This is a genomic window from Acinetobacter sp. P37 (assembly GCF_057480965.1).
Genome location: NZ_JBLIYY010000007.1, coordinates 1 through 57,671 on the forward strand (window position 1 = coordinate 1; position 57,671 = coordinate 57,671).

58 protein-coding genes and 1 pseudogene (1 of these 59 running past the window's edge) are annotated in these 57,671 nt (G+C 40.8%); 28 read left to right on the top strand and 31 right to left on the bottom strand.

The genetic code is table 11. The features are described from left to right. Window positions 1–98: 98 nt before the first annotated feature. Window positions 99–356: pseudogene (locus AC25JC_RS07875) on the bottom strand (LysE family translocator); the annotation flags it as partial. 62 nt (window positions 357–418) lie between these two features. Continuing rightward, the gene (locus AC25JC_RS07880; RefSeq protein WP_168378110.1) at window positions 419–907 is read right to left on the bottom strand and encodes a DUF1289 domain-containing protein; all 489 of its coding nucleotides are present in this window, start codon (window positions 905–907) and stop codon (window positions 419–421) included. A 188-nt stretch (window positions 908–1,095) separates the two neighbouring features. On the opposite strand from AC25JC_RS07880, the gene trhO reads away from it, so the two are divergent. The 5 genes from trhO to AC25JC_RS07905 all read left to right on the top strand — a co-directional run bounded on the left by trhO (window position 1,096) and on the right by AC25JC_RS07905 (window position 4,467). After that, window positions 1,096–2,028 (top strand): oxygen-dependent tRNA uridine(34) hydroxylase TrhO, encoded by a 933-nt coding sequence (gene trhO / locus AC25JC_RS07885; RefSeq protein ID WP_111885306.1) that lies wholly within the window; start codon window positions 1,096–1,098, stop codon window positions 2,026–2,028. A 194-nt stretch (window positions 2,029–2,222) separates the two neighbouring features. After that, window positions 2,223–2,519 carry a hypothetical protein gene (locus tag AC25JC_RS07890; RefSeq protein WP_078192186.1) on the top strand — a complete coding sequence of 99 codons (297 nt, stop codon included), beginning with the start codon at window positions 2,223–2,225 and terminating at the stop codon, window positions 2,517–2,519. Window positions 2,520–2,882: 363 nt separating this feature from the next. After that, window positions 2,883–3,494 (top strand): DedA family protein, encoded by a 612-nt coding sequence (locus AC25JC_RS07895; RefSeq protein WP_111885305.1) that lies wholly within the window; start codon window positions 2,883–2,885, stop codon window positions 3,492–3,494. A 21-nt stretch (window positions 3,495–3,515) separates the two neighbouring features. Beyond that, window positions 3,516–3,926, top strand: a complete 411-nt coding sequence (locus AC25JC_RS07900; RefSeq protein WP_078191370.1) for an ABZJ_00895 family protein — start codon at window positions 3,516–3,518, stop codon at window positions 3,924–3,926. 124 nt (window positions 3,927–4,050) lie between these two features. Further along, on the top strand, window positions 4,051–4,467 hold the full coding sequence (locus tag AC25JC_RS07905) for an ABZJ_00895 family protein (RefSeq protein ID WP_180089143.1): 417 nt from the start codon (window positions 4,051–4,053) through the stop codon (window positions 4,465–4,467). 79 nt (window positions 4,468–4,546) lie between these two features. Here AC25JC_RS07905 and AC25JC_RS07910 read toward each other — a convergent pair whose 3' ends face one another. Both AC25JC_RS07910 and AC25JC_RS07915 read right to left on the bottom strand, forming a co-directional pair. Then, window positions 4,547–5,071 (bottom strand): YecA/YgfB family protein, encoded by a 525-nt coding sequence (locus AC25JC_RS07910; protein ID WP_078191372.1) that lies wholly within the window; start codon window positions 5,069–5,071, stop codon window positions 4,547–4,549. Window positions 5,072–5,138: 67 nt separating this feature from the next. Next, window positions 5,139–5,348 (bottom strand): PA3496 family putative envelope integrity protein, encoded by a 210-nt coding sequence (locus tag AC25JC_RS07915; protein WP_078191373.1) that lies wholly within the window; start codon window positions 5,346–5,348, stop codon window positions 5,139–5,141. Window positions 5,349–5,747: 399 nt separating this feature from the next. Here AC25JC_RS07915 and rpoD point away from each other — a divergent pair, with 399 nt between their 5' ends. From rpoD to AC25JC_RS07945, 6 genes are all read left to right on the top strand, one after another. Beyond that, window positions 5,748–7,637: an RNA polymerase sigma factor RpoD gene (rpoD, locus tag AC25JC_RS07920; protein ID WP_078192191.1), complete on the top strand. Its 1,890-nt coding sequence runs from the start codon at window positions 5,748–5,750 to the stop codon at window positions 7,635–7,637. A 127-nt stretch (window positions 7,638–7,764) separates the two neighbouring features. Beyond that, window positions 7,765–8,052: a YbeD family protein gene (locus AC25JC_RS07925; protein WP_078191448.1), complete on the top strand. Its 288-nt coding sequence runs from the start codon at window positions 7,765–7,767 to the stop codon at window positions 8,050–8,052. Between the two features lie 158 nt (window positions 8,053–8,210). After that, window positions 8,211–8,870 carry a lipoyl(octanoyl) transferase LipB gene (gene lipB, locus AC25JC_RS07930; protein ID WP_180114813.1) on the top strand — a complete coding sequence of 220 codons (660 nt, stop codon included), beginning with the start codon at window positions 8,211–8,213 and terminating at the stop codon, window positions 8,868–8,870. Between the two features lie 75 nt (window positions 8,871–8,945). Further along, window positions 8,946–9,479 (top strand): hypothetical protein, encoded by a 534-nt coding sequence (locus AC25JC_RS07935; protein WP_180011534.1) that lies wholly within the window; start codon window positions 8,946–8,948, stop codon window positions 9,477–9,479. A 3-nt stretch (window positions 9,480–9,482) separates the two neighbouring features. Continuing rightward, on the top strand, window positions 9,483–10,667 hold the full coding sequence (locus tag AC25JC_RS07940; protein ID WP_111885299.1) for an iron-containing alcohol dehydrogenase: 1,185 nt from the start codon (window positions 9,483–9,485) through the stop codon (window positions 10,665–10,667). A 265-nt stretch (window positions 10,668–10,932) separates the two neighbouring features. After that, window positions 10,933–12,330: an APC family permease gene (locus AC25JC_RS07945; RefSeq protein WP_111885298.1), complete on the top strand. Its 1,398-nt coding sequence runs from the start codon at window positions 10,933–10,935 to the stop codon at window positions 12,328–12,330. Window positions 12,331–12,391: 61 nt separating this feature from the next. Here the strand turns inward: AC25JC_RS07945 and AC25JC_RS07950 are convergent, their stop codons facing one another. The 3 genes from AC25JC_RS07950 to AC25JC_RS07960 form a co-directional block, all read right to left on the bottom strand. After that, entirely contained in the window at window positions 12,392–13,030 is a 639-nt protein-coding gene (locus tag AC25JC_RS07950; RefSeq protein WP_180023220.1) for a hypothetical protein, read from the bottom strand. Continuing rightward, a complete protein-coding gene (locus AC25JC_RS07955) occupies window positions 13,008–13,820 on the bottom strand; it encodes a DUF6502 family protein (RefSeq protein WP_486923813.1) in 813 nt (270 codons plus the stop codon). The genes AC25JC_RS07950 and AC25JC_RS07955 overlap by 23 nt, the downstream gene beginning before the upstream one ends. 66 nt (window positions 13,821–13,886) lie before the next feature. Then, window positions 13,887–15,083: a cupin-like domain-containing protein gene (locus tag AC25JC_RS07960; RefSeq protein WP_486923814.1), complete on the bottom strand. Its 1,197-nt coding sequence runs from the start codon at window positions 15,081–15,083 to the stop codon at window positions 13,887–13,889. A gap of 152 nt (window positions 15,084–15,235) precedes the next feature. On the opposite strand from AC25JC_RS07960, the gene AC25JC_RS07965 reads away from it, so the two are divergent. Both AC25JC_RS07965 and AC25JC_RS07970 read left to right on the top strand, forming a co-directional pair. Further along, a complete protein-coding gene (locus AC25JC_RS07965) occupies window positions 15,236–15,631 on the top strand; it encodes a hypothetical protein (RefSeq protein WP_486923815.1) in 396 nt (131 codons plus the stop codon). A gap of 70 nt (window positions 15,632–15,701) precedes the next feature. Continuing rightward, a complete protein-coding gene (locus tag AC25JC_RS07970) occupies window positions 15,702–17,333 on the top strand; it encodes a PT dipeptide repeat lipoprotein (protein WP_486923816.1) in 1,632 nt (543 codons plus the stop codon). Between the two features lie 112 nt (window positions 17,334–17,445). Here AC25JC_RS07970 and AC25JC_RS07975 read toward each other — a convergent pair whose 3' ends face one another. From AC25JC_RS07975 to rplU, 10 genes are all read right to left on the bottom strand, one after another. Beyond that, window positions 17,446–17,946 carry a hypothetical protein gene (locus tag AC25JC_RS07975; protein WP_486923817.1) on the bottom strand — a complete coding sequence of 167 codons (501 nt, stop codon included), beginning with the start codon at window positions 17,944–17,946 and terminating at the stop codon, window positions 17,446–17,448. A gap of 168 nt (window positions 17,947–18,114) precedes the next feature. Then, window positions 18,115–18,594 carry a tRNA (cytidine(34)-2'-O)-methyltransferase gene (locus AC25JC_RS07980; RefSeq protein ID WP_111885295.1) on the bottom strand — a complete coding sequence of 160 codons (480 nt, stop codon included), beginning with the start codon at window positions 18,592–18,594 and terminating at the stop codon, window positions 18,115–18,117. A gap of 38 nt (window positions 18,595–18,632) precedes the next feature. Further along, window positions 18,633–19,337 (bottom strand): hypothetical protein, encoded by a 705-nt coding sequence (locus tag AC25JC_RS07985; RefSeq protein WP_486923818.1) that lies wholly within the window; start codon window positions 19,335–19,337, stop codon window positions 18,633–18,635. A 3-nt stretch (window positions 19,338–19,340) separates the two neighbouring features. Beyond that, window positions 19,341–20,735 carry a siroheme synthase CysG gene (gene cysG / locus AC25JC_RS07990; protein ID WP_486923819.1) on the bottom strand — a complete coding sequence of 465 codons (1,395 nt, stop codon included), beginning with the start codon at window positions 20,733–20,735 and terminating at the stop codon, window positions 19,341–19,343. Between the two features lie 73 nt (window positions 20,736–20,808). Further along, window positions 20,809–22,080, bottom strand: coding sequence for a serine--tRNA ligase (serS, locus tag AC25JC_RS07995; protein ID WP_078192204.1), 1,272 nt, complete (start codon window positions 22,078–22,080; stop codon window positions 20,809–20,811). Between the two features lie 117 nt (window positions 22,081–22,197). Further along, a complete protein-coding gene (locus AC25JC_RS08000) occupies window positions 22,198–22,989 on the bottom strand; it encodes an RsiV family protein (protein ID WP_180083732.1) in 792 nt (263 codons plus the stop codon). Between the two features lie 161 nt (window positions 22,990–23,150). Beyond that, window positions 23,151–23,846, bottom strand: coding sequence for an outer membrane lipoprotein periplasmic chaperone LolA (lolA, locus tag AC25JC_RS08005; RefSeq protein ID WP_111885313.1), 696 nt, complete (start codon window positions 23,844–23,846; stop codon window positions 23,151–23,153). A 232-nt stretch (window positions 23,847–24,078) separates the two neighbouring features. Continuing rightward, window positions 24,079–25,461: a YadA family autotransporter adhesin gene (locus tag AC25JC_RS08010; protein WP_486923820.1), complete on the bottom strand. Its 1,383-nt coding sequence runs from the start codon at window positions 25,459–25,461 to the stop codon at window positions 24,079–24,081. 180 nt (window positions 25,462–25,641) lie between these two features. Next, complete coding sequence (gene rpmA / locus AC25JC_RS08015; RefSeq protein ID WP_067764378.1) at window positions 25,642–25,896, bottom strand: 50S ribosomal protein L27; 255 nt, start codon at window positions 25,894–25,896, stop codon at window positions 25,642–25,644. 19 nt (window positions 25,897–25,915) lie between these two features. Then, a complete protein-coding gene (gene rplU, locus AC25JC_RS08020; protein ID WP_078191390.1) occupies window positions 25,916–26,227 on the bottom strand; it encodes a 50S ribosomal protein L21 in 312 nt (103 codons plus the stop codon). 459 nt (window positions 26,228–26,686) lie between these two features. On the opposite strand from rplU, the gene sdsA reads away from it, so the two are divergent. The 8 genes from sdsA (at window position 26,687) to AC25JC_RS08060 (ending at window position 37,404) form a co-directional block, all read left to right on the top strand. Further along, window positions 26,687–27,664, top strand: coding sequence for an All-trans-nonaprenyl-diphosphate synthase (gene sdsA / locus AC25JC_RS08025; protein ID WP_078191391.1), 978 nt, complete (start codon window positions 26,687–26,689; stop codon window positions 27,662–27,664). Between the two features lie 31 nt (window positions 27,665–27,695). Then, entirely contained in the window at window positions 27,696–29,747 is a 2,052-nt protein-coding gene (locus tag AC25JC_RS08030; protein ID WP_078192207.1) for a site-specific recombinase, read from the top strand. A 152-nt stretch (window positions 29,748–29,899) separates the two neighbouring features. Then, window positions 29,900–30,496: a phosphatase PAP2 family protein gene (locus AC25JC_RS08035; protein ID WP_180129197.1), complete on the top strand. Its 597-nt coding sequence runs from the start codon at window positions 29,900–29,902 to the stop codon at window positions 30,494–30,496. Between the two features lie 42 nt (window positions 30,497–30,538). After that, entirely contained in the window at window positions 30,539–31,804 is a 1,266-nt protein-coding gene (locus AC25JC_RS08040; protein ID WP_486923821.1) for an efflux RND transporter periplasmic adaptor subunit, read from the top strand. 12 nt (window positions 31,805–31,816) lie between these two features. Then, entirely contained in the window at window positions 31,817–34,996 is a 3,180-nt protein-coding gene (locus tag AC25JC_RS08045) for an efflux RND transporter permease subunit (protein WP_111885287.1), read from the top strand. Next, the gene (gene adeK, locus AC25JC_RS08050) at window positions 34,996–36,450 is read left to right on the top strand and encodes a multidrug efflux RND transporter AdeIJK outer membrane channel subunit AdeK (protein WP_180034600.1); all 1,455 of its coding nucleotides are present in this window, start codon (window positions 34,996–34,998) and stop codon (window positions 36,448–36,450) included. The genes AC25JC_RS08045 and adeK overlap by 1 nt, the downstream gene beginning before the upstream one ends. A 150-nt stretch (window positions 36,451–36,600) precedes the next feature. Further along, window positions 36,601–36,957, top strand: a complete 357-nt coding sequence (locus AC25JC_RS08055) for a YbjQ family protein (RefSeq protein WP_078192212.1) — start codon at window positions 36,601–36,603, stop codon at window positions 36,955–36,957. A 3-nt stretch (window positions 36,958–36,960) separates the two neighbouring features. Further along, window positions 36,961–37,404 (top strand): YbjQ family protein, encoded by a 444-nt coding sequence (locus tag AC25JC_RS08060; RefSeq protein WP_180129192.1) that lies wholly within the window; start codon window positions 36,961–36,963, stop codon window positions 37,402–37,404. A gap of 33 nt (window positions 37,405–37,437) precedes the next feature. Here AC25JC_RS08060 and AC25JC_RS08065 read toward each other — a convergent pair whose 3' ends face one another. The 3 genes from AC25JC_RS08065 to AC25JC_RS08075 form a co-directional block, all read right to left on the bottom strand. Beyond that, window positions 37,438–38,454 (bottom strand): hypothetical protein, encoded by a 1,017-nt coding sequence (locus tag AC25JC_RS08065; protein WP_486923822.1) that lies wholly within the window; start codon window positions 38,452–38,454, stop codon window positions 37,438–37,440. A gap of 74 nt (window positions 38,455–38,528) precedes the next feature. After that, the gene (locus tag AC25JC_RS08070) at window positions 38,529–39,335 is read right to left on the bottom strand and encodes an SDR family oxidoreductase (RefSeq protein ID WP_078191399.1); all 807 of its coding nucleotides are present in this window, start codon (window positions 39,333–39,335) and stop codon (window positions 38,529–38,531) included. Between the two features lie 44 nt (window positions 39,336–39,379). Next, window positions 39,380–40,051 (bottom strand): hypothetical protein, encoded by a 672-nt coding sequence (locus tag AC25JC_RS08075; RefSeq protein WP_486923823.1) that lies wholly within the window; start codon window positions 40,049–40,051, stop codon window positions 39,380–39,382. A gap of 184 nt (window positions 40,052–40,235) precedes the next feature. Here AC25JC_RS08075 and AC25JC_RS08080 point away from each other — a divergent pair, with 184 nt between their 5' ends. The 3 genes from AC25JC_RS08080 (at window position 40,236) to AC25JC_RS08090 (ending at window position 45,243) form a co-directional block, all read left to right on the top strand. After that, a complete protein-coding gene (locus AC25JC_RS08080; protein WP_486923824.1) occupies window positions 40,236–43,130 on the top strand; it encodes a valine--tRNA ligase in 2,895 nt (964 codons plus the stop codon). Between the two features lie 122 nt (window positions 43,131–43,252). Further along, window positions 43,253–43,906, top strand: coding sequence for an SLATT domain-containing protein (locus AC25JC_RS08085; RefSeq protein WP_180114789.1), 654 nt, complete (start codon window positions 43,253–43,255; stop codon window positions 43,904–43,906). After that, the gene (locus tag AC25JC_RS08090) at window positions 43,903–45,243 is read left to right on the top strand and encodes an SMODS domain-containing nucleotidyltransferase (protein ID WP_486923825.1); all 1,341 of its coding nucleotides are present in this window, start codon (window positions 43,903–43,905) and stop codon (window positions 45,241–45,243) included. The genes AC25JC_RS08085 and AC25JC_RS08090 overlap by 4 nt, the downstream gene beginning before the upstream one ends. 66 nt (window positions 45,244–45,309) lie before the next feature. Here the strand turns inward: AC25JC_RS08090 and AC25JC_RS08095 are convergent, their stop codons facing one another. The 6 genes from AC25JC_RS08095 to def all read right to left on the bottom strand — a co-directional run bounded on the left by AC25JC_RS08095 (window position 45,310) and on the right by def (window position 50,759). Next, window positions 45,310–45,732, bottom strand: coding sequence for an endonuclease domain-containing protein (locus AC25JC_RS08095; RefSeq protein WP_486923826.1), 423 nt, complete (start codon window positions 45,730–45,732; stop codon window positions 45,310–45,312). 196 nt (window positions 45,733–45,928) lie between these two features. Beyond that, window positions 45,929–46,969: a molecular chaperone DnaJ gene (locus tag AC25JC_RS08100; RefSeq protein WP_486923827.1), complete on the bottom strand. Its 1,041-nt coding sequence runs from the start codon at window positions 46,967–46,969 to the stop codon at window positions 45,929–45,931. A 90-nt stretch (window positions 46,970–47,059) separates the two neighbouring features. Next, window positions 47,060–48,337 carry a glutaminase gene (locus AC25JC_RS08105; protein ID WP_486923828.1) on the bottom strand — a complete coding sequence of 426 codons (1,278 nt, stop codon included), beginning with the start codon at window positions 48,335–48,337 and terminating at the stop codon, window positions 47,060–47,062. 64 nt (window positions 48,338–48,401) lie between these two features. Next, window positions 48,402–48,854, bottom strand: a complete 453-nt coding sequence (locus AC25JC_RS08110) for a hypothetical protein (protein WP_180183167.1) — start codon at window positions 48,852–48,854, stop codon at window positions 48,402–48,404. Between the two features lie 18 nt (window positions 48,855–48,872). Then, entirely contained in the window at window positions 48,873–50,084 is a 1,212-nt protein-coding gene (locus tag AC25JC_RS08115; RefSeq protein ID WP_486923829.1) for a GGDEF domain-containing protein, read from the bottom strand. 192 nt (window positions 50,085–50,276) lie between these two features. Continuing rightward, window positions 50,277–50,759 (bottom strand): peptide deformylase, encoded by a 483-nt coding sequence (def, locus tag AC25JC_RS08120; RefSeq protein WP_486923830.1) that lies wholly within the window; start codon window positions 50,757–50,759, stop codon window positions 50,277–50,279. A 359-nt stretch (window positions 50,760–51,118) separates the two neighbouring features. Here def and AC25JC_RS08125 point away from each other — a divergent pair, with 359 nt between their 5' ends. Next, the gene (locus tag AC25JC_RS08125; RefSeq protein ID WP_486923883.1) at window positions 51,119–52,417 is read left to right on the top strand and encodes an MFS transporter; all 1,299 of its coding nucleotides are present in this window, start codon (window positions 51,119–51,121) and stop codon (window positions 52,415–52,417) included. Window positions 52,418–52,824: 407 nt separating this feature from the next. Here AC25JC_RS08125 and AC25JC_RS08130 read toward each other — a convergent pair whose 3' ends face one another. The 4 genes from AC25JC_RS08130 to pnuC all read right to left on the bottom strand — a co-directional run bounded on the left by AC25JC_RS08130 (window position 52,825) and on the right by pnuC (window position 55,045). Further along, window positions 52,825–53,322: a DUF2505 family protein gene (locus tag AC25JC_RS08130; protein ID WP_078192225.1), complete on the bottom strand. Its 498-nt coding sequence runs from the start codon at window positions 53,320–53,322 to the stop codon at window positions 52,825–52,827. Window positions 53,323–53,488: 166 nt separating this feature from the next. Then, a complete protein-coding gene (locus AC25JC_RS08135) occupies window positions 53,489–53,782 on the bottom strand; it encodes a hypothetical protein (protein ID WP_249733459.1) in 294 nt (97 codons plus the stop codon). Between the two features lie 109 nt (window positions 53,783–53,891). After that, window positions 53,892–54,191, bottom strand: coding sequence for a hypothetical protein (locus AC25JC_RS08140; protein ID WP_180023193.1), 300 nt, complete (start codon window positions 54,189–54,191; stop codon window positions 53,892–53,894). 263 nt (window positions 54,192–54,454) lie between these two features. Further along, window positions 54,455–55,045: a nicotinamide riboside transporter PnuC gene (pnuC, locus tag AC25JC_RS08145; RefSeq protein ID WP_486923831.1), complete on the bottom strand. Its 591-nt coding sequence runs from the start codon at window positions 55,043–55,045 to the stop codon at window positions 54,455–54,457. Between the two features lie 222 nt (window positions 55,046–55,267). Here pnuC and AC25JC_RS08150 point away from each other — a divergent pair, with 222 nt between their 5' ends. The 3 genes from AC25JC_RS08150 to AC25JC_RS08160 are packed head-to-tail and all read left to right on the top strand — an operon-like array spanning window position 55,268 to window position 57,612. Beyond that, the gene (locus AC25JC_RS08150; protein ID WP_249733460.1) at window positions 55,268–56,053 is read left to right on the top strand and encodes a crotonase/enoyl-CoA hydratase family protein; all 786 of its coding nucleotides are present in this window, start codon (window positions 55,268–55,270) and stop codon (window positions 56,051–56,053) included. A gap of 54 nt (window positions 56,054–56,107) precedes the next feature. Continuing rightward, entirely contained in the window at window positions 56,108–56,998 is an 891-nt protein-coding gene (locus AC25JC_RS08155) for an alpha/beta hydrolase family protein (RefSeq protein ID WP_486923832.1), read from the top strand. A gap of 50 nt (window positions 56,999–57,048) precedes the next feature. Beyond that, the gene (locus tag AC25JC_RS08160; RefSeq protein WP_180162479.1) at window positions 57,049–57,612 is read left to right on the top strand and encodes a TetR/AcrR family transcriptional regulator; all 564 of its coding nucleotides are present in this window, start codon (window positions 57,049–57,051) and stop codon (window positions 57,610–57,612) included. Here the strand turns inward: AC25JC_RS08160 and AC25JC_RS08165 are convergent. Beyond that, on the bottom strand, window positions 57,594–57,671 hold the end of the coding sequence (locus AC25JC_RS08165; protein ID WP_078192232.1) for a hypothetical protein. 411 nt of this gene lie beyond the right edge of the window; 78 of the gene's 489 nt are visible here — the last part of the coding sequence; the start codon falls outside the window, past its right edge; it ends in the stop codon at window positions 57,594–57,596. The two genes, AC25JC_RS08160 and AC25JC_RS08165, sit on opposite strands and share 19 nt — an antisense overlap.

A 57,671-nucleotide genomic window follows, 5' to 3' on the forward strand; every position in this document is an offset into this window, starting at 1 on the left:
GATGTATTTCATCCGCAGATTATGCATGAATATTTAAAATTCTTCGGTACAAATAATCAGCAAGAGACTGTTCGTTTTTTGATTTATGAAAGAGGCTTAATATAAGCAATATATAAACAACCCAGTATTTTGATGCCATCGAGCCAATGCGCATTCACATTTAAAATGCCTTTTAAAATACACACTGAAAGCACAATCAAAATCAGTGACGCAAAATTTGTCCCCACAATGGTTTGAAATGCCTTTTTATATCCGCCTTGTAAACCTGAACTTGCGACCAACAGCATGACAGGTCCAGGCGTTGCAATCATTACGATGACTGCCACACAATATAAAAAGTACTCCGAATAATTCACGCTGAGATTCCTTTACTTATTTTTTTACATCACGATAAATTTCATAAATAAAAAAAGAGGACTTAGTCCTCTTCATCCATGTTTTGCAATAAATGCAAGCGAATGGCATCTGCTCTTAAAAATGCCAAATCATAGCTGGCTGTGGCGAGTGCTAAAACACGACGCTCAAATTCATCCCACAACGGTCGCACCTGTTTGTAATGTATCCCGAGTCCACTTTCATCTGTGAAATGACGGTTTTTTTCGCAGAGCTTGAGTGCGTGATACAGTTTGCGGCCTTTGCTTGCATCTGGACGTAAGCGAACTCGCTTAGACAAGACAAAGCCTTCGACATGGATGATATCTGCTTGCGGCAACATCGGTATTAAAATTTGATCTAATTGTGCATCTAAACGACACCAAATGGCCGTGTGTTGCTCTGCTGTATAGGTATTCCATTTTATGACTTCATGGTTAAAGCGGCGGCAACCACGACAGACTGAATCACCAAATACCGTAGAACAACGCCCTGCACATGGGGTTAACGAGGCAATTCGACGATCAGTACTCAAAACCGGCTCCATTCAATCAATATTTATGGGATAAAAACAACTCGGCATGACTATACACGCTAAAACTACTGAAATGAAGCTATGATCAAATGTGTGGTTAAAAGCCATCGCTTTACTCGCTTATTCATCCAAATCACGGTAGAATGTGCGCCTTAATTTTTATCCTGTTTATTCATTTGGAGTACTCCATGAACGCTACTGTAGAACAGCTTGCACCTGTAGAACAGCAAGCGACCTCTGGTTGGGTTGTTGCCGCACTTTATCAATTCAAAGAAGTTCAAGATCCTGCCGATCTTCAACAACGTCTTTTAGATTTGGTAAAAACCATCAACCTTTGCGGTACTCTAATTGTGGCAGGTGAAGGTATTAACGGTACTGTTGCCGGTGACCGTAAATCTGTAGATATCATCCATCAATTCCTTCTCAATGAAGGCTTTAATGCGATGGAATACAAAGAATCACATAGTACGGACAAACCATTCCGTAAAATGAAGATCAAACTGAAAAAAGAAATCGTGACTTTAGGTGTGGAAGTGAAACCACGTGATTTAGTCGGTCACTATCTTGATCCTAAAGAATGGAATGAACTAATTACACGTGATGACGTAATCCTAATTGATACACGTAACGACTATGAGTACAAAGCAGGTACATTTAAGGGTGCGATTGACCCGAAAACTGAGACTTTCCGTGAATTCCCTGAATACGTGAAAAAAGAGCTTGAGCAGCATAAAGATAAGAAAATTGCCATGTTCTGTACAGGCGGTATTCGCTGTGAAAAATCAACCTCACTTTTACTTCAAGAAGGCTTTAATGAGGTTTATCACCTTAAAGGCGGTATCTTAAAATATTTAGAAGAAACCCCTGTTGAAGAAAGCATGTGGGAAGGTGAATGTTTCGTATTTGACGGTCGTACTGCTGTCACTCACGGTATGGAAGAAGGCGAAAATATCAAATGTCACGCATGCGGTTGGCCACTGGCTCCTGCTGAAGTTGAACTTCCGAGCTACGAACACGGCGTATCATGCAAATACTGTATCGACAAAACTACTGAACAGCAAAAAGCAGGCTTCCGTATGCGTCAATCACAAATTGTGGCAGCAAAACGTAAGCGTCTCTAAGGAAAATTTGTTGTAACGATATATAAATAAAAGCCCTATTTTTAGGGCTTTTTTTACGGATTCTCAACAGTGACTTAATTTTTTTGACAAAATAACTATATCTGGTTATTTACGAGAATCAGTTCGCGCATTTATGCTTATTCTGATCAATTGATCCGAGAAAATCATTATAGATAATTGAAAAGGAAAGCATTATGCCAAAATTAATCAACTCTCCAATTGCAACCTCAAGGCGCCTTGCTTTACCCGCTCCCCGTGTAAAAGAAAGTGTAGGAGAATTAAAACACCTCCTTAACCAACAGTCGCATATTTTGATAGTCAGTATTGCTACATGCATTGGTGCAATTTTTGCCTTATTTATTGCTTATACATTGCACTTACAACCCACTATGCTCAACATTCTTGGACTGTGTGTGATTCCATTTGCTTTATCTCTAAGCTTACGCCAAGTCTATATTCACACACTGTTAAATATGGAACATGATGATTAATTTACGCACCTTACAACGTCACTTATTGCAACCTAGTCCTACGCTGTTCAGTATATAAAACGATTTTTAAAGCTGCTAAAGCTCCGAAATCTAAATAAAATCCAAACTGAACAGCGTACACTCAGTACTTTAAAAACTATGATCTAAGCCTTTCAATTATTCAGCCTTATATCATTCAGCATATCTTAAGGCCATCACGTATTCATACTTTTCCTTCTAATTCAGCCTACGTGCTACCTAATACAAGGTGAACTCAATATTTGTTGTTTTTGCTTAGGTGGTTTCAGGAATATTTAAAACGGAACTTTACCCACTGCGCTTTTCAACATAGGATAAATACACCTTTTCTCTGCCTTAGCTACCATGACTTTAACTGAATGGATCATTTCAATCATGGAACAATTGGGTTATCTCGGTATTGCCCTACTCATGTTTCTTGACAATGTCTTCCCCCCAATCCCCTCTGAAATCATTATGCCCTCGGCTGGCTATTCTGCCTCCCAAGGTCAACTACTGCTCATTGGTGTCATTATTTCAGGTTGTGTCGGTTCTTTACTGGCGGCTGCATTGCTATATTGGATTGGTTATAAATTTAAGCATGAATCCATCTTTCACTTCGTCGATCGCTATGGAAAGTATTTATTTATCAAGTCGGCAGATGTAAAAAAATCTCTAGCATGGTTTGAGCAATACGGTCACCGCATTGTATTTTTCGGACGAATGATTCCAGCTGTGCGTTCTCTCATTAGTATTCCTGCTGGAATGAGCCGCATGCCATTTTGGAAGTTTATGTTTTATAGTGGTTTAGGTACGATTATTTGGACCACTTTTTTAGCTTGTATGGGTTTTTATTTAGGTGAAAATCAGCAGTTAATGCAGCAAATATTTAGTAAAGTTGGCCATGTGATTATTCTGATCACAGTCATCATTATTGCTTGGATTTTGTACCGTCGACATCAACGTCGACCTCGTTAATTTTTTGTTTTTGGGGCTTAAATGAAACACTATCTCCTACACTTTGCTGCTGTTTATAGCATCGCCTTGGTGCTTTTGATTACCGTATTAATTTTTGGATTAAATCTTGGTGGTATTACATTAATTCCTACATTGGTGGCATGTGCATTAATCAGCGTTGGGCATTTTGTAAAGAAAGAACAACGTGTGCCTAGCAACCATGAAAAGATCCAACTGGTTTGGGGCTCCAGTGCCGTTGCAATCATCATTGGTAGCTTTTTTGTGCTGTTCTTGGTGCTGATGAATCCCAATGCCGAAAGCATTATGAAGTCTGTGGATAATGCAGGCATTGGGCTAACTGCTGTGGTTATGCTTTGTTTGGTCGCCATTCATGGCACAATATTTCATATTGCCTATGGTTGGTATGCAGACTACTGCGCTAAAAAATTATAAATTTTTTCAATGTATTGCGTTAAAATTTAAATCATCACCACTTCAATGAAAGTTAAAATTCAGTGAAGACACTTCAGGTAAGTTATACTCGCACTTTATATAATGAAAACATGAACATTAAATAATGAAAAAATACATCATCACATTTAGCATTGCTTATGCACTCGCCATGGTTGCTGTCGCAGCCATCGAATCTTTCTTTGATTTACCTGGTGGTTCATCTATTACCTGTCTCATCGTGGGCGGTCTTGCTGCAGCATCTAGCTTTGTTAAAGACCATCAGCGAGTGCCAAATAAGTTAGAAAAGCGAACTTTGATTTGGAGCTGTATTTTAGCTTCCGTACTGATTAGTGTCGTCGCGACTGTCATTTGTCTCTTGATCTTCCCTGAAACCCAAGCCTTTATTCAAATGGCGCTAACGCAATTACCCGCTTGGGTCTGGCTGCTTGCTATCAGCTTTACCTTATTCATCCATTATCTCATGTTGGCTTTATCTTTTGGATGGATGGCAAAGAGCTTCTTAAAAGCCAAACGTAGTTAAGCCTTTAGACTAATTTTGAATTGAAAAGGTATAGCGCTAAAAAAGCACCCCAAGGTGCTTTTTTTAAATTTCGTCGAAATTAATTTGGTGTGTGATACATCAAATATAATTCGTTCAAATTGGTTGGGATTTCTTCTGCAAGTTCATCCATCAACTGACCATTACGACGGAAAGATTCCATTTGTGGATCTTCTTCATCAATGCCGCTGAACACCATGATTGGCAAAGTTAAATCTACCAATTGTTCTTCAAACTCGTCGGTGAACCATGCATCTTCGTTTAGGAACATGGCATCAACGAAGCCAACACTCCAGTCACCAAGACTTGATTCAACATCGGCTTCTTCAATTTCAAATGGAAATTCAATACCATCTTCATTGGCAAGATTCTGACGAATCGATTCGAGCCATGCTTTTACTTGTGCAATAATTTCAGCAGGTACTTTTTTCTGATTGTTATCAAAAAGTTCGTCTAGCCATTTATCAAAAGCTGGGCCTACTGCAATTGCACATAAAAAACCATGAGTCGCTGCAAAATCTAGACCATGCTCGTTGTCATCGCCGTCTAAATAGTCACTCAAAAGGTCTAAATCTAAAGCACTCATTTCAAATCCAGAGTTAGAAACTTAATGCGTAAGCATAGCATTTTCAAGCGCTATGCTAAATCGCTATTTAGTCTTCTTCGTCATCAAAATCATCGTCATCGTCGATGTCGTAATCAAAATCTTTAAGCTCACGTTCAAGACGGCGCTGAGCCAGAAGGTCATCAATAAGTCGGCGCTTTTCTAACGATTCTTTCGCGCTAGTTTTTGCACTGGCCTCATCGAAATTCACATCATCATCACCGTAGTTATCATCTAGTTCAAAATCTGTAGAAGACACCAAAACTACCTCATAATGAAAAAAATTGAAGGGGTCTAGCCGCTATTTATATGGGATATAAAATATTGTCAAGTTTTATTTGTTTTTTTAACAACTAAACTTTAAAAATAGGTCTTTTTTTCTTACCAAAACCTGTGGCATGATATAATCCACCCTGCGTCCTTCATTTTTATGACAGTCAAAGATGACTCGTAAAATAATCGATGCATGGGATGAACTTGAAAACAACAATTTCAGCCCCACCTAAATTACTGAATTTAAATTTTTAATATCTCATTGGACAGCTTGATGCTGTACCGTCCTAATGGGATAAGCCAGCTATTAACAAGATTTAATGAGACGATCGTGCTAAAATGCACGGTTTTTTACTGCCACAGATTCAACGAAGAGTAAGCAAAGATGAGCGATATGACTTCCCCTACTTCTCAAGTAGCGGCTCTGATTAGCCGAGGCAAAGAGCAAGGTTACCTAACTTTCGCCGAGGTTAACGATCATCTCCCGGACTCAATCACTGAAAGTGAACAGATTGAAGACATCATTCAGATGTTGAATGACGTGGGTATTCCGGTACATGATCGTGCACCAGAAACTGACGATACAATGTTTGAAGGTGGCAGCGAAGCGACTGACGAAGTTGCTGAAGAAGAAGCCGCTGCTGTACTTGCATCTGTTGAAAATGAACCCGGTCGTACCACTGACCCTGTGCGTATGTATATGCGCGAAATGGGTACAGTTGAGCTTTTGACACGTGAAGGCGAAATTAGCATTGCAAAACGTATCGAAGAAGGTATTCGTGACGTTTTACATTCTATTGCTTATTGGCCAAATGCAGTCGAAGTTGTATTGCAAGAATATAAAGATTATGAAGCGGGTGAACGCCGTTTAGCTGATATTCTTTCTGGTTATTTAGATCCAGAATCTGACGAAGCCATCCCAGAAGTGATCGATGAAGATGATTCTGAGATCGATGAAGATGAAGCGTCAACCAACAAGCCAACTAAAGATGTCAAACTTGATGATGACGATGAAGAAGAAGAGTCTGAAGGTGATGATGATTCTGAAGGCGAATCTGGTCCAGATCCTGAAATTGCTAAAGCACGTTTCACTGAGCTTGAACAAGCATGGTTAGTCACTAAAGCTGCAATTGAAAAACATGGTCGTAACAGTAAAGAAGCTGCTGCTGCACTTGAAGCACTTGCAACTGTGTTTATGATGTTCAAATTCACACCACGTTTATTCGACATCATCTCTGATTTGATTCGTAATACCCATGACCAAATCCGTACTTCTGAACGTGAAGTTATGCGCTATGCAGTACGTCGTGGTCGTATGGACCGTACTCAATTCCGTACGTCTTTCCCAGGTCAAGAATCTAACTTTGCTTGGTTAGATGAACAAATTGCTAAAGCACCTGCAGAAATGAAAGGCTATCTTGAAAAAGTCCGCCCTGACGTTCTGGCATTCCAACAAAAAATCGCTGACATCGAGAAAGAACTTGGTTTAGATGTTAAAGGCATCAAAGACATTTCTAAACGTATGTCGATTGGTGAAGCGAAAGCTCGCCGTGCGAAAAAGGAAATGGTTGAAGCTAACTTACGTTTGGTAATTTCGATTGCGAAAAAATACACCAACCGTGGTTTGCAATTCCTCGACTTGATCCAAGAAGGTAACATCGGCTTGATGAAAGCGGTGGATAAATTCGAATATCGTCGTGGTTATAAGTTCTCGACTTATGCAACATGGTGGATTCGTCAGGCGATTACGCGTTCGATTGCCGACCAAGCACGTACCATTCGTATTCCAGTACACATGATCGAAACCATTAACAAGATCAACCGTGTATCTCGCCAACTTCTTCAAGAAATGGGTCGTGAACCTACACCAGAAGAATTAGGTGAACGTCTAGAAATGGACGAAGTGAAAGTTCGTAAAGTGCTTAAAATCGCGAAAGAACCAATTTCAATGGAAACACCAATTGGTGATGATGAAGATTCGCATCTTGGTGACTTCATTGAAGACGGTAATATCACCTCTCCTATTGACGCTGCAACGTCAGAAGGCTTAAAAGAAGCAACACGTGAAGTTCTTGAAAACTTGACTGAACGTGAAGCGAAAGTCTTGAAAATGCGTTTTGGTATCGATATGCCAACCGACCATACCTTGGAAGAAGTGGGCAAACAGTTTGACGTAACACGTGAACGTATTCGTCAGATTGAAGCGAAAGCATTACGTAAACTTCGCCATCCATCACGTTCAGAGCATTTGCGTTCATTCCTTGAGAATGATTAACCTATAACTAGGACAATGCAGGCTTGAATATGGGGTTTTCCGCCCCATATTATGAGCATGTAGCAAATGATTCCAAATACCTGCTCATTGCAGGTATTTTTAAATAATGAGGTGTCCCATGACTGATATGACTAATCGCGCTCCTTCACGTGAATTGCAAGAGCATCTTTGGGTCTTCCCTATGGACTACCCTATTAAATTGATTGGTAATGCAGGTGAAGAACTTCGCCTTGCAGTGAATGAAATTTTTGTTAAACATTTTCCTGATTTTGATGGCAGTAAAATGACTGTGACTCCATCTCGTACAGGTAAATATCATTCAATTACTGCTCAATTACGTTTCGAAGAGTTAGAACAAGTACATGCGGTCTATGCGGATTTAGCAGCTTGTAAACACATTCGTACCGCGCTGTAATTCTGTTGATTTAAATAAAAAAGCACGCTTTAGGGCGTGTTTTTTTATGTCTAAGTATAATAGTAATACCCTCAAGTAATTCAGTATTTAACCCCCCTTTTGTACGTCTAATTCATTATAATCCATACATGACTTTGATAGAAAAGGACACGAAATACGTGACTGAAACTGTTCAAAAACCCGAATTAATCATTCGTCAATATAACCAACTTACCCCTTATGCAGACCGCTTTTTAGAGATGAAAACTCTCACTGAACAGCGAGATGAAAACTCACCTGATGAGCTGTGGATATTGCAACATCCCGATGTATTAACTCAGGGGCAAGCTGGCAAACCTGAACATATTTTGGTGCAAAGTAACATCCCTGTGATACAAACAGACCGTGGTGGACAAGTCACTTGGCATGGACCGGGTCAGTTGGTCGCTTATTTCATGTTTGACTTAAATCGCTTAGGTTGGAACGTGCGTACGCTGGTTTCCTATGCAGAAAACTTGATGATCGAACTGCTGAAAAAGTACGGCATCGACGCTTATGCCAAGCCTGATGCACCCGGTGTTTATGTTGCAGAACGCAAAATTGGTTCTCTCGGTTTTAAAATTCGTAAAGGCCGCAGTTATCACGGTTTGGCACTGAATATCGATTGTGATCTATTTGGTTTTCATACCATTAATCCATGTGGCTATGCTGGATTAGAAATGGTTCGTATACAAGATTTGGTGCAAGATTACCCTAAATTTGAAAACTTATGCGTCGATATCATTGATACTTTGAAAAACAGTGGTTACTTTAAAGACGTAACAGTCAAACAACTATAAAAGACTTTGCTTTCTCAAATAAAATAATTTAGAGTAAAAGCTCTAAATTAATAATTATAGATAAGGGATGTACACGTGATTGCAACTAAATCCGTTAAACCCGCGCTCCAGCAGGCCTATGTCAAACTCATGATGGATGTGATTGGCAGAGGTCTGGTCATGGCGAGCCAGGTCGATGAAGAAATTAAACAAGAAGTTGCTAAATTTCCAGTTAATTTTATTTTATCTATGAATGTTTTTCCTAATGGTGCTGCATTTGTCGCGCAAGTCACGGAAGACCATCAACTCAAACTCCTCACACCCGGCACTCAAAAGCCTGACTTAACCATTACGTTTAAGCATTTGAATCATGCCTTTTTGGTCTTCTCATTTCAAGAAAGTACCGCACAAGCCTTTGCCAATGACCGCATGATCGCCGATGGTGATTTGTCTTATGCCATCCGACTGGTGCGTTGTCTCAACAAAATGGAAGCGTTAATTTTACCTAAATTGGTGGCTGAATTGGCTGTCAAAGAATATCCAACACATTTAAGCCTAAAAGAAAAACTGAGCGGTGCTGCAAATATTTATTTAAAAGTAGCCCAGTCTTATTTAAAACGGAGCGCATAACACATGGCTAAACCATATTACGAATTTTTCTGTCCTGTAAAAGTGATTGCTGGCCATGCTGCTTTAGAACACATTCCATTCGAACTGTCTACTTTAGGTGCTAAACGCCCCATGATCATTACTGACAAAGGCGTTCGCAGTAATCAATTACTTGCACCGATTGAAGCGGCATTTGAAAGTACCGAGACGGTGATTGGCTATATTTTTGATGATGTTCCGCCAGACTCAAGTCTAGAAACCGTACGTAAAGCGGCTCAACTTTACCGCGACAACCAATGTGATGCCATTATTGCCGTCGGTGGCGGTTCAGTGATTGATACCTCTAAAGCAACCAACATCTTGGTATCTGAAGGTGGTGATGACTTACTGAAATACTCAGGTGCGCACAACTTACCTAAACCTTTAAAACCATTTTTTGTGATTCCAACAACCTCAGGGACAGGTTCAGAAGTGACTATGGTCGCTGTGGTTTCTGACCCTGAAAAGAATGTTAAAATGGCTTTTGCATCGAATTATTTGATGCCACATGCAGCAATTCTTGACCCACGTATGACGCAAACTTTGCCGCCTCATCTTACAGCAATGACAGCGATGGATGCGATGACGCATGCCATTGAAGCCTATACGTGCATGGCGGCGAACCCGATTTCAGATGCCTATGCAACTGCCGCAATCAAGAAAATTAGCAATAGCTTATTTGGTGTATTAGATAATACCAGCGATGCACATGGGCGCTTAGAACTTGCACAAGCCTCTACGATGGCAGGAATTGCATTTTCGAACTCAATGGTCGGTTTAGTGCATTCATTAGGTCATGCGCTGGGTGCAGTCGCTCACCTGCCCCATGGATTATGCATGAATTTATTCTTGCCGTATGTGTTGGAATACAACAAAGAAGTGAATGGCGATAAGATTGCTGAATTGCTATTACCACTGGCTGGTCCTGATATTTATGCACAAACACCGGCCAACCTCCGCGCTGAAAAAGCCATTTCAACGCTTTTAGCCATGCGTGACCGCTTGTTTAGTTTGACCAAATTACCACGTACTTTGAGTGAAACAGGTAAAGTGACTGAAGCTCAATTAGATGAAGTGGCAGAGAAAGCACTGAATGATGGATCTATTATTTATAATCCTAAAGAAGCCAGCTTAGAAGACCTCAAAACTATTCTAAAAAAAGCTTGGTAATTGCTGAAAAATAAGCGAATATAGCGAAAAATTAAGCCTGATGTTTTTTTAAACATCAGGCTTTTCACTTGCAGAACGCAATATCAGTTATTTTTTAATCAAACTGGCATAATTTCTGCTAAAAATAATTTCAAAGTTACTGACAAAATGTACCAATTTGGAGTAGATTGGCGCACTTTTGTTTTAAAACGTAGGGGGGATCGTTCGTCTCAAACGATCCTTAGAATATGACTGATCCTTGATCAACGATAAGAGGATAACGCCGTTGACAAATATCTCTGGGACTCAATCGGCAGCTAAACTGCAAAAAACGCTTGGACTCTGGCACATTATTATTATTGGTTTGGCTTACATCCAACCAATGACTCTATTTGATACTTTTGGTTTAGTATCTGAAGAAAGTCATAGACACGTGCCGACTTCTTACATTATTGCCCTTATTGCAATTCTGTTTACCTCGATTAGTTATGGTCATATGATCCGTCGCTACCCTTCTTCGGGTTCTGCGTATACCTATGCCCAAAAATCTATTCACCCGAACGTTGGTTTCATGGTGGGTTGGTCTTCTTGGTTAGACTACCTATTATCTCCAATGGTGAATATTATTCTTGCAGTGATTTACCTTGAAGCACTATTTCCAACAGTAAACCACTGGGTATGGGTCATTGTGCTAACGGCATTCATGACTGGAATTAACTTACGCGGCGCGCGTTTTGTTGCTAACTTCAACAGCCTGATTGTACTTGTGCAGTTATTAGTAATTGGTATTTTCACGTGGATGGTCTACAGCAAGCTTCAAATGGGCTTCAATGCTGATGGCCCGATTTCTGCTGCAGAACGCTACCAATTATGGAGCCTTGAGCCATTCTGGAATGAGCTGACGTCTGTGGGTGCGCTGATTACAGGTGCAACATTACTGTGCTTCTCGTTCACTGGTTTTGACTCATTAAGTTCATTGGCAGAAGAAACCAAAGATACTGAGAAAACACTGCCGAAAGCGATTTTCTTAACTGCTTTAATCGCAGGGATTATCTTCATTATTAGTACCTACTTCATGCAGCTGTTCTTCCCTGCTGAGCCGGGTAACTATTTCAAGAATATTGCTGAAACACAGCCAGAGATACTCTTGCTCGTCGGCGGCTCACTGTTCCAATCCTATGTGTTAACTTTTGCGATTGTGACAGTAATGGCATCAGGTATTTCTGCACATGCTGGCGTATCACGTCTGATGTATGTAATGGGTCGTGATGGCGTCATTAACAAAAAGATTTTTGGTCATATTAGTCCAAAAAACTTCACACCATCGTACAACATCATGATCGTAGGTGCGGTTGCATTAACTGCGGGCTTTATGAATCTTGATATTGTCATTTCGATGATTAGTTTTGGTGCATTGACAGCCTTTACTTTCGTGAACTTATCTGTGATTTCACGTTATGCGCTACGTGATGGCCGCACAAAAACAGCCAAAGATATTTTTAGCTTTGTCGTTATTCCAATGCTTGGCTTTATCAGTATCTTTGCAATGTGGTTGGAAATTGAAGAAACTGCATTGAAATATGGTTTGTGGTGGGCAATGTTTGGTATTTTATACCTTGGTTATAAAACCAAAGGTTTTAAACACCCTGCCCCGCAACATAACGAATTTGATGATAAATTCTAAGCAAGTTTATCTCTAAACAAAAAAGGCGCTTAAAGCGCCTTTTTTGTTTTAAATATACCAATTAAGGTTGTATGGATTTTCTAGATTGCTGAAATTGAATTGAAATTTCTTCACACTTGTCTGGTGTATTGCCTTTTAATTCAACCGATGCTCCATCACCGTGTGACCATATACCATCTTCAACAGTCTCTAAATTTACAGCTGCTTCAAATATATGCTGTTGTTGTGGATAGAGTTTGATATCTATAGGTGTATCACATACTTGTTTTGGAAAATATGGTCTAACCTGCTCGAATAATTGCATGGTTAATGGCATATCACATTGCAAATGAATGGTGACTGGTACGCTATTGGTATTTTTTAAGATCAATTGAACATTTTGCGAATTAAGATCCGCTTGGGCAGCAGGTATTTCTACATACGTTTTTGTGTCAATCGACTGACGATCAAATGGATTGAGGAAGGCTAATTTACGTTCCACGCCATAACAAGAATCCTGCACGGAAGCTGAAAACTCTAAATATCGTGTCCCCAAGATAATTGTTCCGCGGCCATCCCCTGCATGACCGATATCAATGATTGGATCACCTGTACCTTCAATTGTAACCCCACCACTTCGAAAAAACTCTATGTCACAACCCGCTAAAACGCTGATCAAGCCACAAAGGGTTAAAGTTTTAAAGTTTAATTTTCGTATCATGTTGATAAACTCCAAAGCGAAATACACGATTTGCTTCAGGATTTCCCTCATCCATTTCGCAACGCTCCGCGGCAAGTTTTAAAAGTTGTAGTGAGTATTTTTGCCAAAGCTCTAAACTCATTTCATGTAATTTATTAATCGAGTCTTCTGTTAATTCGTCAGCACAAATGGCTTGTTCTAAGTATGGCATTTCATCAGGATTCAATAAATTATGCAAACCTGCTTCTAAATGCGCTTGAACGTTTCGCGTTAAAATTTTGCGTGCTTCTAATTGTGAAGGATCTGGAATAAAACGACGCTGTTGTAAATACACCTGCCCATCTTTTTCAGTGGCAATTTCCAAACGAACAAGTTCATTGAGTACCGAACGCGGATGACGTTCTGTTGAAATTCTTTTCACCAGCATTTCAAAGCTATTTTCTGACTCACTGCTGAAGGGCAATGAATCCCCCCAACCTTCTGCTAACCATAAACCAATCACACGTGATGGCACACTAATCGGCTCTGAAACAGTCGCTTCGGTCAAATCCTTACCTTCAGAAATCACTTCTTTATAAGCTGTCACGTCTTTACGGTGTAGGCCTGAAAGTAAACTGATCGCAGAAATCGTGGGTTTTTGATCGATACGCTCTAACTCACGTACAGCTTGTTGAAAAAATATAGGCTTCAATGCAGCAGTAAACTCAGTATATCCAACACCTGATCGTATCAACCATTGGCTCAACTCATTCATCAGCACCAATACTTGCTGTAAATTTTGATCTGCCTCATTGGTGAGAAGTTTGCTCATTGAATTGCCATGAAAATTAGACTGCATAAGTGAAATTTTCGCATTATTTAATCTACTTCACAATTTTTATCTGATGAGATCTTGAGGATATTCAGTAAAAAAATGATTATTTACATTAAAATGCGTAAATGACACGCTGATCGATATATCCAAACTTTCAACGCTATGCCACCAGCCAATTGGGATAAATAAGGTTTCTCCTGGATTCAATGTACACTCAATAGGTCTGACCTTTTTCAACGATGGATATTGAGAAAAATTAGCCTTTTTTAAATCTGTAACTTCACTAAATACCCACTGATCGTTATACATATACGGCATTTGCCATGCAGGAATCAAAGTCACTTTCTTACGTCCATAGATTTGTGCCAACATGTTATTGGTTAAGTCATAATGCAGTGGTGTAAATGTGCCTGCAGGGCCAAACCATAAAAAATGTCGATTTTTGATCTCTTTTTGACAATAAGCTTTGGCGAAGTCACCTAAATCATCACTAATCTTTTGCATGAATTGCTTATTTTGAGCGGCGTTATTCGCAGTTAAATAAATGTCATTGCTGTGCTTAGTGGCTTTAATTTGTGCGACAAAATCTTGCATCAAAATAATACGTTTCAGTTGTACCGATTTTTTTTCAAAATCTTGATGCTGCTCACGATGCATCTGGACTTCAACCAACTCATTTTCAAAATGCTCTTCAAAATAATCAGGACTCCATTTATGCAATGCAGGCCAGTGTTGTATCCCACCTTTTAAAATGACCGGTCGCATCTGGCTATAATACCGCTCTATAAATGTTTCAAAATCAGGTGTTTCTATGCAATCGATTGTGGATGGAATATGGTCGTTCAATTGATTCAATTGACCCATCACCTGTAATAGCCAACGCTGTTTATTCTGCTGTTGCTGTACTTGCTTCAGTTTTTTAAAAATTACGTTATTGTTTACACGCTTTAAAAACTGAATGATCAAATGATTTGAAATATTTTTTTGCTTAGTTTTTTCTAAAATTTCATCTGTCTCTAAGCCCTCAAGACTGTATTCCAAAAGTTCATTTTGCAGCTGTTCTGAAAGTTGGTCTGCATCAGAAAATAAGTATTGATCCGCCCTTGGGCTTAATCCATGTGATTGTAAAATTAGACTTATTTTCTGTACATCGCAACCATTTTCAATATTTTCATTCAACCAATTTTGCCATTCCGTCGGTAAGGACTGATACCAATTTTTACTTTGCTTTAAATGTTCACTCTGGCTTTCTACATTCATTTTCACCACTCCACCCTCTTTACAAGTGAAGTATAAATGATCTATTTTAAAAATGCTAAATTTTCGCATTTTATAATTATTTAAACACCGCGAATGTTATGAATCCGACAAAACTCATGCGGAATGACATAACAAAGTAAAGGAGAAAGTTCATGAAAATTCGTCATTTAGTCATTGTTAGCAGTCTGTCTTTAGCTTCAATACCGGTATATGCAGGTTTTGCCGATACTATGCGTGATTTAAGAAATACGCTGAATCAATTTAATGAAACATCCAAAGAAGTATCGAATACCGCAAAAGAATGGACAGGTAGTCGGGCCACGACTAATTCAAATTATGCTGCAAATGGTTTCAGTATGGGACAGCAACTTAGACCTAAAATTAATAATCTACCGCTTTATAAAACTGCCGATAAATCGAGCCAAGTCATTAACAAACTGTCAAAAAATGCAGACATTATTTTTGCGGGAAACATGACTAAAACAGGTTTGATCGAAGTCACTACAGAACATGGCAATGGCTGGATTGAGTCACACCTTGTTCAATAAATCTTGATTTTAAATGTTTATACAACCGCATCAGCCGTACATAACAACTTTACTCTATTGAGCACTAGTCATGAATAATAATCACAAAATCAGCATTATCGCTGCTGTATTTACGACATTGGTGGGCTGTGGTGGATCAAGCTCCAATGATGATGGCGCGACACCTACACCTACACCTACACCTACACCTACACCTACACCTACACCTACACCTACACCTACACCTACACCTACACCTACACCTACACCTACACCAACACCAACACCAACACCAACACCAACACCAACACCAACACCAACACCAACAACTGTAGCGGATAAATTCACAGGAGAATGGATTCAAGGGAATTCTGCCCTCGGTAACAATAATTGCGATTTACCACAAATTTCAATTCATAAAACCAGTGAAAACTCAGTCAGTGCAGTGAATGAAGAACTAAAATATGCAGTACACAATAGTTCAAGCAAAACCTGCAGCGGTGAATTTATTTCCAAACGCTATCAATTACTTCATGACATGGTCATGAGTGAAATACAGCCGGCTGCAACACTAAATAACTTTGAATATCATTCGATTAAGTTTCAACCAGTCAGAGGTGACGCGACGAGCAACCGTGTCTTAACTTTTTTAAATAATAATTCTTTCTGCGTGATTAACGCGACGATTTCAAATCCAAGCTATATCATCATGCAACGAGGTCTAATTACCGACCCACTCAAGGACAGCCGCTGCTATACAAAAAATTCCAATGAATTCTTCACCAATTTAAAACCGAAAACCAAAATCACAACTGCAGATTTTAAGTCTGAGAGCTTTATTAATACGACCGACACAGTAAACTTCTTGGCTCAGCTCAATACAATGGGACAAAGCGGTTATAAGTTAATTGGCTATGATACTAAAACCCTGGACAATGGTAATGTTAATAGCTACATGAAACTTGCCAATGAAAATACGCGTTTCAATCATATTGTTGCAGACCGTACAGCACCCTCTATCGCTGACATATATTTTACATGGCGTAATCAGTTAAATGAAAAAGGTAAATCAGGCTATCAATACTTGCATAGCGTCAGACCAACCAATGCCCTGAATTTCAAAGATTATTTCATTAAAAAAGAAAACGATACCGCGACATATACTTACGACAGCGGCTATGTTTCCCCGCTCGTAGACCCAGTGCAACTGGAAACTATGCTCAATACACTGGGTGCCCAAGGCTGCCGTATTATTCAATTCAAAAGCTATTACACAGGTTTTCGTCCTGAAATTCTGAACGGCAATCAAAACAGTCCTAAAGTTGCAACCTGTATAAATAGCAGCGCACACCATGGCACTTACAGCTATCGCTATAAAACTCACCCAACCGGCAGCAATAGTGTAGAGCGCAGCTTAAAATTACAGGAGTTGATTGATGAGCAAGCTAAAGACGGTTACCGCTTAGTCAGCCGTGCTTTAGATATGAGTTCAACCACCAAAAACGGCATGCTGTTTATGAAAGATAGTGAAAACACCAATGTCGGTGAGTTTAAAGTCTTTAGCGAAACTGTCTTTGCAACGTCGACATTTAACGACGTCTTACTGAAACGTCTTCAGCAGCAAGGTCAATTGGGTTGGTTATACACCAGCGGTCAACTGCTGTTTGCAAATAATCCAAAACATCTGCAAACAGAGCTGAGTGACTTTAATCTAATTGATTAATTCACTAGGTTTCTCGAGCTTTTAAAAGTACTTAAGCTTTTCCATGTCCTTGATGTCTCGGCATCAAGGACATTAATTATTGAGATGGATCAAAAGGGTTTCAGCAAACCACTTATTTTAAGCGGCAATTAAAACCCATCTTGGTATCTACAATATTTTTTTCATAACCTAAACTTTGAATAAATTGATTTCGATCTGCTACTAACTGCTGATCGGCAGGGCTAAGACGCGCTTTATTTTTTTGAGCCAAGCTGTATGTTTCATTGACTAAGCCTTGATATAGTCCACATACTTCCTGACGCTTTGCTTTTTTCAATTGGCGACCACCATACCAAGAACGTTCAAAATCGTCGGCTTTTAGTGTTTTCCCCCATTCCTCAATACGCTGATTTTGTCTTTGCTGCATTTCCAGCATGCCCTGCTGGATTTCTGCCTTAGTAAAAGGCTTAATCACCTCAGCCTTCGGTACAACTGGAACATTTTCTGTAGTTGCAGTAACGGTGACTGGTATCTGTTCCGTTGTGGTTGATACGGTTGGATTAGCCCAACTCATTGATGAAATGAATCCGGTCGCAATCACGACACCAAAAGCTTTTAAATTTATAGATTTCAAGTTTTAAGTACCCGTTTTATTTCTTCACAGTGTTCTTATACACATTTTTATATTGATGCTAAAGTTTTTAAGCCCTTATTTTACAAAACTTCATTGCTGTAAATGGTTCACTGTGTTCACTCCCAATAAAAAACCGCTCGATAGAGCGGCTTTTTGAACAGATCACACTTAGACCAATTCTTTAAAGTCTTGCTGACGCCAAGCTTCATATAAAATCACAGCAGTAGCATTAGACAAGTTTAAACTGCGTGAATTTGGTGCCATCGGCAGGCGAATCCAATGTTCTTTTGGGAACATCATACGGACATCTTCCGGCAAACCACGTGTTTCTGGCCCCATCAACAGTGCCACAGGACGATTTAAATTAGAGGTATGCGGTGTTTCAAAACCTTTGGTGGTTAATGGATAAATGGCATCCATCTCAATACCTTGTGCTTTTAAGCCCGCAAGGCATTCTTCAAAGTTTTCCCACACTTTCATGTGTGCCCACTCATGATAATCCAAACCGGCACGGCGAAGTTTTTTATCATCCAGCTCAAAACCTAAAGGCTTGACCAAATGCAACTGCGCTCCAGTATTGGCACATAAACGAATGATATTCCCTGTATTTGCAGGAATTTCTGGCTCGTATAAAACAACATGTATCACGTATATTCTCTATATTAAATTATTTGATAAATACATATTTACCAAGATTTGACCAACTTCACTTTTGCAATCCCCCATGGGACTGCTTCAAGTCCTGACGATTCATCATTTAGAAAATCTTCAATTTCAGACTGCCTTGAAGAATCATCAAATAAATTATTGTAGTTAAGGTCTAAATTGAATTTCTCACAAAGCCTATCTGCAAGATGGTGACAATGAAAACTGTGAAAATCTCCACAAGGTTCTATGCCAATATAGTCATAGCCTAAAAGTAATTCATTAGTATCTTCAGGTTCAACAATTACCTTCTTCAAACACGAATAAAGGCCGACCTCTCCTATATTAGGAAAAGCAGGTTTATAAATTTCAAGAATATCCTGTCTATATTCTTCATCAATATACATTGATAATAAGTGAACGTTTTGACAATGCTCAAAGAATTTATGCTTATATTCTAAAGCAGTTTCAATATCGTAAAAGAGGCTGATCCAACCAACCTGATCTTGCAAACTATGTTGATCAGCCCACTTCCGCAAGTTACTCAATTGCAAATTAGACAAATTAAACTGGCTTTGTACATCTTCTATTTTAAAATGAGCATTTTTAAAGCATGAATAAGACCAATCGCTAATCAAATGATCATTAATGCAAGAACTACAAGTACGAACAAATTGATTAGCCCTGTTCAATAATGCATGTTGTTTAAGCCGCAACAAATAATAGCCAGCAAAATAATAGGCCATCCATCAATCCAGCCATTGAAGTTGTTCACGCAGACTCACTACATCACCAATAATAGTCAATGTAGGCGCCTGAATTTGGTATTCACTGACTTTAGATGCAATATCTGCCAATGTCCCAACCACGACTTTTTGTTCAGGTGTCGTCCCTTTAGAGACCAATGCGACAGGCATGTCTGGACGCTGCCCATGCGCAATGAGTTTCTCACAAATTTTTTCTAGACCGACCAAGCCCATATACAGCACGAGCGTTTGATTTTGATAAACCAACTCATTCCAAGGTAGCTCCGGTGAACCTTCTTTGAGATGCCCTGTCAAGAAGCGTACACTTTGCGCATAATCTCGATGCGTTAAAGGAATCCCTGCATAAGCAGAACATCCAGAGGCAGCAGTAATTCCCGGAACGACTTGGAAGGCAACGCCTGCCGCAAAGAGTTCCTGAATTTCTTCACCGCCGCGGCCAAAGATGAACGGATCTCCGCCTTTTAAGCGGCAAACGCGTTTTCCTTCACTTGCATATTTCACTAGTAAGGCATTGATGCCTTCTTGCGGAACAGCATGATTGGATCGTGCCTTACCTACGTAGATTTTCTCTGCATCACGGCGGCAGAGGTCCATAATCGGCTGAGAGACCAAACGGTCATAGATCACCACATCCGCTTGCTGCATTAAACGCAGGGCTTTTAAGGTCAGCAGTTCAGGATCACCCGGCCCTGCACCCACCAAATACACCTCACCTTTCGGCTGTTTCCATTCCAATAAGGCCTGTTCAATCAAACGATTGGCTTCAGTGAAATTGTCATTGAATACCTGCTCTTTGAGCGGGCTTGCATACAAGTCTTCCCAAAAAATACGGCGTTCATCTGGATTGACGATTTTGGCTTTAACGGCTGCGCGCCATTGGCCTGAGAACTCAGCCAGTTTGCCCATGCCATGCGGAATCGAGCTTTCTAACTGGGTGCGTATTTGGCGCGAGAGTACTGGCGATGTGCCATTAGATGCAACGGAGATGACCAGTGGAGAACGGTCAATGATCGCAGGAACCATAAAACGGCAATGCGGCGGATCATCGACACTATTAACCAAGACATTTTCAGCTTCGCAGGCTTCAAAAACCGCCTGATTGACCGCTTTGTCATTGGTTGCTGCAATCACTAAACGAAACTGACGCAGCGCAATGGCATTTTCTTGATAAACCGATTCGTGATAAATCGAGTTGAGATATTGACCTTGGGTTTTATTAACCAAGGTCAATAAATCATCTTCAATTTCGGGTGAGCAAACTGTCAGCTGAGCGCCCGCTTTTGCAAGCAGCACAGCCTTTCGATATGCAATTCGACCACCACCAACAATCAGACAAGGTTGCTGCTGCAACTTCAAAGAGATTGGAAAGATATCCACACACGACCTCAATAGTTTAAATCTGATTGTCTTAAGCAATTTTTGTGCACAAATGTATGCACTTTATCGACTATTAATCGATAAATTCAGCACCGCCCATATATGGACGAAGTACTGCTGGAATTTCAATTGAACCGTCTGCACGTTGATAGTTTTCCATCACGGCAAGTAAAGTACGCCCAACGGCCAAACCTGAACCATTTAGCGTGTGTACAAACTCAGTTTTCTTTTGGTCAGTACGGTAACGTGCTTTCATGCGACGTGCTTGGAAGTCACCCATGCATGAGCAAGATGAAATTTCACGGTAGGTATTTTGACTTGGCACCCAAACTTCTAAATCATAAGTTTTGATTGCACCAAAGCCCATGTCTCCGCCACACAGAACGACTTTACGGTATGGTAAGCCTAATGCTTGAAGAATACCTTCGGCATGACCCGTTAATTCTTCCAACGCATCCATCGAAGTTTCAGGTTTTACAATCTGAACCATTTCTACTTTGTCAAATTGGTGTTGACGGATCAAACCACGTGTATCACGGCCATACGAACCCGCTTCACTACGGAAACATGGCGTATGCGCTGCATATTTTAATGGCAAACGTTCTGGATCAATGATTTCATCACGCACGAAGTTGGTTACAGGCACTTCTGCAGTCGGGATCAGGTAGTATTCTTTTTCGCCTTGAAGTTTGAATAAATCCTCTTCAAATTTAGGCAATTGGCCTGTACCACGTAAAGAATCTGCATTAACTAAATAAGGTACATACGCTTCTGTATAGCCATTTTCCAAGGTATGTGTATTTAACATAAATTGGGTAATTGCACGCTGTAAACGCGCCAATGGGCCTTTGAGTACGCTAAAACGAGTACCTGTCAATTTGGTTGCGGTTTCAAATTCTAAACCGCCCATCATTTCACCCAAGTCAGTATGGTCTTTGATCTCAAAATCAAACTGACGTGGTGTACCCCACTTTAGAACTTCAACATTGTCATTTTCGTCTTTGCCTTCTGGCACAGACTCATGAGGTAAATTTGGAATCGATAAAGATTTGGCTTCAAGTTCAGCCTGAAGCTCAGAAAGTGCAACTTCTGCGGCTTTAATTTCATCACCAATAGCAGACATACGTGCCATGATTTCAGATGCATCACCGCCAGCTTTTTTAATTTGACCAACTTGTTTTGCACCAGCATTACGTTCAGCTTGTAACGACTCAGTTTTAGACTGAATTTCCTTACGGCGAGCTTCAAGGTCTGCCCACTCTGCTACGTTAAGTTGAACACCACGTTTTGCTAAGGCTAAGTTTACAGCCTCAATATTATTTCTGAGTAATTTCGGGTCGATCATAGCCAATCTTAAGTAAAGAAAAAAACTGGCTATAGTGTAAGCTCTTAACACTCAAAAATACAGTGACCGAGCTTACAGCTGCCCCTTATTAAACCAATAATCTTGCTTCAAATTGTCTTATTTGGTGTCGTAATTTGGCAAACTTGGTAAATATTCAGGTTTAAATAGCCCTTTAGCCGTAAAATATGGAAGTTTTAGCTCAGGCATGCCCTCTGCATAACTCGCCAATTCATACAGTGGATAAGCAAATACAATCCCGTTCGCACCATAATAAAAATTATCGCTTAACTGAAGTTTTGAACGTTCAATATCATGACTATCTAACCACATATAGTTGGCATCAAAAAGTGCGCTAATCACTTTCGTATCTGCACCTTTGACCAATACATCTTGTAAAGCCAAACGTTTTTTGGCTTTTAAATCAAAATTGACATATTCAACATGGGACATACCATGAGCCGCATGCGCTGCGTAGGTATAGCTTTCGATTGCAAAAGTTGCGATATGTCCCCACTGACTAATATATCGAACAGAAGTGGTACTTTGACTTAGGCCTGCATCCGTCTTGTCTGATAAATCGATTTTTTGATTCGGCTCAGTTGAAAATGCAATCGGGTCTGCTTTTTTAATCCGATCAGTAAAATATTGATTAATCCAATCAACATTGGTTTCAACCGTTTGAATCGTATATTGGGTACAGCCTTCCGCATCGCAAGCCTGTGCTTTTGGTAATTGCATCGCAACTGATTTAGATTGAATAAGTGGAATCGCATCAGCGACGACTGCTGGCTTCTGTTCCGTCGTTGCACCTTCAACAGGTTCATTTCGAGGATGGCAGGCCGTTAATGACCCGACTAAAACCACAGCTGAAACAGCCCAAGCTATATTATTCATATGATTTTTTTTCATCCCAAAATTCCCTATAGCAACAGTCAAAACCACAAGTCACTTCATTTAAGCAAACTGTGAATATCAGCATACTACTAAATTTCTCTTATATTCAGCTTGCTGGCTTTACATTTCTCCATAAAAAAAGCAGACCGATGTCTGCTTTTTTTCGATTATGAGAATTATTGATCAATAATGTCCGTACCTTTTGGAGGTACAAAATTAAAGGTTGACGCTGGAATAGACGCATTCACCTTCACATTATTGAAACGTACATGGGTTGTTTGACCTAATGAGTCTTGGAGAATCATTAAAGTCGGCGCATTTTTCGCACCAAAACTAATGGTTAAGCTTTGAAACACACCATCATCACTTTTTGGATATAAAGTGTAATAAGTTTTGGTCTTATTCGGCTGTGTAATACGATAAGACTTCATGATTTGAGCCGTATTACCTGACAATAATAATGCAGGCGTATTCGCAACTTGGTCATCTAAGCTTTGGCGTACTGCTTGTTGTAGGTCTGGGTCATAGATCCAAACTGTTTTACCTGTGGTCGCAATAGTTTGCTTAGATGGGCTGGTTGTTTCCCAATAGAATTTACCCGGGCGCTGAACTTTCATGACCCCAGTAAAAGTCTGGTTCATATGCTGCGCACTTAAACCTTTCTTTTGAGTTGCTTTTGGGTTAGTCACTTTTGTAGTTTGCTGAAAGTTAGCTGTAAAACTTTTAATACCCGATAATTGTTTCACCAAATTGGCAGTTGCCTGCTGCTCCGACGCTGCAACTGGTGCCGCGAATACTGTCGTACTCATAACCGGTGCCAGTGTCGCTGCACCTAATGCCATAGCACAGATGGTTTTACGAAGCATTTTCATAGATTCACCTTTTATATTTGCATCAACGCAATTTGTTAGATGGCTCCATCTTAAACCACTTTCATTGACTAAATTTAGAGAAAATAAGAAGTTTTGTATGGTTATTAATGCAAATTGCTGTTTTTTATTCATCATGATGGAGAAATATAAAATAAAAAGGCACTTGATTTGATTCAAATGCCTTTCAAATAGTTAAACAACGATTTAGCAATTTTAATAATCCAATATTGAGTTACTTCCATTGCCAACCGATCGATGCACCAGCGCCAAAGTCACCTTCAGAGTTCCCTGTTGCAGCCAATTTATACACATATTTATTGCTCTCAGTTACTCCACTAAAACCTACTGCATAGCCTTGTGAACCTTCCCAAGTCCCCATACCTACACTGAACATGTTGTATCCAGCATCTGTTGGTTGAGGTAAGGAGGCGATTGCAATACTTGAAGCAACAGCACCGTAAACATTATCTTTAAATTTATTGAAATTATGGTTCAATTCATTCACACGTTGATTGGTATAACTATTGGATTGGTTGAGTACATTTGCCCCATGCTGATCTGTATATGCTTTTGAACTATTTAACACTTCTAGATCTGCTTGACGCATTTGTTTCACGTTTACCGCATCGGTGTCTGCCGTACCAGCTGCCACATGGATAATTTGCCGCTCTGCACCAGCCGAGCCAACGGAAACCGTGTTATTGCGGTCAGAGCTTGAACCATTGCCAAGTACAACAGCATTATTTGCAGAGGTGTTGATATTGTTACCAACCACATAGGTATTATTACCTGTGACTGTGTTATTTGAACCTACAGCACCAGATCCATCACCACTGACTGTATTGTTTACACCGAGGGCAATAGACTGATTACCATCAGCTTTATTACCTGCACCGATTGCAATCGCATCTTGTCCATTCGCAGTTGGTTTAGGTGCTGTATTGGCAACGTTTGATTGAATTTTAATGTACGGATCTGTTTCTTTTAAGCTCAACAACCATTCAACTTCAGTACCGACAAATCCATTTTTTATCGCAAGTTCATACGCACTGAAACCATTTTCACCAGTTAGTCCTTGTGCGCCAACTGCACCACGTAGACTTTCTAACCATTGGTCTTCATTGCCTTCATAACCATTGCTCACCGCAACTTGATAAGCACTTGCACCATCTAGACCATTGCTGCCATTCAGACCGTTCAACCCATCCTTACCATCGATGCCGTCTCGGCCATTGAGTCCATCTTTACCAGTAGCGCCTGTTGCTCCTGTATCGCCTTTGTCACCTTTAGCTCCGGTTGCACCTGTTGCTCCTGTATCGCCTTTGTCACCAGCAGGACCTTGAGGTCCCATTGGCCCTACTGGCCCAGGAATACCACTATTGCAACGATTACAAGTATGCTCAGGATATGACGAGCCACTCCCACCAGCCCATGCAATTGAGCCTAGAGAAAGTAAAATACTCACAGCAAGTAATTTTGGTACAGCTTTAATAGCGATTGAAGTTATTTCACCAAGTCCTAGTGTCTTTTCAAATGCAATTTGTTGGCTTTTATCAGGACAATTCCTTTTCTGATAGTCAGCATTGATAAAAACTGTATTCAATATTTTATTCATGTCCCTATCCTTTTTTTGTATTTGTACTCCTCTATTACGCTCTTTAATTTTTGTGATTTAAATCGCTATTTATGGTGATTTATTGATATATACATCATTTGTAACAATCTAAAATAATACCTCACATTTTATTCAGACGAAAAAAAACCCGCAAAAATGCGGGTTTTTTTCTATTCAAGCTTACGCTTCAACAGATACGTAGCGACGACCGAATTGGCCTTTCACTTCGAATTTCACAACGCCGTCAGCAGTTGCAAATAAAGTATGGTCACGGCCCATACCTACATTTACACCAGCGTGGAATTCAGTACCACGTTGACGAACGATGATGTTACCAGCAGTCACAGATTGACCGCCGTAGATTTTAACACCCAACATTTTTGGGTTCGAGTCACGACCGTTTTTAGTCGAACCACCGGCTTTTTTAGTTGCCATGTCTACTTACTCCTCGTAATTAGCCTGAAATAGCTGTAATTTTCAACTCAGTGAACCATTGACGGTGACCTTGTTGTTTACGATAGTGTTTACGACGACGCATTTTGATGATGCGGATTTTGTCGTGACGACCATGGCTAACTACTTCAGCAGTTACTTTAGCGCCAGCTACTACTGGTGCACCAATTTGAATGCTGTCACCGTTAACAAGCATCAACACGTCATCAAAAGTAACAGTTGAGCCAGTTTCAGCTTTCAATAATTCTACTTTAAGGGTTTCACCCTCAACTACACGGTGTTGTTTACCACCGCTTTGGATTACTGCGTACATTTAAGTACTCCAAACATGCCCGTGTTGTCGTGCCGGTAAAGGGATATACCGATCTTAAAACGATCGTCACTGGGGTTTCGCAAAGGCAAAGATTTTAAGGGATAACCCAAAAAACAACAAGTCATTTCCGTAAAATATTAGATGAGTATGCGTTTATTATATAAACAGTGTCATTAAAACCATTAAAATGAGTGCTCTATTTCACTTATCATGCTTATGGCAAGGTTTGACATAGATTTTTAGCAACAATTCGCTAATATACACTGGACTGACATCAACAACATGCTGTTCAAACAACATGCTAAAGATAAAAGTCTGTTAAAAAATAAGTACAATACTTCCGCTTGATGAAAAAAATCACTTAAGATTAAGTCAATTGAGTAAGTTCTTATCTGTTATTCATATAACAAATTGCTACACTACGTCTGTAATTCAAAAATTATTGAGGTTTCTCTTCATATGACCATCGACTTTAAGCAAGATATTCTCGCGCCTGTTGCTACTGACTTTGCTGCGATGGACAAATTTATTAATGAAGGGATCACGTCTAAAGTTGCCTTGGTCATGGCAGTCAGTAAACATGTAGTCGAAGCAGGCGGTAAACGCATGCGTCCCATTATGTGCTTACTTGCAGCAAAGGCTTGTGGCGCAGAAGATTTAGAAAAACACCGTAAACTTGCAGCAATTATTGAAATGCTACATACCGCAACCTTGGTTCATGACGACGTAGTCGATGAATCGGGATTACGCCGTGGCCGCCCAACAGCAAATGCGACATGGAATAATCAAACTGCCGTACTTGTGGGTGATTTTTTGATTTCTCGCGCTTTTGATTTATTGGTGGATCTAGACAGCAAAGTTTTACTCAAAGACTTTTCAACGGGTACCTGTGAAATTGCTGAAGGTGAAGTTTTACAACTTCAATCACAGCACCAACCTGAAACTACTGAACAAACCTATTTAGATATTATTCACGGTAAAACTTCGCGTTTATTTGAGCTCGCTACCGAAGGTGCAGCGATTTTGACGGGTACACCAGAGTACCGTGAACCTCTTAGAAAATTTGCCGGACACTTTGGAAATGCCTTTCAAATTATTGACGATATTTTAGATTACACCTCAGATGCTGAAACATTAGGTAAAAATATTGGTGATGATTTGATGGAAGGTAAACCAACTTTACCTTTAATCTCGGCCTTAAAGAATACCACTGGCGAAGAACATGACATTATTCGCCGCAGTATTGCCACAGGTGGTACGGCAGATTTAGAGCGTGTTATTCAGATTGTACAAAGCTCTGGGGCACTTGATTATTGTAGCCAACGAGCGACTGAAGAAACTGAGGCAGCACTAGCCGCTTTAGCAGCGCTACCAGATACTGAATATCGTCAAGCTTTAATCAACCTCGCAAACTTGGCATTACACCGAATTCAATAATTAACAATATTCCTCGTAATTCCCATTGCCTATGCATATAAAACTGAATGATATCTTTTTGACCATGCAGCAACAGCTCGATACCCCTCGGGCTGTGCTGGATGAAAACTTGCTGATCGAATTGGTCAACCGAATTCGACCAGAAGATACAAAAAATACTGACGAAATTAAGAAAAAATTTCAGGCTTTCATCCAAGCTTTACTCATCACGCCAGATGCAGCCTCTACCTTGCAAAGTTTTGTCCTAAAACTCATTAGCCGATATAAACAAACCAGTTTATATGCGGACACAGGTATTTTGTCTCTCGATGGTTTTTGGGGACAACTGTTCCAACGGCTTGGCGCACATTTTCTTCCTCTGATCAATGACGAAACTCAATTACAAGATTTAGTCCGTCGAGTTTTTTATCGTCATAGCGACAAATATTGGCTGGACAGTATTGATGATCAGCAATGGATGCAGCTATTTCGACTGTTTAACCAAGGCCATAGCAATCAGGAAGAAAAAAAGAAAATTCGCCGTGAGTTAATTAAAGCCATTACCGTTTTGTCCTATCGGGTAAGTGGTATTGGCTTATATCCTGAATTTATTAATGCACAGCCTGAACTGACCGAATATGAATCACCTTTTTTGGTGCAAAACCGTGAAATAAATGATTTTATTCAGCAGTATAAAAAGCTCCATCAAAGTGCTGAAGAAATGAGTGCTGTGCTACCGCCAGATGCTTCTCAAGCGTTGGTAATGCTGGAACAATGTCGTGATGTGGTGCTGAAGATTCGGCGTGCGACTAAACGAATTGGCGTAAGTGTCAGCCTGACTTACTTATTGTCGCTTTTAGAACAGTGTTTAGATCGCTTAGAAATCTTACTCAACCTGATTGTTGAAGAAGATGATGTCCGCTATGTTTCTATGGGTAGTTTACTCAGTGATGTGACGTCAGCGATTTATAGCGAACGCAGTGTGCGCGATTTGCTCGCCACCAATAGTGAATTGGTTGCCCTACAAGTCACCGAAAACGCAAGTAAAACTGGCGAACACTATGTAAGTACGGACAAACAAGGCTTTATGAGCATGTACCGATCTGCGGCAGGTGCCGGTGTGATCATTGCATGTATGGCAACTTTAAAAGTGCTGATGGCCCGTGTCAGCATGGCACCGCTCATGCAAGCCATTTCGTATAGTCTGAACTACTCTTTCGGCTTTATGCTGATTCATGTCTTACATTTTACTGTTGCCACTAAACAGCCTGCGATGACAGCTGCCGCCCTTGCCTCGACGGTTCAGCATCGTAAAGGCTCGAAAATGGCGCAGATTGCCGAACTTGCCGCGCTAATTATTAACATCATTCGAACCCAGTTTATTGCAATCTTAGGCAACATCAGTATTGCGATTCCTGTTGCAGCATTGATCGCATTAAGTTGGGACATGGCTTTACATGAACCATTAATGAATCATGCAAAAGCAGCTAAAACCTTACACGACCTCAATCCATTTACCTCACTGGCTGTGCCACATGCTGCGATAGCTGGAGTATGTTTGTTTTTATCAGGTTTGCTTGCTGGGTACTTTGACAACATGGCGATCTATCGCAAAGTTGGACCACGGATTCAAGCACATCCAAAGTTAAAACGCATCATGGGTCAAGAGAGACTGGATAAGCTTGCCGCTTACATTGAGCGAAACTTAGGTGCTTTAGCAGGTAACTTCTTATTCGGGATCATGCTGGGCAGTATGGGAACAATTGGATTTATTTTTGGTTTACCTTTAGATATTCGCCATATCGCCTTCGCCTCGGCCAACTTCATTCAAGGCCTCATCAATATTAATGGTTCACCAGACATTGGCTTAATCATTGTGTCATTTTTAGGGGTTATTCTGATCGGTCTGACTAACTTATTCGTCAGTTTCACGTTAACCATTATTGTGGCACTACGGGCACGTCGCGTAAGATTTGAACAATGGAAACCACTGGCTAAACTGGTGATGACTCATTTTCTAACGCGACCAAGTGATTTTTTCTGGCCACCGAAAACCCCACTTGAAGTTGAAGATGGCACACAAGCCAGTAAGAACAATCATTAGCAGATTTGTGTTTTATTTTAGTAAGATGTAAATGAACACAAAAAATAAAATCAGTATGATTTACACATACTTGAAATAAAGTGTACTGATGAGTACACTTTAGTCCATTAATTAACCGAGCTCAAACCGGTTAAAATGACAAGGAATAAAATATGCCACGAACGCTACTGTTTGTTGGTTTTTTTGCATTAATTATCAGTGTGTTGTCGCTTTATTCTAGCTATTTAAATCTATTAGATTTAAATATCGTGGAATGGATGAGTCAGCACCGTATTGCTGTTTTTAATCAAATTGCCATCGGACTTTCGGCGCTAGGCGGCATGCCTTTTGTATTATTTTTCACCACGCTATGGTGTTTACACTTTGCGTGGTATAAAAAATACACAGAGATTGTTTTTATCAGTATAGGGATCTTTGGAAGTATCGGCCTTGCATGGTTGCTTAAATTTACGTTCACCAGACCGCGTCCCCCAGAAATGTACCATCTTGTAGCGTCTTACGGGAGTTCATTCCCAAGCGCACACAGTTGTTATGCTGCATCGCTTGCGTGTCTTATGATCTTGATTTACCGACAACATGCTCAACATCGCTTGATCACCATTTTGGCATTGTTATGGATGCTGTGTATGGGTGTTTCGCGAGTATATGTTGGGGTTCATTTTCCAACAGATGTCTTATCCGGTTGGAGCATAAGTTTTATTTGGATCGCGCTACTTTATTTGAGTTACATCAAAATCAGTAAAGCGTAAACAAATGAATAATTTAGATAAATATCTAATTGAGGTGGAACAATGATGTCTGCAAAGCTTTGGGCTCCCGCCCTGACTGCTTGCGCATTGGCAACAAGTATTGCACTTGTTGGTTGTAGCAAAGATCCTAAAGATGCACAGCAAACTGCTGCTGCACAGCAAATGCCACCAACTGAAGTCGGTGTCATTGTTGCCCAACCGCAAAGCGTTGAACAATCTGTTGAACTTTCAGGCCGTACATCTGCCTATGAAATTTCAGAAGTACGTCCACAAACCAGTGGTGTAGTACTGAAACGTTTATTTGCAGAAGGTAGCTATGTTCGCGAAGGACAAGCCTTGTACGAGATCGACTCGCGTACAAACCGTGCTTCAGCTGACAGTGCTCGTGCTGCTTTAAGACGTCAACAAGCAAACCTAAACGTGTTACGTGTTAAAGAAGGTCGTTACCGTCAGCTTGTTGGCTCAAATGCGATTTCAAAACAAGAATACGACGATATTGTTGCGCAAGTTAAACTGGCTGAAGCAGACGTTGCTGCATCTCAGGCAGAACTTAAAAATGCAGAAATTAACTTAGGTTATTCAACTGTACGTGCACCAATTTCAGGTCAAACCAACCGTTCTACAGTCACAGCGGGTGCTTTAGTTACTGCATCTCAGGCTGATCCATTAGTCACAATTCAACGTCTTGATCCAATGTACGTTGACATTAACCAATCAAGCGCTGAACTTCTTCGCTTACGTCAACAGTTAAGCCAAGGCAACTTGGACAGCAGTAATAACACCAAAGTGAAATTACGTCTTGAAGATGGTAGCGAATACCCAATTGAAGGTCGTCTTGCATTTTCTGATGCGAGTGTAAACCCAGATACAGGTACGGTTACACTTCGTGCTGTTTTTTCTAACCCGAATCATTTATTACTTCCGGGTATGTTTGCCAATGCTCGCATCGTTCAAGGTGTGATTCCAAATGCTTACCTGATTCCACAAGCTGCCATTACGCGTACCCCTACAGGTCAAGCGATTGCAATGATTGTGAATGCAAAAGGTGCTGTTGAATCTCGTCCTGTAACCACTGTTGGTACGCAAGGTTCGAATTGGATCGTGACTCAAGGCTTAAACACTGGCGATAAAGTGATTGTTGACGGTATTGCGAAAGTTAAGCCAGAGCAACAAGTTGTAGCCAAACCGTATCAACCTCAGGCTGCTGCACCTCAAGGTGCGCAACAACCTGCTGCAGCAAAGCCAAACGCTAAAGCCGCAGAACAAGCAGCGCCTAAAACTGAACAAAAAGCTACTTCAAACGCATAGGGAGTAGACTGAATGGCTCAATTCTTTATTCATCGCCCCATTTTTGCATGGGTGATTGCATTGGTGATTATGTTGGCGGGTGTACTCACGCTATCAAATATGCCAATTGCACAGTATCCGACCATTGCGCCGCCAACGGTTTCAATCTCTGCGACTTACCCTGGTGCATCTGCAGAAACAGTTGAAAACACCGTAACCCAAATCATTGAACAACAAATGAATGGTTTGGATGGCTTACGTTATATTTCGTCAAACAGTGCGGGTAACGGTCAGGCATCTATTACATTGAACTTTGAACAAGGGATCGATCCAGACATCGCCCAAGTTCAAGTCCAAAACAAACTCCAGTCTGCGACAGCGCTATTACCTGAAGATGTACAGCGTCAAGGTGTAAAAGTCACCAAATCTGGCGCAAGCTTCCTACAAGTTGTAGCATTCCACTCACCGTCGGGCAAGTTGACTGCGGACGACATTAAGGACTATGTAAACTCGAATATTTCTGAACCTCTCAGCCGTGTGGCAGGTGTAGGTGAAGTCCAAGTATTTGGTGGTTCTTATGCGATGCGTATTTGGCTAGATCCAGCCAAAATGGCAAACCTGAAAGTTACACCGAGTGATGTGGCTGCGGCTATCCGTACACAGAATGCTCAGGTTGCTGTTGGTCAGTTAGGCGGTGCGCCTGCAACTGAAGGTCAAGTACTGAACGCGACAGTTACAGCACAAAGTTTGTTGCAAACACCAGAGCAGTTTAAAAACATTTTCCTGCGTAACAGTAGTGATGGTGCTCAGGTACGTTTAGGTGATGTTGCACGTGTTGAATTAGGTGCTGACAACTATCAGTTCGACTCTAAGTTCAACAACAAACCTGCTGGTGGTGTAGCGATCAAACTAGCAACTGGTGCAAACGCATTAGACACAGCCGAAGCTGTTGAAGCACGTTTAAAAGAACTACGTCCAAACTACCCTGAAGGTTTAGAAGACACGCTTGCATTTGATACGACTCCATTCATTAAGTTATCGATTGAAAGTGTTGTACATACCCTTGTAGAAGCCGTGATTCTCGTATTCTTTGTGATGTTCTTGTTCTTACAGAACTGGCGCGCAACGATTATTCCGACATTGGCTGTACCTGTAGTGGTATTGGGTACTTTTGCTGTCATTAACATGTTTGGTTTCTCGATCAACACACTCACCATGTTCGCGATGGTACTGGCGATTGGTCTCCTCGTGGATGATGCGATTGTTGTCGTAGAGAACGTTGAACGTGTTATGGTTGAAGATCATCTTGACCCAGTGACTGCAACTGAAATCTCAATGAAACAGATCTCGGGTGCCTTAATCGGTATTACCTCTGTGTTAACCGCTGTATTCGTGCCGATGGCATTTTTCGGTGGTACGACAGGTGTAATTTATCGTCAGTTCTCAATCACGCTGGTAACAGCAATGATTCTGTCATTGATTGTAGCATTGACCTTTACCCCTGCCCTATGCGCGACCATGTTGAAACAACATGATCCAAACAAACCTGAAAGCAACAATATCTTTGCCCGTTTCTTCCGTTGGTTTAACAGCTCTTTTGATAAAGTTGCGCATAAATACCAAGGCGGCGTGAACTTCATGACACACCACAAGATTTTCTCTGGTGTGATTTATGCGGTTGTGATTGGCTTATTGGTACTTTTATTCCAAAAGTTACCATCATCATTCTTACCTGAAGAAGACCAAGGTGTTGTAATGACACTGGTACAGTTACCACCGAATGCCTCACTTGAGCGTACGGATAAAACTGTCACTGCAATGACCGATTACTTCCTGAAAAACGAAGAAAAATATGTCGATTCTGTATTCAGTGTTGCCGGTTTCTCGTTCACAGGTGTAGGTCAAAACGCAGGTCTTGCATTCATCAAGTTAAAAGATTGGGAAGACCGTACATCACCTGAATCTCAAGTGGGTGCGATTATTCAACGTGGTATGGCATTGAACATGATCGTGAAGGATGCTTCATACATCATGCCAATCCAATTACCAGCAATGCCTGAATTGGGTGTAACTGCCGGCTTCAACTTGCAGTTAAAAGCTTCTGCAGGTCAAACTCATCAACAACTTATCGATGCCCGTAATATGGTACTCGGTATGGCTGCTCAAGATAAACGCCTCATGGGTGTTCGTCCTAACGGTCAAGAAGATACACCACAGTACAAAATCACGATTGACCAAGCTCAAGCTGGTGCAATGGGTGTGAGTATTTCTGAGATTAACACCACAATGGGTATGGCATGGGGTGGTTCTTACATCAATGACTTCGTTGACCGTGGTCGTGTGAAGAAAGTCTATGTACAAGGTGAGGCTGCGGCACGTATGATGCCTGAAGACCTGAGCCAGTGGTATGTCCGTAACAACCAAGGCACAATGGTTCCATTCTCGACCTTCGCTACTGGCGAATGGACTTATGGTTCACCACGTCTTGAACGTTATAACGGTATCGCATCTGTGAACATTCAAGGTTCACCGGGTGTGGGTGTAAGTTCGGGCGATGCGATGAAAGCGATGGAAGAAATTGTACAAAAACTTCCTTCGATGGGCGTTCAAGGCTTTGACTATGAATGGACTGGTTTATCTCTAGAAGAACGTGAGTCTGGCGCACAAGCACCATTCTTATACGCACTTTCATTGTTAATCGTCTTCCTATGTCTTGCTGCCTTGTATGAAAGCTGGTCTATTCCGTTCTCAGTATTACTGGTTGTACCATTAGGTGTATTGGGTGCGTTATTACTGACTTTCCTTGGAATGGTGTTCTTCAAAAATCCAAACTTGGCGAATAACATTTACTTCCAGGTGGCTATTATTGCCGTCATTGGTTTGTCTGCGAAGAATGCGATCTTGATCGTAGAATTCGCCAAAGAACTTCAAGAAAAAGGTGAAGATCTGTTTGACGCAACATTGCATGCCGCTAAAATGCGTCTACGTCCAATTATCATGACCACTTTAGCCTTTGGTTTTGGTGTACTTCCGCTTGCCCTTTCTTCGGGTGCAGGTGCAGGTAGTCAGCACTCCGTAGGTTATGGTGTATTGGGCGGCGTAATCAGTTCTACCCTACTTGGTATCTTCTTTATTCCTGTGTTCTATGTATGGATCCGAAGTATCTTTAAGTACAAACCAAAACAACAAAATAATCAGGAGCATTTATCGTGATGCAAAATGTATGGTCTATTGCAGGTCGTAGCATTGCGGTTTCTTCACTTGCGCTTGCTTTGGCTGCCTGCCAAAGCATGCGTGGTCCAGAGCCGGTTGTTCAGACCAATATCCCCGAAAGCTACACAGCAAGTGCTTCTGGTACTTCTGTTGCTGAACAAGGATATAAAGATTTCTTTGCTGACCAACGTCTGGTACAAGTTCTTGACTTAGCTTTAGCCAATAACCGTGACCTACGTACGGCTGCTTTAAATATTGAACGTGCACAGCAACAGTATCAAATCACTGCCAATGGTCAATTACCAACCATTGGTGCAAGTGGTAGTGTACTTCGTCAAGACACGTTGAATACACAAAAGCCTATCACCTCTTATAATGTCGGTTTAGGTGTCACTGCCTATGAACTTGATTTTTGGGGTCGTGTACGTAGCTTAAAAGACAATGCTTTGGACAGTTACCTTGCAACTGCAAGTGCCCGTGATGCAACACAAATTGCGTTGATCGGTCAAGTGGCTCAAGCATGGTTAAACTACGCGTATGCCAATTCGAACTTGAAGCTTGCGGATCAAACCTTAAAAGCTCAGCTTGAATCTTACAACCTGAACAAAAAGCGTTTTGATGTCGGTATTGACAGTGAAGTTCCTGTTCGTCAGGCTCAAATTTCTGTAGAAACTGCACGTAATGATGTTGCGAACTACAAAACTCAAATTGCTCAAGCGCAAAATTTATTGAATCTATTAGTGGGTCAACAAGTACCTGCGAACTTGCTGCCAAACCAACGTGTCAGTCGGATTACTTCGACCAATACCATTGGTTCAGGTATTCCAAGTGACTTGTTGAACAACCGTCCAGATGTCCGTGCAGCTGAATATAAACTGTCTGCTGCCGGTGCGAACATTGGTGCAGCTAAAGCACGTCTATTCCCTACGATTAGCCTGACAGGTTCTGCTGGTTATGCTTCAACGGACTTAGGTGATCTATTTAAATCAGGCAACTTTGTATGGTCTGCTGGCCCTAGCCTAGATATTCCAATCTTCGACTGGGGTACACGTCAGGCCAATATTAAAGTTTCTGAAACTGACCAGAAAATTGCATTGTCTGATTATGAAAAATCAGTTCAGTCAGCTTTCCGTGAAGTGAATGATGCGCTTGCAGTTCGCCAAAACATTGGTGACCGTATTGCAGCACAGCGCCGTTTAGTTGATGCAACCAATACAACTTACAAACTATCAAATGCTCGCTTCCGTGCTGGTATTGATAGCTACCTAACTGTGCTGGATGCGCAGCGTGCATCTTATGCAGCTGAGCAAGGTTTGTTGTTGCTTGAACAAGCAAATCTCAACAACCAAGTTGAATTGTATAAAACACTTGGTGGTGGTATCAAAGCCAACACTTCTGATGCTGTGCAATACCAACCTTCTACTGCTGAGCGTAAAGCTGCATCAAAACAATAATTTGAGTTAGCCTAGCCCGTAATATTTGAAAAGCTCACTTCGGTGGGCTTTTTCATTTTTAGATCGGAGCTACAAAATAAAAATGAACATATTGCTTTTTGCTGAAGAGTTTCCTATCTTCAATTCACCTTTTTATATTGATAACTAAAAATGCTTTTAAGTAATCTTGAATCTGTTCCGGGTCATACCATTACACAACAACTTGATGTCGTTTATGGCAGTACTGTCCGCAGTAAACATGTTGGTCGTGACTTTATGGCTGGCCTAAAAAATATCGTGGGTGGTGAACTCAAAGGTTATACAGAACTACTCGAAGAATCCCGTCAAGAAGCTATGAGCCGTATGATTGATAAAGCACGTGCCTTAGGCGCGAATGCAGTCGTCGGCATCCGTTTTTCAACCTCAAATATTGCTCAAGGCGCCTCTGAATTATTTGTGTATGGCACGGCTGTTCGCGTAGAAGCCAACTCAGCAAAACTCCCAGACCCATTTCCAACTCAGGACTAAGTCATGGATGCCTTTATTTTTAAAGTCCTGATCTTTGTGGTGCTCTTTTGTATTGGTTGGGGCTTCGGTCGCCATATCGAACAAAAGCATCTCAAAGAACTCGAAGCTCAAGAAAAGCGATTGGCGCATATTCAAATAGACAACAACCGCTTTAAAACTACTGAACATTTCGGACAACTGATTTCAAGTAATGTAGTGATTTCACATGATTATTTTAAATACGTGATTGCCAATATTCAGAACTTCTTTGGCGGACGTTTAACCAGTTATGAAAGCATCGTCGATCGGGCACGTCGGGAAGCCGTGGTGCGTTTAAAGCAAGAAGCTGAAAAGATGGGCGCAACGCAAATTATGGGCCTGCGTTTAAGCACCACTGAGTTGGGTATGCAAGGCGGCATGGTCGAAGTCTTTGCGTATGGAACAGCAATTCAAAAGAGAGAGATCTGATCTCTCTACTTCTCCCCAATTCATTTTTACTATTTAATTTACTTTACACAATGTGTTTTCAAACTCTTCATAACTCACATTTTCATTGCGACAAACTTTAAAACAAACTTCATTAAATTTCTTTTCATCAATATTTGGATCATGATAACTAAATGCAACATCTCCAGCATAAGCACGTGCCAGATCTTGCACCACAATGTCAGCTTTACATCCATATAAAGTTGGACATGCCTCTAATGTTCCTTCGTAATACTCTTTACACTGAGTCGGTTCGACATCCACCTTATTGGGTTTTTGCATCGACACATTTAAACCATTTTCATTCATTAGAAGAAAATATTGAAGTTTTCTAAATGGTTTTAAGTCAATCTCGAGTCCCGAATGATTGATACGAGCCAATTGATCTTTGTAAGAATTATGATCATCTGAGATTAACTCTGCATTACCAGCTTTGTCGATTTTGATAAAGCTATAGTTGACAGGCATATATGCGCCACTCCCCTTATGTGCAATCACTTCGATCAAATGATCTTTCGCAATAAATGCTCCCGTAAATACAGTCGATTCAACACTGGTCAGCAACTTACCTTTCACTAAAACACAATATCCAAAACATTGATCTTTGAATCTAGCCTGATCGCCTTTAAAATCATCAACAGGATGAAATTCAGCTCGCCATTTAAAATCACCAATTTTATTCGAACTATAAGGTAATTTATCAACATCTGAATCTTGAGGATTTTGACTGTAATACTCAGACTTCAATAATCCTTTTTCATCAAACAGTGCTTCGATCGGTAACCACCACTCATTTGGTCCTCGCATAACAACTTCTGCACTCGCCGCTTCAACTTTAGGTTCAATCTCAACAGATTCAATAACGGGTTCTGATACAGTTCCTATTTCTTTTTCAGGCTTTTCGAGCGTTGACTTCTGCTCAATTTTTTGAGTTTTCTGTTTAAAATAAAAATATGCCATTGTACCGATTGCACCAATGATTGCGCACAAACTGATGGCTATTCCCCATTTGTTAAAATTATTCTTTTTCATTTCTTATAATCTCGTTACTCATTAAAAAAGTCACTGTTAAGAGTGACTTTTAAACTATTTAAACTTGATAAAATTTACTTCACTTTGGTTTTACGAATCATTTTATATAACGTTGTCGGTGATAATCGAGATACCCAAACACCGAGCTTTTCTTTAGAACCACCCACCACGATGTATTCTTCCCCACGTTGCAAAGATTGCACCACCGTTTCGGCAAACTCATTGGCTTCTAGACCATTTTCAATGGCTTCATCCTGATGCCCTTGTGGCTTGCCGGCACCATTGAGTGCATTAAATGAAACATTGGTTTTGACAAATCCGGGGAATATCACCGATACGCCCACCCCTTGATCCGCAACTTCCGCACGTAGACTGTTCGCCCACATATGAATGGCAGCTTTTGCAGCAGAATAGGTCGCGCGGTATTGTGTCCCTAATAAGCCTGCAACACTTGAAACAAAAGCAATTCGACCAGACTTTTGTGCTAAAAATGTCGGTAAAACGGTTTTGGTTAAATAGACTTGCGAAAAATAATCTACTTCCATGATGGCACGTTCAGTTTGCATAGTCGTATCCGTAATCAATGCACGCTGACTCAATCCCGCATTATTGATTAGCCAATCAATTCGGCCTTTATGCGCAAGGACTTGTTCATAAGCATGGCGAACTTGTTCTTCATTGGTAATATCTGCACACACTGAAAGATGCTGATCTGGATGTAATAATGAAACACGGACTTTTTCCAACTCTTCAAAACGACGTGCGGTCAAAATGACCTGCGCCCCTTGCAAAGCACATTCTTTTGCTAAAGCTTCACCCAAACCTGACGATGCCCCAGTAATCCACACCACTTTTCCGTTCAAATCATCACGTTTTGCCATTTTGACATCCTTTTAAATAACTAATTTATTCATTTATATGTATTTTATACTTTACGTAGTACAGGCTCATTGTTCAAAAACACCATAAAATGATCAAAGTACTGACTCATCGATTGTGCATCATAAATTTTGCCGAGTTTATCGAAGCGTTTATATCCGAGTTGCGTGGTGAGATTGATGACACCGGTTAAAGTTTTATCCACCACCATATTAAATTTCAGCATTTTTTTTGGTTCTCGCACCAAATGCGTCACCCCGGCATCGACCACTTGTGTAAATGCCTTCAATGCGAGTGGGACATATTGATTCTGCCCTTCTTTCATTTGACTGACATAGGCAAGCAAGTCGGTGGCTAAAGAGGCATCGATCGGATAATGCATATAATGCTGACCATCTTCGCTGTAAAAACGTCCATATAAATAATTTACCATCGGTACAAGGCGGTCATTGCCAAAAAAAGACACCGACCACGGCATATATTTACGGGTCGTTTCACGTATTTGCTGAATAATTTTTTCGGATTCATTGTCTCCAGACTTATTCATGCGCGCCATTTGGCCAAAAACTTGATCTAAAATTTCACATACAATATCCGCTAAATTATCCCCTAAGGCTTTGGACTGACTTTCTGTTTCACCTTCATTGAGTTTTTGATGAATCGTCTCAAAACGTTGATATGTCGTAGGTTGAATCTTTAAAGAAATAGAATAAGTCATTTGATATTGCTCCTTTTATCTTAGTTTTGGGATCAATGGGTACTTCTTATCTTAGGTCCTATCATACGGACTCTTTTATTTACTGCCAAATCCTAAAAGTTAACATTCGCCCAACATCCCTAATTCACCATTTTTTTTGCTACAATAGATCTAATTTTTTATCCACTTTTGATCTGTTTAGACTATGACTGATTCAGCGCAAAATATTGCTACGACCTACGATCCGACCGAGATCGAAAAAAAATGGTACAAGACTTGGGAAGAGAGAGGCTACTTCAAGCCATCTCAAAAAGGTGATTCATTCTGTATTATGATTCCGCCGCCAAACGTCACCGGTAGCTTGCACATGGGTCATGGTTTCAACAATGCCATTATGGATGCGTTGACTCGTTATAACCGTATGTCTGGCAAAAACACCCTTTGGCAGCCAGGTACCGACCATGCAGGTATCGCAACGCAAATGGTTGTTGAACGTCAATTGGGTGCTGAAGGCATCAGCCGTCACGACCTTGGCCGTGAAAAGTTCATTGAAAAAGTGTGGGAATGGAAAGAACAATCTGGCGGGAACATTACCCGTCAAATTCGTCGTCTAGGCTCATCTGTAGACTGGTCACGTGAGCGCTTCACCATGGACGAAGGTCTTTCTAACGCGGTTAAAGAAGTCTTTGTTAAGCTACATGAAGAAGGCTTAATTTACCGTGGTAAACGCCTTGTAAACTGGGACCCTAAACTACAAACTGCCCTTTCTGACTTAGAAGTTGAGTCTGATAAAGAAGAAGCAGGTTCACTTTGGCACTTCAAATATTTCTTTGAAGACAAATCAATCCGCACCCACGATGGTAAAGACCACATCGTTGTGGCGACAACACGTCCTGAAACATTGCTTGGCGATACCGCTGTTGCAGTTGCACTGGATGATGAACGCTATGCAGCGCTTGTTGGCAAAAACATCATCCTACCTATTACAGGCCGTGCTGTTCCTATCGTAAAAGACGAATATGTAGACAAAGAATTTGGTACAGGCTGTGTGAAAATCACCCCTGCGCACGACTTCAATGACTATGAAGTGGGCAAACGCTGTGAACTTCCAATCATCAATATCTTCAACAAAAATGCTGAAGTTCTTGCTGAATTTGAATACATCGCGAAAGCGGGCGAGCAAATTTCTAAAACCATTCCCGCACCTGCGGACTACATTGGTTTAGAACGTTTTGAAGCACGTAAAAAATTGGTTGCTCAAGCGGAAGCTGAAGGCTGGTTAGACCAAATTCAACCATATACCTTGAAGCCACCTCGTGGTGACCGTTCAGGCGTGATCGTTGAGCCACTTCTAACAGACCAATGGTACGTAAAAATTGCACCACTAGCTGAGCCTGCAATTAAAGCGGTTCAAGACGGTCAAATTAAGTTTGTCCCTGAGCAATACAGCAACATGTACATGGCTTGGATGAATAACATTCAAGACTGGTGTATTTCACGTCAATTGTGGTGGGGTCACCGTATTCCTGCTTGGTACGATGCTGAAGGCAACGTATTTGTAGGTCGTGATGAAGCTGAAGTTCGTGCGAAAAACGGCATTGCACCTGAAGTTGAATTAAAACAAGACGAAGATGTACTCGATACTTGGTTCTCTTCTGGTCTTTGGACATTCTCAACTTTAGGTTGGACTGGTGACGCTGCGAAAGATAAAGAAAACTACTTCTTAAATACTTTCCACCCGACTGATGTACTAGTAACAGGTTTCGACATCATCTTCTTCTGGGTTGCCCGCATGATCATGATGACCATGCACTTCATGAAAAATGAAGACGGCACACCGCAAGTTCCGTTCAAAACTGTGTATGTACACGGTTTGGTTCGTGATGGCGAAGGTCAGAAAATGTCTAAATCTAAGGGCAACGTGCTTGACCCATTAGATTTGATTGACGGTGTTGATCTTGAAACTTTAGTACAAAAACGTACAACAGGTTTGATGAACCCGAAACAAGCAGCGAAGATTGAAAAATCAACACGTAAAGAATTCCCTGAAGGTATTCAATCTTACGGTACAGATGCGGTTCGTTTCACATTCTGTGCGCTTGCAAACACAGGTCGTGACATCAAGTTCGACATGAAACGTGTTGAAGGTTACCGTAACTTCGCGAATAAAATCTGGAACGCTACCCGTTTCGTGATGATGAACTGCGAAGAGCAAGTGATTGGTCAAGACGTACGTCAAGACCTTTGGGAATTGCCTGAACAGTGGATTGTTAGCCGTCTGCAAAAAGCGGAACAAGCGGTGCAAACTGCGTTTGCAACGTACCGCTTAGACTTGGCTGCACAAGCGATTTATGAGTTCATTTGGAATGAATACTGTGACTGGTATGTTGAATTAACTAAACCAGTTCTAAATGACGAAAACGTATCGGTTGAGCGTAAAGCTGAAGTGCGTCGTGTTCTTCTTGCTGTGATGGAAGCGTCTTTACGTTTGGCTCATCCGTTGATGCCTTACCTAACAGAAGAAATCTGGCAAACGCTTGCGCCGAAACTGAACATTTCTGGCGAAACGATTATGTTGGCGCAGTACCCTGTTGCTGAGCAAGCACTCATTAACGACCAAGCTGAAGCTGATATGCAATGGCTGCAAGGTTTGATTGGTGCGGTACGTAACATCCGTGGTGAGATGGGTCTAGGTAATGCTCGTTTGTTGCCTGTTCTTCTGCAAAACACCACTGATGCTGAAAAAGCGCAAATCGCTCGTATTGAACCGTTGTTTAAAGCATTGGCAAAAGTTGAAAGCATTACGTTCCTAGCTGATGCTGAACAACCGCCATTGTCTTCATCAAGCGTTGTAGGTCATGTGTCTGTATTCGTTCCAATGAAGGGTTTAATTGACCCTAAAGCGGAATTGGGTCGTTTGCAAAAAGACTTAGACAAGGTTCAAAAACAGCATGACCAAATTGCAACTAAACTTTCTAACGAAGGTTTTGTGGCAAAAGCGCCTGCGGCTGTGGTTGAAGGCGAGAAAGTGAAACTTGCTGAGTTTGCTGACCAGTTAGCGAAAATTAAAGCGAATATGGAGCAAATTGCAGCGCTTTAAGGTGTTGTTAGTTTGGTTCAAAAAAATCCCCTCTTCGTGAGGGGATTTTTTTGTAAGCATTGGTATTGAAATTGTATAAGTTGTCACCATAAAACATGTAATAAAATAAATATGAGAATTACATGACTAAAGATCAACTTTTAAATGAGATCGCAATAAGTGGTTATTCAACTAGTTATGGAAAAGATAAATGTTATTCAACTTTTGATCTAGCCAATAAAACAATCACACGTGTTGGTCTTGGTTTACTAGTTTTAAGTATTTTTATGCTCGGATACCAAAGTTTAAATGGATTTGTTGCATTAGCTATCGCAGGAGTTGTCGGCGGTGTATTAGTCATGTATATGGAAAAATATAATGATAGCAAATACTTAACCACAGCATCGCAATTACAAGATATTGAGCGTGATCTAAAACAACTATTTTACGATGTAAAAAATGCTTCTCCCACTCAAAATATTTCTACATATGAACAACAATGGATAACTTTGGACAATCATCAAAAAAATTTAGCTATCGAAAAGCAAATTTTTGGAAGTGATTGGTATGCCCATATCAAAATGTTTTGGACTAAAAAAGTTAACACTCAATGGTTTACCGACGAATTAAAACTAAAATTTTTCTTTGATAAACTACCTTTTTCATTTTTTGTTCTCTGTATTACGCTTTGTATTCTGATTCTTTTATTAATTATTGGTTTTTATATTGCTAATCATTTAGTAGCTAATGGTCATGCTCAAACATATCTAGAACTTTTTAAAGGAATCTGCAAATGACAACAGCTGCTTTATTTAAAAAATTTATTGAAAACATCCAAATTCAAAATATTAATGTCATTTCTGAAAACTATAACAAAGTAACTAAAGCGTTAAATGAGTACTACTATGAATCTGAGAGCACTTCTACTCATTGTCGCCAAATTGGGTCATATGGACGAAAAACTGGGATCAATGGCATCAGCGATCTTGATATGGCATTTGAACTACCAAAATCAATTTACGATAAATTCAATGCATATTCATCAGGTGGACAAAGCTCATTATTACAAGATGTGAAGAAAGCCATTCAAAATGTATATGACCATGACCAAGTTAAAGCAGATGGTCAAATCGTGGGAATTGATCTAGATGGTTTCCGCATTGAAGTTCTACCAACATTTTATTTAAACACAAATGATGACGGTACTTTGGATTATGACATCTATACTTTCCCAGATTCCAATGATGGTGGACGTTGGAGAGAAACCAAACCAAAACTTGAAATAGAAGAGACTCGAAGACTAAATGATGAGTATGGTCATAATACTTATCGGCATTTATGCCGAATGGTACGAGCTTGGAAAAATCATGTAGGGGCTAAATGTTCAGGTCTTTGGATTGATACTTTAAGTTATAATTTTCTAAAACAATCTGAAAACTATAAAAATATTAGCTATAAAAATTATGGTGAATTGGTAAAAGATTTCTTTAAATATCTAGTCGATCAATACGATCTTAAGCCTGATCAAAATATTTGGAAAGCGCCAGGTAGTAAGCAAAATGTTCATGGGTCATGGCAAAATCATAGAAAAATGAAGAAGGCATATCAGCTATGCCTTGAAGCCTTAGAGGATGAATCTGTTGCTAATGAAAAATGGGCAAAAGTATTTGGGGTGAACTTCCCTGAAGAAGAATTAGAGCAACTTCACGAAAGTTTTATTGTGCGTAAGAAAGCTCCAAATGAGCGGTTTATTGAACATGTTTATAATGGGAAAGTTGATATTAGAAACTATCTATCTATTGATTACTCTATTAGTCTGGAATCAAGAACTTGGAAAATGCTTAAGAAAGCTTTGTCTAATTATAAAGTTCCTATAAGTAGAAATTTAGAGTTCCACATCAGGGATACAGATGTCGAACCACCATATCAAGTCAAGTGGAAGGTACGTAATATTGGTCCTGCTGCCGTAGCAAAAAATCAAGAACGTGGTGCATTACAAGATAGCACTTTCGGAAAGCACAAAGATTCTCGCCTTCAGGAAAAGTCTAGTTTCTGTGGTGAACATTGGGTTGAATGCTACATTATAAAAAATGGAGTATGTGTCGCTCGTGATCATGTAAGCGTCCATATCTAGTACCCTCACCCCGACCCTCTCCCAAAGGGAGAGGGAGCGTCTTTTGATTTAATACCTGTATGAATTTCATATTGGAGTTCCCTCTCCTTTTAGGAGATGAGCAGCACTGCTGCGCAAGGGAGAGGTATTTTTTAATTCACAACATCTCTGCCACAAATCCCCCAACACCACATCCGTCCACCCCAACACATCATGATTCCAATACCGCACAACGGTTAAACCTAAAACCTCTAAAAACTTGGTTCGTTCAGCATCATATTCAATTGCATCATCTGTTCCATGTTGACTGCCATCTAGCTCAATCACTAAGCCAATTTCATGACAGTAAAAATCTACAATATAAGGTTGGATCACATGCTGACGACGAAATTTAAGATTCATAAAACGCTTGGCACGTATGATTTGCCACATGAGGTGTTCTGCATCGGTGGCAGTGTGACGCATGGATTTGGCGAATATTAAAAGTTGGGGGTCGAGTTTATGGTTCATTATGTTTTGTTTTTATAATTTTATTTAGATTATCAAATTTTATAACCTCTCCCTAGCCCTCTCCTACAAGGAGAGGGAATATTCATTATTAAGCCAATAGACGGGATTTAATTAGATGCAGCTCCTTCTCCCTATGGGATGAGAAGCACTGCTTCGCAAGGGGGTTGAGGGAAACGTGCTTTTAATGAAAAAAGTATCAAAGCACCCCATTCTCCAGCAACACCTCCACCCCTTTCACCTTCTCCATATATTTCAGTCGTTCTTTTTCCCACCTCACTTGTTCTTTTAACACCGAAACATCGCCATCAATCACCTTATACACATCTTTTATCTGCATATTTTTCGGCTTTGGTTTTTCACTCCAATGAAAGCTATCCGTGATGTCATCAATCTGACTGGCTAGGCGTTGGCTTTGCGCTTCTAGCGCCATTTTATAAAACTTTAAATGCTCATCCGTTAAGGCTTTAGGGCTTTTTCCTTTATTGGTTTCTAGCCGTAATTGCAACTTTAATAAATAAAACAAATCCTGCGCTTCATGGGCTTGGTTTACCACTTGCAGTAATTCAGTTTTTTCAGCCTTTTTGCTTTCATCAGGTTCGCGGTCTGGATGAATCATTGCAGTGATTTTTAAATACACGGTTTTCAGTGATTGGTTCACTAACTTTTCAGCTTGTTCACGCTTTTGCGCTAAGCGTTTCCGCTGATGATCTTCTTTCTCACGTTGATATTGTTCGCTGTCCCACTCTTCATATGACTCATATTCTTCTGTCGTTTCTTGTTCTATATCAACATAACCTTTTGCTTTGCTCTGTTCAGTGTGGGCTAACTTGGCTTTTTTATTTGGCTTTTGATTATGTGCATGATGCTGCTGATAAAAAGCATCGACCTCCGAGACTTTTTCAAGTTCTGCTGTATTTAAATAGTTGGATTTTTTCAGCTGCTTTGCCAATTTCGCAAGCTTCACATCGAGCTGTGCTAAATCTGCTTTGGCGAAGTCTTCTTGCTGTAGATGTTGCCAAAGCTGAGTTAGTTGACGGTAGTACACCGCATGCAAATCACGATAGATCGGTACAAGTTTTAACTGAATATAACTCTGAATTTCACTTTTGGCATTTTGCCAAAGATCTAAATCCAGCTTTTGCTGTTCGATTTGCTCAATCAGTTTATTCAGCTTTTTATGCTGTGGGGATAAAGCTTCAGCACTCGGGAGTAGACTGACTTTTAACTCAAAAGACATAAGCAAATTTAACGCAAAAAGAAAATTATAGCCGATCTAAGCACGAAACTTATGAGCACCTTGTATGAATCAACAATGGATTTTTATCCATTAACGCTCAAACCGTTGTAAATATTGACTCAGCTCTTCCCGAACCACCACCTCATGCCCTGCATGACTTCGACTTTGTTCCAAGAGATGCTCTGAGTCGATTACTGCCACGCGATGACCATCCGCAATTAAACGATCTACACCTTCAAAGAGCATTCGGACACCAACATCGTGTATCAAAGAAATATTGGTCAGGTCTAAAACGATATGGTTAGTCGCAACAGTTTCATCCTCTAAGATCCGCAGCAACATTTCCGACTCAGTAAATTGCAATACGCCGCGCAGTTCATACACCACCACCGAATGATCTATCCCGCAGCTATAGCGACTTTGGACGATCGTTTGCGCTGAAGGAGTTCCCTCCATCACATGCAGCCCCATGTCCTTCGACAGTCGTTCAAATATTTCGACGCCTCGAACACTATTCCCATGTGTATCCAGTTTCGGACTAAAGACCGCTAGCCCAACCTGCCCCGGCAAAGCCCCCATGATGCCACCGGCCACACCGCTTTTGGCAGGAATACCGACCGTTGTCAGCCAATCCCCCGCAGCATCATACATGCCGCAAGTCATCATCACACTCAACACTTGGCGCACCACCGAACGTGACAGCAACCGTTTTCCTGTAGCTGCTTGCACGCCACCATTGGCAAGCACACTGGCCATTTTTGCCAAATCTTTAACCGTCACTAATATTGCACACTGACGAATATAGCCATTCACCACATCTTCAGGGTCTTCTTCAAGCACACCGACTGTGCGCAGCATGTAACCGATCGACAAATTTCGAAAAGCCGTCTTCACTTCAGACTGGTAAACCGCTTCATCAAAACTTAACTCACGCCCTGCCAGTTCACTTAAAAATTCACGGAGTTTTTCAGCTCGAGTGCTGTGCTCGTCATGCGGTAAAAGTGAATGTGTGGTGATTGCTCCCGAATTGATCATCGGGTTTTTCGGGGTATTGCTTTGTGGATCGAGTGCAATTTGATTAAACGCCTCTCCCGATGGCTCGACACCGACCTTTTGTAAAACGCTGTCTAGACCAAGATGACGAATCGCTAAGGCATAAGCAAAAGGTTTAGACATCGACTGAATGGTGAACTCGACTTCGTCATCACCCGTGGAATAAATCGTGCCATCTACGGTAGACAATGCTAAAGCCAGTCTATTCGGATTGGCGTTAGCTAACTCAGGAATATAATCTGCCAAAACTCCCTGCTGATTAGCATCGCAGGCATTGAGGACATGCTTTAAATAATCTGGAACAGGCGTTTTCATAAGGGCTATTTTTTGTTGTGTGCTTTTTTATTTATAACAAATTGAGCTGCCTCTGTATAAGTCCTTATGGTGAAGCCGTGTTCTGAGCTAAAACCTGTATGTGCTGTATATTCAAATGGTGCATCATTTCTCGAATAAAAACGAAATAACTGAGTTGAATGATTGCCTGTTCACCAAAGAGATTTTGATAATATTCAGTATGTTCAATCATTTCATTAAAGCCATGTTCTAAGCTTTGTCGTTCAATGCGGGTCGCATGTTCAAAAAAGGTCTGCGCCAATATATGCAGCATCGCATCATTCGACTGAGCATAGCGCTGCGTCTGATAATCGAGCTGTAATCGTTCTAAAATTTCTTCAATTTCATAGATCAAATATTCAATTGCCAAAGCATCGAAGCGCTGATGTCGAACACATTTTTGCACCAAAGCGACTAAGCCATGATCAAAATGAATATTCTTTTGCTCGGTCTGAAAGTCGAGCTGCGCTAATCCGAGCTGAAATTGTAATTGCTGCATAACTATCGTTTAAATTATTTAATCTTCTGCCAAGTTTAACTCACGAAAGCTGCGTACTTGGTTACGACCTTGTTGCTTTGCCATGTACAGCGCTTGATCGGCCATACGCGTGACCACAGCAGACGGTGTCCCCTCAATCGCAGTTGCTACACCGAAACTTGCACTAATCTTCAACATTTGATAGTTGGCTATCATGGTTTCAGCTTCAGAAATGGCCAATCGACAGCGTTCAGCGACCTCTATCGCCTGCTCTAAACTCTGATTTTTTAGAATTAAAATGAATTCTTCACCGCCATAACGCCCAACCACATCTTGTACACGAGTATTGTCATTTAAAATTTGAGCAACACGTTGTAAAACGGCATCTCCTGCATCATGTCCATATTGGTCATTGATCAATTTAAAATGGTCGAGATCAAGCAAAACCACTGCAAATTCAGGCCGTGTCTGTTTGCTGAGCGTATCAAGTTCATGACTGACATAACGACGGTTAAACACATTGGTCAGGCCATCAACACGGCTGAGGACTTCCATCTTTTGTTCACGGTGTCGCCACTGTAAAAGCAAAATCTGAAAAAATACTGCACTGACGATCAATATGGGTAAATACAACTCCGCCATACTCATCAGCCAAAAGGCATTGTCGTAAAACTCACTCTGTTTTAAAGCTGGGCTGAAAATCGGTGCATATTCTAGATGGTCAATCGAAGTTTGATAGCAAATGTAGCCAATAAACAATGTGATCGGAAATGTGATACTGAGCATAATTGCAGGACGATAAAAAACTAAACCGACCATCAGTAGATTGACCGTCCCCGCCATGGTGGCAGGACTATAGATCCCGATCATATAGCCACCATAGATCATGCCGATCCCAAATAGGACGGGCGCAAAATAGCTAAAAAACAGTCTAAAATTTAAATATTTTTTAAAATAAAGACTGAGTACTGCCAATACGCCATAACTGAGTAGGACTATACAAGCGACCATGATCCTCAACTTGAGTTCACTCGGATTAAACCAAATCCGATTGGTCGAATAATAAAAATTCATGATGCACCACTTCAACACGCTAACTTGACTCAGCATGCCAAAGATGAGAAGTAAACGCCCTTTATCGTAGTCAGACCAATTGATGATGAGATAGTCTGACTCAAACAAAAGATGCTTCAATTTACGCCATTGTACGCCCCATTTCGTACAGACAGCATTGCCCCAATTTTTCCCCATTAATCTTCTTTTTTATTTTATTATTTCGCTAGTTATACAAGGTTTGAACTTCAAAAAGAAAGCCTATTTTCACAGTTAAAAGTGCAACCTTTGAAGCCTTTAAACTTCACTTACACCACTATTCAAATTACTTTTCCGCTATTTTTTTTAGCTCAATTGGTCACTTTTATCTTTTTGAAATAGTACAGTTTATTATTCTAAACGCTCGGTGAATAAGATCCCGTTCAGATGATCGACCTCATGTTGTACGATCCGTGCAGGAAAGCCATTCAGGGTTTTCTCTTTGACTTCACCTTGAAGGGTCAAATATCGCACGTGAATTTGCTCGGCTCTCGGGACTTGTCCTCGTGCATTCGGCACACTTAAGCAGCTTTCTTCACCCAATACAGTCTTTGTCGATCGTGATGTAATCACTGGATTCACCATCACGATCGCCTCCATTTCAGGCGCATCGGGATAGCGTAAATTTGCACGTGAAGCCACGATAATCACCCGCTTTGAAACATAAATTTGCGGCGCGGCAATGCCTACGCCTTGACGCTCAAGCATAGTGGCATGCAGTGTTTCACTTAGTGCAGTTAACCATGCAGAACCTATTTCAGATGCTTGTACCTCTGCGGCAGTTAGCGTCAAAATTGCTTCACCACGCTGTGCAACAGCAGCAACATAACTCATGTTTTTATCCTTTTAAGTCTAGCGGGCTTAAATCACGTAAAAAAAACAACCACGCGATATGTATAATTATCGGTTCTGAGTATAAAACAACAGCGTGCTATGGCTTTGAATCTTTTGTGGTTTATATAGAGCACAAAGTAAAATAGTAGATCATACTACCCTATACCATTGATATTTATCATTTATACATCAAGGTACGCCATTATCTATTAGCAATCATTCTTTAAGTTAATGCGACTTTATCTATATTATTTTGTTCTTAATTAATGATATTTTCATAACTATAAGTTTTTAATAATGCAACAAAGTTTGATTATTCAATAAAAATTTGAATCACTAAAATCCTCAAATGCTATTTGCTGCTGGAAAATATTTGCATGGAAGCTCAGCCACGCCTGACTCGTCAAGATAAACGTACCCTCGGACTGTCATCACTCGGTGGAGCTCTCGAGTTTTATGACTTCGTTATTTATGTATTTTACGCCAAAATTATTTCGGAACTGTTTTTCCCCACTGGACTCAGTCCATTTTGGGCGATGCTAAATACCTACGGTATTTTTGCCGCAGGATATTTTTTCCGCCCATTGGGTGGTGTGGTGATGGCGCATTTTGGCGATTTGATTGGTCGTAAGCGTTTATTTAGTTTGTCTATTTTACTCATGGCTCTGCCTACACTGATGATCGGTGTGATGCCGACTTTTGAAAGTATTGGTTATGCAGCACCACTTTTGCTCCTACTGATGCGTGTGATTCAAGGCATCGCGATTGGTGGTGAAATCCCTGCTGCATGGACTTTTGTTTCAGAGCATGTGCCTGAGCAAAAAATTGGTATCGCCAATGGCTTACTCACTGCTGGCTTATCTTTAGGTATCCTATTGGGCGCACTGATGTCTTTGTTTATTTCATTACAATTTACAGAGTCAGAAATCCATGATTGGGCATGGCGGATTCCATTTATTTTAGGCGGGATCTTTGGTTTTATTGCGCTCTATCTCCGCAGTTATTTAAAAGAAACGCCTGTATTTAAAGCCATGCAAGAAAAGAAACAATTGGCTAAAGAGCTTCCTGTGAAACAAGTGCTGCAACAGCACAAAACAGGCGTTGTGGTTGGTATGCTGTTTACATGGTTCTTAACAGGCTGTGTTGTTGTGCTGATTTTAGCGATGCCAAATCTACTCACGGGCGCCTTTGGTTTTGAACGGGTCGATGCCTTTAAAATGCAAAGTGCCGCTATTGTGATGCAAATGGTCGGTTGTATCTTGGCAGGTCTTTTGGCAGATCGCTTCGGTGCGGGCAAAGTGATGCTGTTCGGTTCCCTCCTTGTCGCGATAATTGCGGGCGTGTTCTATAACAGCTTGGGCCATGTGGCAGCATCGACCGTGTTTGCGCTCTATATGCTGCTCGGTTTGGCATCAGGCACGGTTGGTATGGTTTCTTATAGTATGGTGAAAATGTTCCCTGCACAGATTCGTTTCTCGGGCATTTCATTTTCATACAATTTGGCCTATGCCATCGCGGGTGGTATCACCTTGCCATTGGTTCAATGGTTGAGTTTATACAGCAACATTGGCGCCATGTATTATATATGGAGCGTCTGTTTGGTGACCTTCTTTACTGCGATGCTTTATCGTCAACGTTTTGAAAAAATATCTCGCTAACTGATGTTACGAAGTAACATCAGCAGCGCAATTTGATTCAAATAAATGAACGATACGCGCTAAGGTCATCCGCAAGTGTTTGAGACAGGACTACTTTTAATCAAAATTGTTTTTGCAATACTTTGAAAAATTTGACGCTAGTGAACGAGTTTTGTCGGTGAGGTGCATTGCACCGCAAGATGGTTTCCTTGCGAAGCTTTGCTTCTCATTTTGCCTAATGAGAAACATTGTTTCGTAAGAGTACCTCCAGCCGAAGGCTAATCCCTTTATTCAATCCATAGATGTAAGACCCCGTCGAATAGACTTAAATATCATTTAAAAATTGTGAAATTACTTTTACGTGCGTAACATCACTCACTAAAAAAAGCGGTCAATGACCGCTTTTTTTAACTTGCTTTCAAATCAATTCAGGCTTTTAAATTTTTACGCAATTCATCTTCTACAATTTCAATCTCAAGCTGACTAAAACGACGAATTTCACCTTCTGCATGTTTTTCAAGTAATCCACCAATCAGTGGAACTTTGACTTTCACCGTCCAGTCCAAATTGAAACTCACTTGTGTTGCATCACCACTGACACTTCGTTTACAACTGGCTTCGAGCGGTAGGTTGGGATCTAGTTTGACGTCAGAGGTTAATGCCGCCAAATTACTAATATCCGTACGTTTCAGACGAAACGCATCTTTTAAAAACTTCTTGGCAATATCTGGAATATTTACATCCAAGTTATAGGCACGTTTTAAGGTATACATATCACCTGTTTTTTTTGATTCTAAAATTTCTAGATTTTCACCCGGTATGCGTTTGCACACCGCTTCATGCAAGCTGATATCTGCGGCTAGTCGTTTAAAATCTTCAAGTGAAACGCCATGAATTGTGGCATTGACGGTAAATTGATGTGCCATTCTCGTAATCCTTCAGGTCAATATTGGTTTTATTGTTTTATTTCGCCCAGTCTACAGTTGCTAAAACTGTGCTTTGGATTAAATCGGAAAGCGCTGTGGCTGTCATTGACCTGAAACCAAGCTAGAAAAACAGAATTGCCATACTGCAACTCAGAGGGACTCTGCCTTAAAGGCTTTTTTGAAATATTTGCCCATGCTGATTTTTCAACTCGAGCTGAAATTCCCAGCCCGCATCAATTTTTAAATACATCCCTGCATAGGACAACTTTGCGTACCAATGACCAAACTCGAGGCTTACAATATCAAAGCTGGCTTGTTCAGGAAGCTGTTGCATTGGTTTTGCATGTATTAAAGCGCTAGGTTCAAAAGACTTGAAGTGCGAGCCATAATGATGAAACAGTTCAAAACATAGCTGATTAAAAATTTCAAATGTTGAATCTTTGGGATCAAGTTGCGTCATTGCTTTAATAGCTTCCCATATCTTTTCATTTCTTCTTGCGCTTATTTTTATATTTCTATAACAAATCTTTGTGGTACTGCTTTTATAAATCTCAGTTTAATTTAAGTTGTTAATTTAACAGCATGCTATGCACTACACCATCCCGATCACGGTGTACCAATTTGATCGGTTGTGAATAATCGATCAAGATGCTTTGGTGTTTATAACTGATTTGGATGCCGTATTCATCTGCACCATCATCCAAACCGCTGATGCTACATTGCGTCCCTTGTGGAAATGCCTTGAGCCATTCAGCGTTATACACATCTGCTATTTGCTCAAACTGAAAAAAGCTCGCCTTTTGCTGCAGTAGAACCGTAGCTTGTCGGTCAAAACGCAGTTGCTGCTCAAGTTGAAAGTCGATAATCATGACTCTGCACGCTCTTTACTTATTCATCGGGATCGGATCATCGGCTATTAAAATCAAGCTTCGCAGACACCCAATTTTGCTTATAAATTCACAGAGGATTTTATGACATGTCTTAGACTCAAATGAACACCGCCACATTTCTTAAGGCATAAAAAAGGCACTTCTCATCGGGGTGAAGCCCGATTATGAAATGCCCTTTATGGTTACAAAGTAAATATATTTTTATAAATTGTCAAATTGGGAATGAAAAAAACATCTGTGGGCTAAATGGATAAAGCTTTCATCGCCTGTTGCTGCTGTTTATTTTTGACTTGTGTCCATTGCCACCAACCAAATGCCGCCAAGCCCACAAAACCTGCATACAACGCCGCAGTGAGATACAGGTCTTTGTATATAAACATACCCACATAGATAATATCGACAAATACCCAAAGCACCCAAGTAGCAATATGTTTCCGGCTGGTCCAATACGTTGCGAGTAAGCTAAACGCGGCCAATTGTGCATCCAAAATCGGCACAGCTGCATCGGTAAAATAGTGCAGGCTTAAACCAAAAATCAAACCGCCCGCCGCAGCTAAAAGCATTTGAAAGATCACAATTTTGGTCGCAATCGGTTCAATACGAATGTCATGATCTTGTTGTTTGCCCTTCAACCAATGATAGAAACCATAGAAGTTCACCACTACAAAGAAAAACTGCAAAATAGTTTCGCCATAAAGTTTGTAGGTATAAAACAGGTAGGCATACAGCAAAAAAGCTGCAAAGTTAAACCACCAACACCACATATTCCGCTTAATGGTTAAAGTCACCCCGATTAAGCTAATAATGACTGCAAATATTTCTAAGTTCGACATGGTTGATTGGGCCTTAAAAAAGCTGCAGCTATTATGGAAAAATTCAGCCTAAAGGCAAGCTATATCCTGCACTATTTCATATCAACTCTGTAAATTTTAAATCAAACCACTCATCCACCAGACGATGATTTTGATGTTTTGAACGCATCAGTTTTGACAGTTTTCTAACAATCGTTTAAAAACTTAGCTATGCATAAAGAATAATCAGAAGGAATCATTAAAATGTCAGAACAACAAGGTCGTGTAAGTCGAGAAATCCGTGGTCATCTTTATTTAATCGGTTTGGACCGTGCAGATAAACGAAATGCGTTTGACAGTCATTTAATTCATGACCTTTCACTGGCGCTCACTGAATATGAAGATGATCCAAATTTACGCTGTGCAGTGATTTTTGCACATGGTGATCATTTTACTGCAGGTCTAGATCTGGTCGAACTACAACCCAAACTCGGCAGTGGACTGTTTAATTTTCCTGATCAGCAAATTAATCCGTGGGGAACCAACTCACGACAACGGAAAAAACCAGTTGTGGTCGCGGTACAAGGGTTCTGTTTTACAGCGGGTATTGAACTCATGCTGAATGCCGATATCGTGATCGCACAGCGTCAGACCGAGTTTGCTCAAATGGAAGTGCAACGTGGCATTCTTCCTTTTGGTGGTGCAACAGTTCGCTTTGTGCAAGCAGCGGGTTGGAATAAAGCCATACGCTATTTACTCACAGGTGAACGTTTCAATGCGCAAACGGCATATGACATGAACTTGGTGACTGAAATCACCGACCAAGCGCCCTTATCTCGTGCCATTGAACTTGCTGAACAAATTGCACAGGCTGCACCACTGGCGGTTCAGGCAACACTCGCTGCAGCACAGCAAGGGGTGCATTTGGGAGCCGATGCTGCCTTTGCTCAATTGGATCAGCACTTACAACCATTACTAAAAACACAAGATGTACAAGAAGGTGTGATGGCCATGCTACAACGTCGTGCAGCCAATTTTCAGGGCAAGTAAGCCTTTATTTAAACTGAGTAAACCCTTTCCGTCCTGCCTATTCAGAGAAAAATTATGCCAACGGATTTAGAACAAACAACGCAAGAAATACACAGTACACCCGTGAGTTTCCCAGCAACCGATTGCTATACGCTTTCAGGCGTTGAATATCGGCCTAATTCTGCTGCTAAAGCCAATATTATTATTTCAAGTGCGACAGGTGTACCTCAACAATTTTACCGTCGTTTTGCCGAGTATGCCGCAGGACTCGGTTATCAAGTACTGACTTTTGATTATCGTGGTATAGGACGTTCTGCTCCTCCAAAACTCAAAGGCTTTAAAATGTCCTACCTCGACTGGGGACGTTATGACCTTTCTGGTGCCATAGCTTATATGCAAAAACACTGCTTGCAAACTTTTCTAGTGGGACACTCCTATGGCGGCCAAGCCCTAGGCCTCACCCCAAATCATGATCAGATACGTGCCATGTATTGTTTTGGCACTGGCGCAGGTTGGCATGGCTATATGCCCTTTAAAGAAAAAATGAAAGTTCATGTTATGTGGAATATCGTTTTTCCGCCGATGGTTGCCATCAAAGGGTATTTGCCTTGGAGCAAACTCAATATGGGCGCTGACCTTCCTGTCGATGTCTATAAACAATGGCGCCGTTGGTGTAAAAACCCAACCTATTTCTTTGCCGGCCCTGAGCTGAGTGAGCTATCTCAACAATATGCTGCAGTTCAAACGCCGATTTATGCGGTCGCTGCACTTGATGATGACTGGGCATTACCCAATTCACGACATGCTTTTATGCAACATTATGCGCAAGCGTTAATGCACTATATCAATATTGAAGCGGAAGATTATGGTCTAAAACAGATTGGTCATATGGGTTATTTCCGCAAAGGTGCTGAACTCTTATGGCAGGAAGTGATCGGACGGTTTGACGAACTGTTAGTTGCCTAGAGCAATTTACTCCATACACATCACATTGATTTATTCGGATAGAGAGATACATGCGTCCACGGAAAAATACCTCAGAACATCTATTACTACAGTCAGCACACGCCTTTAAACGCTATGGTTATATGGGCTGTAGCATGGGGAAATTGGCTAAAGCCTGTGGACTCTCAAAAGCTGCGTTTTATTATGACTATCCGAATAAAGACGCTTTACTGATGGAAATTTTAAACCTGACGCATATAAAGTTACAACACAGTATTTTTCAGCAATTACAGCAAACTACTAAATCCCCTCAACAGGCTTTCTCGCACATCCATCAACAGGCCATCCAGTTTTTTAGCCAAGGTGGATTAGGTTGTTTAGTCGGGATATTAAGTATGGAACGTCAACATTTGCCTACCGAGATTTTTGCAAAATTACAGTCCATCTTTCAGGAGTGGCAACTCGCCTTTGAAGTGTTTTTTAAGCGATGCATGACCATCGAACACGCCGCTCAACTTGCCAAAGTCAGCTTGGCGGATTATGAAGGCGCAATTTTAATGGCTCGAATGAGCGATGATTTGAGTTATCTCGATTTAGTCCAAGATCGCATTTTGCTTCAACTTGCGGAGTCTTGATAGCGATATTCAATTTTATGTTCTTCGCCAAAACGGTCGACATGTGTATAAAACTCACC

Bases quoted from the DNA above. Each gene is read 5' to 3' on its own strand.
- AC25JC_RS07895 (WP_111885305.1), top strand. From the start codon at position 2,883: ATGACTTTAACTGAATGGATCATTTCAATCATGGAACAATTGGGTTAT.
- AC25JC_RS08130 (WP_078192225.1), bottom strand. From the start codon at position 53,322: ATGGCACATCAATTTACCGTCAATGCCACAATTCATGGCGTTTCACTT.
- AC25JC_RS08000 (WP_180083732.1), bottom strand. From the start codon at position 22,989: ATGAAAAAAAATCATATGAATAATATAGCTTGGGCTGTTTCAGCTGTG.
- AC25JC_RS08135 (WP_249733459.1), bottom strand. From the start codon at position 53,782: ATGACGCAACTTGATCCCAAAGATTCAACATTTGAAATTTTTAATCAG.
- AC25JC_RS08095 (WP_486923826.1), bottom strand. From the start codon at position 45,732: ATGAACCATAAACTCGACCCCCAACTTTTAATATTCGCCAAATCCATG.
- AC25JC_RS08060 (WP_180129192.1), top strand. From the start codon at position 36,961: ATGGATGCCTTTATTTTTAAAGTCCTGATCTTTGTGGTGCTCTTTTGT.
- trhO (WP_111885306.1), top strand. From the start codon at position 1,096: ATGAACGCTACTGTAGAACAGCTTGCACCTGTAGAACAGCAAGCGACC.
- AC25JC_RS08085 (WP_180114789.1), top strand. From the start codon at position 43,253: ATGACTAAAGATCAACTTTTAAATGAGATCGCAATAAGTGGTTATTCA.
- AC25JC_RS07925 (WP_078191448.1), top strand. From the start codon at position 7,765: ATGACTAATCGCGCTCCTTCACGTGAATTGCAAGAGCATCTTTGGGTC.
- AC25JC_RS08090 (WP_486923825.1), top strand. From the start codon at position 43,903: ATGACAACAGCTGCTTTATTTAAAAAATTTATTGAAAACATCCAAATT.
- AC25JC_RS08150 (WP_249733460.1), top strand. From the start codon at position 55,268: ATGTCAGAACAACAAGGTCGTGTAAGTCGAGAAATCCGTGGTCATCTT.
- serS (WP_078192204.1), bottom strand. From the start codon at position 22,080: ATGATCGACCCGAAATTACTCAGAAATAATATTGAGGCTGTAAACTTA.
- AC25JC_RS08105 (WP_486923828.1), bottom strand. From the start codon at position 48,337: ATGAAAACGCCTGTTCCAGATTATTTAAAGCATGTCCTCAATGCCTGC.
- rpmA (WP_067764378.1), bottom strand. From the start codon at position 25,896: ATGGCAACTAAAAAAGCCGGTGGTTCGACTAAAAACGGTCGTGACTCG.
- AC25JC_RS07970 (WP_486923816.1), top strand. From the start codon at position 15,702: ATGAATAATAATCACAAAATCAGCATTATCGCTGCTGTATTTACGACA.
- AC25JC_RS07965 (WP_486923815.1), top strand. From the start codon at position 15,236: ATGAAAATTCGTCATTTAGTCATTGTTAGCAGTCTGTCTTTAGCTTCA.
- AC25JC_RS08070 (WP_078191399.1), bottom strand. From the start codon at position 39,335: ATGGCAAAACGTGATGATTTGAACGGAAAAGTGGTGTGGATTACTGGG.
- def (WP_486923830.1), bottom strand. From the start codon at position 50,759: ATGAGTTATGTTGCTGCTGTTGCACAGCGTGGTGAAGCAATTTTGACG.
- AC25JC_RS08010 (WP_486923820.1), bottom strand. From the start codon at position 25,461: ATGAATAAAATATTGAATACAGTTTTTATCAATGCTGACTATCAGAAA.
- AC25JC_RS08040 (WP_486923821.1), top strand. From the start codon at position 30,539: ATGATGTCTGCAAAGCTTTGGGCTCCCGCCCTGACTGCTTGCGCATTG.
- AC25JC_RS07890 (WP_078192186.1), top strand. From the start codon at position 2,223: ATGCCAAAATTAATCAACTCTCCAATTGCAACCTCAAGGCGCCTTGCT.
- AC25JC_RS08155 (WP_486923832.1), top strand. From the start codon at position 56,108: ATGCCAACGGATTTAGAACAAACAACGCAAGAAATACACAGTACACCC.
- AC25JC_RS08140 (WP_180023193.1), bottom strand. From the start codon at position 54,191: ATGATTATCGACTTTCAACTTGAGCAGCAACTGCGTTTTGACCGACAA.
- adeK (WP_180034600.1), top strand. From the start codon at position 34,996: ATGCAAAATGTATGGTCTATTGCAGGTCGTAGCATTGCGGTTTCTTCA.
- AC25JC_RS08160 (WP_180162479.1), top strand. From the start codon at position 57,049: ATGCGTCCACGGAAAAATACCTCAGAACATCTATTACTACAGTCAGCA.
- AC25JC_RS08115 (WP_486923829.1), bottom strand. From the start codon at position 50,084: ATGGGGAAAAATTGGGGCAATGCTGTCTGTACGAAATGGGGCGTACAA.
- AC25JC_RS08075 (WP_486923823.1), bottom strand. From the start codon at position 40,051: ATGACTTATTCTATTTCTTTAAAGATTCAACCTACGACATATCAACGT.
- AC25JC_RS08045 (WP_111885287.1), top strand. From the start codon at position 31,817: ATGGCTCAATTCTTTATTCATCGCCCCATTTTTGCATGGGTGATTGCA.
- rpoD (WP_078192191.1), top strand. From the start codon at position 5,748: ATGAGCGATATGACTTCCCCTACTTCTCAAGTAGCGGCTCTGATTAGC.
- AC25JC_RS08035 (WP_180129197.1), top strand. From the start codon at position 29,900: ATGCCACGAACGCTACTGTTTGTTGGTTTTTTTGCATTAATTATCAGT.
- AC25JC_RS07905 (WP_180089143.1), top strand. From the start codon at position 4,051: ATGAAAAAATACATCATCACATTTAGCATTGCTTATGCACTCGCCATG.
- lolA (WP_111885313.1), bottom strand. From the start codon at position 23,846: ATGAAAATGCTTCGTAAAACCATCTGTGCTATGGCATTAGGTGCAGCG.
- AC25JC_RS07950 (WP_180023220.1), bottom strand. From the start codon at position 13,030: ATGATACGAAAATTAAACTTTAAAACTTTAACCCTTTGTGGCTTGATC.
- pnuC (WP_486923831.1), bottom strand. From the start codon at position 55,045: ATGTCGAACTTAGAAATATTTGCAGTCATTATTAGCTTAATCGGGGTG.
- AC25JC_RS07900 (WP_078191370.1), top strand. From the start codon at position 3,516: ATGAAACACTATCTCCTACACTTTGCTGCTGTTTATAGCATCGCCTTG.
- AC25JC_RS07910 (WP_078191372.1), bottom strand. From the start codon at position 5,071: ATGAGTGCTTTAGATTTAGACCTTTTGAGTGACTATTTAGACGGCGAT.
- rplU (WP_078191390.1), bottom strand. From the start codon at position 26,227: ATGTACGCAGTAATCCAAAGCGGTGGTAAACAACACCGTGTAGTTGAG.
- AC25JC_RS08110 (WP_180183167.1), bottom strand. From the start codon at position 48,854: ATGCAGCAATTACAATTTCAGCTCGGATTAGCGCAGCTCGACTTTCAG.
- AC25JC_RS08100 (WP_486923827.1), bottom strand. From the start codon at position 46,969: ATGTCTTTTGAGTTAAAAGTCAGTCTACTCCCGAGTGCTGAAGCTTTA.
- AC25JC_RS08065 (WP_486923822.1), bottom strand. From the start codon at position 38,454: ATGAAAAAGAATAATTTTAACAAATGGGGAATAGCCATCAGTTTGTGC.
- AC25JC_RS07960 (WP_486923814.1), bottom strand. From the start codon at position 15,083: ATGAATGTAGAAAGCCAGAGTGAACATTTAAAGCAAAGTAAAAATTGG.
- AC25JC_RS08080 (WP_486923824.1), top strand. From the start codon at position 40,236: ATGACTGATTCAGCGCAAAATATTGCTACGACCTACGATCCGACCGAG.
- AC25JC_RS07940 (WP_111885299.1), top strand. From the start codon at position 9,483: ATGGCTAAACCATATTACGAATTTTTCTGTCCTGTAAAAGTGATTGCT.
- sdsA (WP_078191391.1), top strand. From the start codon at position 26,687: ATGACCATCGACTTTAAGCAAGATATTCTCGCGCCTGTTGCTACTGAC.
- AC25JC_RS07955 (WP_486923813.1), bottom strand. From the start codon at position 13,820: ATGAGCAAACTTCTCACCAATGAGGCAGATCAAAATTTACAGCAAGTA.
- AC25JC_RS08030 (WP_078192207.1), top strand. From the start codon at position 27,696: ATGCATATAAAACTGAATGATATCTTTTTGACCATGCAGCAACAGCTC.
- AC25JC_RS07985 (WP_486923818.1), bottom strand. From the start codon at position 19,337: ATGGCCTATTATTTTGCTGGCTATTATTTGTTGCGGCTTAAACAACAT.
- AC25JC_RS08055 (WP_078192212.1), top strand. From the start codon at position 36,601: ATGCTTTTAAGTAATCTTGAATCTGTTCCGGGTCATACCATTACACAA.